General features: G+C 73.0%; 39 protein-coding genes and 1 pseudogene. 24 read left to right on the forward strand and 16 right to left on the reverse strand.

Features of this window, described 5'->3' with window-relative positions:
- Nucleotides 1–169: 169 nt before the first annotated feature.
- Complete coding sequence (locus EPD83_RS11690) at nt 170–883, reverse strand: class F sortase (protein WP_205859506.1); 714 nt, start codon at nt 881–883, stop codon at nt 170–172.
- 1 nt (nt 884) lies between these two features.
- A complete protein-coding gene (locus EPD83_RS11695) occupies nt 885–1649 on the reverse strand; it encodes a hypothetical protein (RefSeq protein ID WP_165566608.1) in 765 nt (254 codons plus the stop codon).
- A 400-nt stretch (nt 1650–2049) separates the two neighbouring features.
- On the opposite strand from EPD83_RS11695, the gene EPD83_RS11700 reads away from it, so the two are divergent.
- Together EPD83_RS11700 and EPD83_RS11705 are read left to right on the forward strand one after the other, a co-directional pair.
- Complete coding sequence (locus tag EPD83_RS11700) at nt 2050–2493, forward strand: cupredoxin domain-containing protein (protein ID WP_165566609.1); 444 nt, start codon at nt 2050–2052, stop codon at nt 2491–2493.
- Nucleotides 2490–2924 (forward strand): hypothetical protein, encoded by a 435-nt coding sequence (locus tag EPD83_RS11705; protein ID WP_235950540.1) that lies wholly within the window; start codon nt 2490–2492, stop codon nt 2922–2924. The genes EPD83_RS11700 and EPD83_RS11705 overlap by 4 nt, the downstream gene beginning before the upstream one ends.
- A gap of 557 nt (nt 2925–3481) precedes the next feature.
- Here EPD83_RS11705 and EPD83_RS11710 read toward each other — a convergent pair.
- From EPD83_RS11710 to EPD83_RS11720, 3 genes and pseudogenes are all read right to left on the reverse strand, one after another.
- The gene (locus EPD83_RS11710) at nt 3482–4156 is read right to left on the reverse strand and encodes a J domain-containing protein (protein ID WP_128366513.1); all 675 of its coding nucleotides are present in this window, start codon (nt 4154–4156) and stop codon (nt 3482–3484) included.
- Between the two features lie 10 nt (nt 4157–4166).
- Nucleotides 4167–5081 carry an alpha/beta fold hydrolase gene (locus tag EPD83_RS11715; RefSeq protein ID WP_205859507.1) on the reverse strand — a complete coding sequence of 305 codons (915 nt, stop codon included), beginning with the start codon at nt 5079–5081 and terminating at the stop codon, nt 4167–4169.
- Between the two features lie 52 nt (nt 5082–5133).
- A pseudogene (locus EPD83_RS11720) lies at nt 5134–5933 on the reverse strand (PIG-L family deacetylase).
- Nucleotides 5934–6075: 142 nt separating this feature from the next.
- On the opposite strand from EPD83_RS11720, the gene EPD83_RS20380 reads away from it, so the two are divergent.
- From EPD83_RS20380 to malQ, 3 genes are all read left to right on the forward strand, one after another.
- Nucleotides 6076–6396 (forward strand): DUF3311 domain-containing protein, encoded by a 321-nt coding sequence (locus EPD83_RS20380; protein WP_205859508.1) that lies wholly within the window; start codon nt 6076–6078, stop codon nt 6394–6396.
- Nucleotides 6393–8039: a monocarboxylate uptake permease MctP gene (gene mctP / locus EPD83_RS11730; protein ID WP_128366514.1), complete on the forward strand. Its 1647-nt coding sequence runs from the start codon at nt 6393–6395 to the stop codon at nt 8037–8039. Before EPD83_RS20380 ends, mctP begins: the two co-directional genes overlap by 4 nt.
- Nucleotides 8040–8104: 65 nt before the next feature.
- On the forward strand, nt 8105–10237 hold the full coding sequence (malQ, locus tag EPD83_RS11735) for a 4-alpha-glucanotransferase (RefSeq protein ID WP_165566610.1): 2133 nt from the start codon (nt 8105–8107) through the stop codon (nt 10235–10237).
- A gap of 216 nt (nt 10238–10453) precedes the next feature.
- On the opposite strand, the gene EPD83_RS11740 is transcribed toward malQ, so the two are convergent.
- The 8 genes from EPD83_RS11740 to EPD83_RS11775 all read right to left on the reverse strand — a co-directional run bounded on the left by EPD83_RS11740 (nt 10454) and on the right by EPD83_RS11775 (nt 18415).
- On the reverse strand, nt 10454–11170 hold the full coding sequence (locus EPD83_RS11740) for a type 1 glutamine amidotransferase (protein ID WP_128368649.1): 717 nt from the start codon (nt 11168–11170) through the stop codon (nt 10454–10456).
- Nucleotides 11170–11916 (reverse strand): VIT1/CCC1 transporter family protein, encoded by a 747-nt coding sequence (locus EPD83_RS11745; protein WP_205859509.1) that lies wholly within the window; start codon nt 11914–11916, stop codon nt 11170–11172. The genes EPD83_RS11740 and EPD83_RS11745 overlap by 1 nt, the downstream gene beginning before the upstream one ends.
- 25 nt (nt 11917–11941) lie before the next feature.
- Complete coding sequence (locus tag EPD83_RS11750; protein ID WP_128368509.1) at nt 11942–12250, reverse strand: 4a-hydroxytetrahydrobiopterin dehydratase; 309 nt, start codon at nt 12248–12250, stop codon at nt 11942–11944.
- Nucleotides 12251–12375: 125 nt separating this feature from the next.
- Nucleotides 12376–13593, reverse strand: a complete 1218-nt coding sequence (locus tag EPD83_RS11755) for an ABC transporter ATP-binding protein (protein ID WP_165566611.1) — start codon at nt 13591–13593, stop codon at nt 12376–12378.
- Complete coding sequence (locus EPD83_RS11760; protein ID WP_128367892.1) at nt 13590–14612, reverse strand: ABC transporter ATP-binding protein; 1023 nt, start codon at nt 14610–14612, stop codon at nt 13590–13592. The genes EPD83_RS11755 and EPD83_RS11760 overlap by 4 nt, the downstream gene beginning before the upstream one ends.
- A 7-nt stretch (nt 14613–14619) precedes the next feature.
- The gene (locus tag EPD83_RS11765; protein WP_128367891.1) at nt 14620–15606 is read right to left on the reverse strand and encodes an ABC transporter permease; all 987 of its coding nucleotides are present in this window, start codon (nt 15604–15606) and stop codon (nt 14620–14622) included.
- On the reverse strand, nt 15603–16610 hold the full coding sequence (locus EPD83_RS11770; RefSeq protein ID WP_165566612.1) for an ABC transporter permease: 1008 nt from the start codon (nt 16608–16610) through the stop codon (nt 15603–15605). Before EPD83_RS11770 ends, EPD83_RS11765 begins: the two co-directional genes overlap by 4 nt.
- Nucleotides 16611–16735: 125 nt before the next feature.
- The gene (locus tag EPD83_RS11775) at nt 16736–18415 is read right to left on the reverse strand and encodes an ABC transporter substrate-binding protein (protein WP_128366396.1); all 1680 of its coding nucleotides are present in this window, start codon (nt 18413–18415) and stop codon (nt 16736–16738) included.
- Nucleotides 18416–18655: 240 nt separating this feature from the next.
- On the opposite strand from EPD83_RS11775, the gene typA reads away from it, so the two are divergent.
- From typA to EPD83_RS11800, 5 genes are read left to right on the forward strand one after another with little or no spacing between them, the layout of a single operon-like run.
- On the forward strand, nt 18656–20551 hold the full coding sequence (gene typA / locus EPD83_RS11780) for a translational GTPase TypA (protein ID WP_128366395.1): 1896 nt from the start codon (nt 18656–18658) through the stop codon (nt 20549–20551).
- A 6-nt stretch (nt 20552–20557) separates the two neighbouring features.
- On the forward strand, nt 20558–22390 hold the full coding sequence (locus EPD83_RS11785) for an ABC transporter substrate-binding protein (protein WP_235950541.1): 1833 nt from the start codon (nt 20558–20560) through the stop codon (nt 22388–22390).
- The gene (gene mshB, locus EPD83_RS11790; RefSeq protein WP_235950542.1) at nt 22387–23265 is read left to right on the forward strand and encodes an N-acetyl-1-D-myo-inositol-2-amino-2-deoxy-alpha-D-glucopyranoside deacetylase; all 879 of its coding nucleotides are present in this window, start codon (nt 22387–22389) and stop codon (nt 23263–23265) included. The genes EPD83_RS11785 and mshB overlap by 4 nt, the downstream gene beginning before the upstream one ends.
- Nucleotides 23262–23753 carry a flavin reductase family protein gene (locus EPD83_RS11795; RefSeq protein ID WP_322095787.1) on the forward strand — a complete coding sequence of 164 codons (492 nt, stop codon included), beginning with the start codon at nt 23262–23264 and terminating at the stop codon, nt 23751–23753. Before mshB ends, EPD83_RS11795 begins: the two co-directional genes overlap by 4 nt.
- The gene (locus EPD83_RS11800) at nt 23750–25495 is read left to right on the forward strand and encodes a VanW family protein (RefSeq protein ID WP_165566613.1); all 1746 of its coding nucleotides are present in this window, start codon (nt 23750–23752) and stop codon (nt 25493–25495) included. The genes EPD83_RS11795 and EPD83_RS11800 overlap by 4 nt, the downstream gene beginning before the upstream one ends.
- Here EPD83_RS11800 and EPD83_RS11805 read toward each other — a convergent pair.
- Nucleotides 25447–26532, reverse strand: a complete 1086-nt coding sequence (locus tag EPD83_RS11805; RefSeq protein WP_456107192.1) for a GNAT family N-acetyltransferase — start codon at nt 26530–26532, stop codon at nt 25447–25449. The genes EPD83_RS11800 and EPD83_RS11805 overlap by 49 nt on opposite strands.
- A 20-nt stretch (nt 26533–26552) precedes the next feature.
- Between EPD83_RS11805 and fdxA the strand changes: the two genes are divergently transcribed.
- From fdxA to EPD83_RS11820, 3 genes are all read left to right on the forward strand, one after another.
- Nucleotides 26553–26879, forward strand: a complete 327-nt coding sequence (gene fdxA / locus EPD83_RS11810) for a ferredoxin (RefSeq protein ID WP_128368041.1) — start codon at nt 26553–26555, stop codon at nt 26877–26879.
- A 1-nt stretch (nt 26880) separates the two neighbouring features.
- Nucleotides 26881–28032 (forward strand): succinyldiaminopimelate transaminase, encoded by a 1152-nt coding sequence (dapC, locus tag EPD83_RS11815; protein WP_322095788.1) that lies wholly within the window; start codon nt 26881–26883, stop codon nt 28030–28032.
- 94 nt (nt 28033–28126) lie between these two features.
- Nucleotides 28127–29413 (forward strand): citrate synthase, encoded by a 1287-nt coding sequence (locus tag EPD83_RS11820; RefSeq protein ID WP_128366763.1) that lies wholly within the window; start codon nt 28127–28129, stop codon nt 29411–29413.
- Nucleotides 29414–29453: 40 nt separating this feature from the next.
- On the opposite strand, the gene EPD83_RS11825 is transcribed toward EPD83_RS11820, so the two are convergent.
- Nucleotides 29454–30341 carry a hypothetical protein gene (locus tag EPD83_RS11825; protein WP_235950544.1) on the reverse strand — a complete coding sequence of 296 codons (888 nt, stop codon included), beginning with the start codon at nt 30339–30341 and terminating at the stop codon, nt 29454–29456.
- Between the two features lie 62 nt (nt 30342–30403).
- Nucleotides 30404–31336, reverse strand: coding sequence for a 2,3,4,5-tetrahydropyridine-2,6-dicarboxylate N-succinyltransferase (gene dapD / locus EPD83_RS11830; protein ID WP_128366761.1), 933 nt, complete (start codon nt 31334–31336; stop codon nt 30404–30406).
- Between the two features lie 70 nt (nt 31337–31406).
- Between dapD and dapE the strand changes: the two genes are divergently transcribed.
- From dapE to EPD83_RS11885, 11 genes are all read left to right on the forward strand, one after another.
- The gene (gene dapE / locus EPD83_RS11835) at nt 31407–32501 is read left to right on the forward strand and encodes a succinyl-diaminopimelate desuccinylase (RefSeq protein WP_128366760.1); all 1095 of its coding nucleotides are present in this window, start codon (nt 31407–31409) and stop codon (nt 32499–32501) included.
- The gene (locus tag EPD83_RS11840) at nt 32498–33295 is read left to right on the forward strand and encodes an LOG family protein (protein ID WP_128366759.1); all 798 of its coding nucleotides are present in this window, start codon (nt 32498–32500) and stop codon (nt 33293–33295) included. Before dapE ends, EPD83_RS11840 begins: the two co-directional genes overlap by 4 nt.
- A 29-nt stretch (nt 33296–33324) precedes the next feature.
- Complete coding sequence (locus tag EPD83_RS11845) at nt 33325–33612, forward strand: DivIVA domain-containing protein (RefSeq protein ID WP_235950546.1); 288 nt, start codon at nt 33325–33327, stop codon at nt 33610–33612.
- Complete coding sequence (locus tag EPD83_RS11850) at nt 33612–34037, forward strand: SRPBCC family protein (RefSeq protein WP_128366758.1); 426 nt, start codon at nt 33612–33614, stop codon at nt 34035–34037. The genes EPD83_RS11845 and EPD83_RS11850 overlap by 1 nt, the downstream gene beginning before the upstream one ends.
- A complete protein-coding gene (locus EPD83_RS11855; RefSeq protein ID WP_128366408.1) occupies nt 34034–36244 on the forward strand; it encodes a DivIVA domain-containing protein in 2211 nt (736 codons plus the stop codon). The genes EPD83_RS11850 and EPD83_RS11855 overlap by 4 nt, the downstream gene beginning before the upstream one ends.
- On the forward strand, nt 36231–37556 hold the full coding sequence (locus EPD83_RS11860; RefSeq protein ID WP_235950547.1) for a hypothetical protein: 1326 nt from the start codon (nt 36231–36233) through the stop codon (nt 37554–37556). Before EPD83_RS11855 ends, EPD83_RS11860 begins: the two co-directional genes overlap by 14 nt.
- A gap of 126 nt (nt 37557–37682) precedes the next feature.
- The gene (locus tag EPD83_RS11865) at nt 37683–37853 is read left to right on the forward strand and encodes a DUF3117 domain-containing protein (protein ID WP_128366409.1); all 171 of its coding nucleotides are present in this window, start codon (nt 37683–37685) and stop codon (nt 37851–37853) included.
- Between the two features lie 77 nt (nt 37854–37930).
- Nucleotides 37931–39442: a leucyl aminopeptidase family protein gene (locus EPD83_RS11870; protein WP_128366410.1), complete on the forward strand. Its 1512-nt coding sequence runs from the start codon at nt 37931–37933 to the stop codon at nt 39440–39442.
- Complete coding sequence (locus EPD83_RS11875; RefSeq protein WP_128366411.1) at nt 39439–39795, forward strand: hypothetical protein; 357 nt, start codon at nt 39439–39441, stop codon at nt 39793–39795. The genes EPD83_RS11870 and EPD83_RS11875 overlap by 4 nt, the downstream gene beginning before the upstream one ends.
- 624 nt (nt 39796–40419) lie before the next feature.
- The gene (locus EPD83_RS11880) at nt 40420–41058 is read left to right on the forward strand and encodes a DUF6318 family protein (protein ID WP_128366412.1); all 639 of its coding nucleotides are present in this window, start codon (nt 40420–40422) and stop codon (nt 41056–41058) included.
- Between the two features lie 104 nt (nt 41059–41162).
- A complete protein-coding gene (locus EPD83_RS11885) occupies nt 41163–41942 on the forward strand; it encodes a hypothetical protein (protein WP_128366413.1) in 780 nt (259 codons plus the stop codon).
- The last annotated feature ends 125 nt before the right edge of the window (nt 41943–42067 follow it).

Here is a 42067-nt window from a genome sequence, read left to right on the forward strand (position 1 = left end):
CAAGTGGGTCGCCCGTTCATGACGGGCCGGAGCTCGTTCGCTTCGGAACGAGTACGAGCACGAAGAGAACGATGATCGCGAACCCGGTCGACCAGCTCTCGGGCCCTTGAGGTGGGCATTCTCGGAGCAGGCCCCGTGGTCGCCCGACGCGGGGGACCGCCGGTGGCGGTCAGGCCTGGGAGACGCTCTTCATCTTGGCGAAGACGACGATGTTGTCCTCGTAGTGCTGGGTGTAGGGGTTGAGCTTCCCGCCGCAGGTGATGAGCCGGAGCTCGGAGTCGTCGGTGTTCCCGTAGACCGCGAGGGTGGGGAAATGGTCCTTGGGGTAGCGCTGGACCCGGTAGATCGAGAACGTCACGACCTTGCCGTCCTGGCGGGTGACCTTCACGTCCTGGCCCTGCTTGAGGGAGCCGATCTTGAAGAAGACGGCGGGTCCGGTGTCGATGCCGTCGACGTGCCCGATGAGGACGCTGGGGCCCAGCTGACCGGGGGCCGGGGAGCCGGTGTACCAGGCCGGGGTGTTGAACTGCGGGCCCGGCTGGGGCACCGCGATCGTCCCGTCGGACGCGAGCCCGGTCCGGTTCAGGACCGAGTCGACGCCGATGGCCGGGATGTCCACCCGGGTGGCCGCCGACCGGGTGAGACCCGTCTCGGTCGGGCTCGGGGTCGGGGACGCCGTCTTCTCCTTCGTCGTCCCGCTCGCTGACGCCGACGGGATCGTGCTGCTCGGCGCCTCGGGGGTGGGGGCCGTCGCGGTCAGGGGCGGCTCGGGGATCGACCGCTGGTCGGCGATCGCCTTCCCGAGCACACCGACGCCGGCGAGCAGAAGGACGGCGGCCACCGTCGCCCAGAGGCGACGGTGGCCGCTCAGGAGGCCCTTCACGTCAGGCCTGGTCCTCCGCGGTCCGGCGACGACGCGTGGCCACGAGGGCCGCGCCGGCGCCACCGACGAGGAGGGTGCCGCCGAGGGCGATCAGGCCCTGGTCCTCGATGCCGGCCGTGGAGCCGCCACCGGTCTGGACGCCGCCACCGGGCATGCTGTTCATCTGGCTGGCCTGCAGCACACCACAGGCGGCCGGGTCGGTGGCCTCCTCCGGCAGCGAGGGGTCGAGGTCGGACTTGACCTTGCCGTCGTACTTGCCGTTGCCGTTGAGGTCGACACCGTGCATGACGATGACGGCCTTGCCGGAGCGGACCGACTCGGCGGTCTTCTCGTCGAGCGTGATGGTGCGCGAGTAGCTGTCGTCACCGGTGGGGAAGCGGTCGACGGCCAGGCCGCTCTTGGCGCTGGAGTCGCCGCTGGTGGTCAGCGAGGCGCCGATGGCGCCGTAGTACTTGGCCGCGTCCGTGGTCTGCAGCGCCCCGTTGGCGCCGCTGCCCTTCTCGTCGGCCGGCGGGCACTGGCCCATCCCACCGATGTGGATGTGCTGGGCGTGCGGGGCACCGGCCAGGAAGCCGGAACGCTGGGCCGTGATCTTCAGGCTGTTCCCCGTGAGGGTCGCCATCACCGTGGCCGAGGCCCCCGAGTTGTTGAGCTGGGTCAGGTTCGCCTGGTAGCTCGTCGAGTCGGCGGCGTGGGCGGGCGACATCGCGACCAGGGGCATCGCCCCGAGGGCGAGGGCGGCTGCGGCGGTCAGGGACTTGCGCATGGATCGCATCCTTTTGGTTGCTGTAGAGGCGCGTCCCGCCGCGAGTCGCGACGGCACGATCCTCACTATGCACGTGATCGCGAGCCCTCGCGGCAGAATGCAAGTACGGGCGGGGGATATCTGAATGTTTCCGCTGCACTCAATCGGCTGAAATCTTTCGAAGAGATTAGATATTTCCAGCAGGCGTTGCCATCAAGAACGCTGGTAGACGACCCGGTTTCGCGGCCGACGAGTCCAGTTCTGCTGCAATGCCACTGACACCCGCAAAAGGACTCTTGTCTCGTCCAGCCCTTCAGGCCGTGGAATCCGGGTTCGGGACGGCCTGCGCAACCCGAAGGGGGCTACCGCACCGAACTCCTCATCGTGACCGTCGAATCGGTCGCCTGACCGGAGGTATCCCATGACCCGCAAGATCGCGCTTCTCGCCCTCCTTCCCGCAGTGGCCCTCGGCCTTTCCGCCTGCGGTTCGTCGAACCCGGATGCCGGAGCCTCGCCGGCGTCGTCGGCTTCCTCACCGTCCGCTTCGTCGACGCCATCCGGGTCCAGCAGCGACCCTTCTGGGGAGGCGTCCCCCTCGACGAGTCCGAGCGAGAAGGCCGCACCGGCGGTCATCACGATCGCCGACTTCGCCTACAAGACGCCCGCGTCGGTGGCGCCCGGGACCAAGATCAGCATCAAGAACCAGGACTCAGTGGCGCACACCGTCACCTCGGAGGCCGGCGGTTTCGACGTCAAGGTCGACCCGGGCGGCACCGCCACCATGACCGCGCCCAACAAGCCCGGCACCTACGAGATCACGTGTGACTTCCACGCCAACATGAGCGGCAAGTTGGTCGTCGAGTGACCGGCACGACCGCGGAACGGCACGTCCTCGCGACTCCCCTGATGGCGTGGTCCCTCCGCGTGCTCGTCGCGGCCGCCCTGGTCGTCGACGTCGTGGTGCACATCCGGTTGGCCGGTGGGTACCAACAGGCATCTCCCGGCGGAATCGGCGCCGGGAACCTTTTCCGCGTCGAGGCCGCCGTGGCCATGGCCGTCGCGCTCTGGCTGCTCGTGAGCGGGAGCCGAGCGGCGTTCGCGGCGTCCATCGTGGTCGGCCTGAGTGCCGTGGTGGCGGTTCTTCTCTACCGTTACGTGGATGTCCCCGCTGTCGGCCCTCTGCCGGCGATGTACGAGCCCGTGTGGTTCTTCGAGAAGTCGTTGAGCGCCGTGGCCGAGGCCGTCGCGGCGGTCGGCGCACTCGTCGCGATCTGGGCCCTCCCGGCACGGGACTGACCCTCGACGGGAGAGCTCTTCGCCGGCGGCAGCAGTCCGCAAACAGTCCGCAGGAGGCCTCGCGGAGGCCGTTCGTCGTCATCGGGGCCCGATGACGGGATCAGCGCGTCTTCGCAGGCCAGGTGGTGTTTTCGCTTGTCGCCGACGATCGCCAATAACGTTCGGATACAGCGGTTTTCGTTCCGCTTCAACGTCTGACGCCGCGCGACTGTCGACCCTGCAAAAACGCCACCGGCGCCCCCTCGGGTCGTGGCCGAGGAGGCGCCGTGGCGATGGCCGGTCCTCACCCCTGCGACGAGGACTGGCGGCGGTCCCGACCCCCTGCGGTCTTGACCACCTCTAGACGACGACTTTACCTGCGCTTTACCTAACGCACGCACCGACACGCGGGAACGGGGCCGAACGGACGACACGCATCGGCCGACCGGCGTGATTCCACACCAAGGGAATGTGTCGTGCCCCGACCGGTCCCTAACGTGTGTCTCGGCCGGCCCGGTTGCACACCCCCTGCAGTGCGACCGGGGCCGGTCCACTCACGTCCCGGGGGCCGGCCACCGTCAGCGGGTGGCGAGCAGGACCACCGCCGCCGCGAGGACGACGAGCAGGCCGAGGGCCAGGAGCGCCGCGTCGCCCGGCCGCATCCGCCGCAGCACGTCGCCGCGGCGGGTGGGGGCGTCGTGGCCGTCGGGCAGCTCGGCGCCGTGCCGGTCGACGTGGACGACGCGCACGGCGAGGTCGGCGGGGGAGCCGTCGGGCCCCGGCGCGCCGCGACCCGGGTAGACGAGGGTCTCGTGGTGCCCGGCCTGGGCCGGGACGTCGATGGGCGCCCCGCCCACCACCGGCGTGAGCCGGCCGCCGCGCAGCCACCGCTGCCGGGCCAGGGGCAGGACGACCTCCGACGGCGCGCCCTCGGGGAGGATCGGCTCCTCCTCGTCGCCGGTGGTCTCACCCGGCAGCAGCGGCTCGTGCTCGGACGCCGCGCCCTCCCGCCAGGCCGCGAGCCGGGCGTCGTAGCCGCCGCGGTCCCGACCCGTGAGGACGCCGTGGGCCTCGGTGAGCAGCCTGGCGTGCTCCTCGGCTCCGGCACGGCCGACCTCGTCGTCGCCGGCGTGCGCGTCCGGGTGGGCGCGGCGCATGGCCCGCATGAAGGCGCGGCCGATCTCCGGCGACGCCGCGTCCTCGGGCACGCCGAGGACGTCGTAGTACGAGGGCTCGTAGGACTCGGTGGCCACAGGGGCGGCGCTACCGGCGCCCGGCGAGGTCGAGCAGGTCGTCGAAGACGTCCCCGATCCGCGCGAGCAACGAGACGTGCCCCTCGCCCGGCAGGACGTGCGAGCGGGCGCCCGGCACGTGCTCGGCGAGCCACTGCCCGTGCGACGGCGGGACGAACCGATCCTGCCCGCCCTGCCACACCGCGACCGGCACGGTGACGTCGGCGAGGTCGAACCCCCAGGCCCGGGTGAAGGCGAGGTCGTCGTCCACCCACCCGTCGACGCCGTGCTCCGCCATCCGGCGGCTCGAGGCGAGCATGCGCTCGGCGAGCTCGTCGGTGAGGGCCGCGCGGTCGACGTCGGACAGCAGCCCGGAGAGCGCCTGGACCAGCCCCTCGACCGTGCCCTGGCCCATCGTCGCCGCCGTGCGGTCCAGGAACGGACGCAGCGCGCCCTCGCCCTCGAGGGCCAGGCCGAACTCCTCGTGGTTCTCCGGCCCCATGCCGGCGAGGAAGTCGAGGCCGTCGGCGCCGTACGGCCCGACGCCGGCGCCGGTGGACGCGGCCAGGCAGCGCCCCGGCAGCAGCGCCGCGCACGCGAGCGAGTGCGGGCCGCCCCCGGACCAGCCGAGGGTGACGAACTCGTCCCGCCCCAGGTGGTCGAGCAGCCCCGCGGTGTCGGCGGCGACGTCGGCGACGCTCCGGCCCGGCGCGCGCGACGAGCCTCCGTAGCCGGCCCGGGACACGAGCAGCAGGTGCAGCCCCCGCTCCTGCGCCGCGCGCGCGGCCGACGGGAACGGCACCGCCGCCCCGGGCGTGCCGTGGTGAAAGACCAGGGGCAGCCCGTCCTCGTCGCCGCTGGCGAGGTACTCCAAAGTCCGTCCGTCGGCCAGGGTCACCTCGCGGTGGTCGGGCGTCGTCACCGGGGCTCGCTCGTCGGTCGGCACGAGGCCAACCTAGCGCCCGGGCGAGGCCCGGACGAGCCCCGCCCGGCCGGCCTCACCCGCCCTCGCCGAAGGGCCAGCCCTCGACCATGCCGGGCTCACGGCCGGGCTCGACGAAGTGCTCGAAGCCGAAGACCTGCGTGAACGCCTCGGGCGGCATGGCGAGCATCATCCCGACGTCGCTGGTCTGGCTGGCGTGCGCCGCGAGCGCCGCCCGCTTCCGCTCGATGCGCTCGCGCACGTCGACCCGCCAGTGGATGGCGTCCTCGGGCTCGCCCATGGGGTTGCCGTCGTCCATCGGCCGGTCCGGGTCCCAGTCGTCCTCGCGGCCCTCCGCCCGCGCGGCCTCGAACATCCGGCGCATGGCGTCGCGGTTCATCGTCGACTCCAGCACCCGCGGCCGGCGTGCGGCTAGGTCGGCGCCGCGGTGCAGCACGTGGTGGACCCGCACGTGGTCCGGGTGCCCGTAGCCGCCGTGCCAGTCGTACCCGACGACGACGTCGGCGTCCTCGTCGTCGAGCACCGCCGCGAGCCGCGCCCCGGCCTCGTCGAGGTCGGCCGCGGCGAACGCCCCCTCGGCGCCGTTCTGCTCCCACCCGGTCATGCCGGAGTCGGCGTACCCCAGCCACTCGACCCGGTGCAGCCCGATGGCCTGCGCGGACGCCCCGAGCTCGCGGCGCCGACGGTCGACGACGGTCTCGCCGTCGGCCAGGTCGTCGGGCGCGGTGCCGTGGTCGCCGTTGGTGGCGACGACGAGGACGACCGGTGCCCCTCGTCGACGGCGCGGGCCATCGACCCGGACGTCTGCGAGGCCTCGTCGTCGGGATGGGCGTGGAGGAAGACGATCGTCGACACGTCCGTCATCCTGCACGGGCGCGCCGACAGCCCGGCCACCGGCCTCGTCGGACACGAAACCCCCGCGTGTCGGACGACACTCCTACGCTTCCGCTTGGCCGACGCCCCGAGCGGCCGTCCCGTTGGGAACGAGGAGGTTTCCGTGAGCACACGAGACAGGACCGGTCCCGGCGACTCACGCCCCGACGCGGTCGACCCCGACAGCGCACCGCCGGCCCGGACGGGACTCCTCGTCGTCGCCGGCGTGCTGCTCGTCATCCCGGTCGTCGCGCTCATGTGGGTGAGCAGCTACAGCAGGGTCGAGCCCAAGCTCGGCGCCTTCCCGTTCTTCATCTGGTACCAGTTCCTCTGGGTGTTCCTCACCTCGGCGTTCACCTACACCGCCTACCGGATCGTCCTCGTCGCGCGGCCGCACCGGCCGATGCGCCGGGACGGCGACCGCCGGACGGAGGAGCGGGCATGAGCGGCATCGACGTCCCCGCCCTCGTCGTCCTCGTGCTGCTGTTCCTGCTCGTCACGGTGATGGGCTTCCTCGCCACCCGCTGGCGGCGCCCGAGCTCGATGGAGTCCCTCGACGAGTGGGGCCTCGGCGGCCGGTCCTTCGGCACCTGGGTCACGTGGTTCCTGCTCGGCGGCGACCTGTACACCGCGTACACGTTCGTCGCCGTCCCCGCCGCGATGTTCGCGCTCGGCTCGGTGTCCGGCTTCTTCGCCGTGCCCTACACGATCGTGCTCTACCCGATCATCTTCGTGTTCATGGCCCGCCTGTGGTCGGTCAGCCACCGCCACGGGTACGTGACGACCGCCGACTTCGTGCGCGGCCGGTTCGGCTCACGCGGCCTCTCCCTCGCGGTCGCCGTCACCGGCTTCCTCGCGACGATGCCGTACATCGCCCTCCAGCTCGTCGGCATCCAAGCCGTCCTCGAGGTCGTCGGCCTCGGGGGCGGCGGCAACATCATCGCCAAGGACGCACCGCTCTTCATCGCCTTCGCCCTGCTCGCCGCCTACACCTACTCCAGCGGCCTGCGCGCCCCGGCGGTCATCGCCTTCGTCAAGGACTTCCTCATCTACCTCGTCATCATCGTGGCGATCGTCTACCTGCCGACGAAGGTCGGCGGCTGGGGCGAGGTGTTCTCGGCGGCGGAGCAGAAGATGGGCACCGTCAACGAGGCCACCGGCAAGCCCACCGGCGCGTTCATCCCCGGCGCCGCCCAGCACTGGGCCTACGCGACGCTCGGCCTCGGGTCCGCGCTGGCGCTGTTCATGTACCCGCACTCGGTGACGGCGAGCCTGTCGGCCAAGGACCGCAACACGATCCGGCGCAACGCCTCGATCCTGCCGGCCTACAGCTTCGTGCTCGGCCTGCTCGCGCTCCTCGGCTGGGTCGCCATCGCCGCCGGCACCAAGCCGATCGGCCTGGACGGCAAGCCCAACGCCCAGCTCGTCATCCCGCAGCTGTTCGAGGACATGTTCCCGTCGTGGTTCGCCGGCGTGGCCTTCGCGGCCATCGCCATCGGCGCCCTCGTGCCGGCGGCGATCATGTCCATCGCCGCGGCGAACACCTTCACCCGCAACATCTACAAGGAGTGGCTGAAGCCCGACGCCTCGCCGGCGCAGGAGGCGAAGGTCAGCAAGGTCGTCTCCCTCGTCGTCAAGGCGTTCGCCCTCGTGTTCGTGCTCCTGCTGGACAAGCAGAACGCGATCAACTTCCAGCTGCTCGGCGGCATCTGGATCCTCCAGACCTTCCCCGCCGTCGTCCTCGGGCTCTACACCCGGTGGCTGCACCGGTGGGCCCTGCTCGCCGGCTGGGCGGTCGGCATGGTCTACGGGACCCTCGCCGCGTACAACGTCGTCAACCCGGCCACCGGCAAACACTTCGGGGGGTCGCTGGCGAACATCCCGGTCATCGGCGAGCTCGGCTACATCGCGATGACGGCCTTCGTCCTCAACCTCCTCGTCGCGGTCGTCGGGACGCTGGTCCTGCGGGCCACGAAGTCGCCGGAGGGCCGTGACGAGACCGTCGCCGCGGACTACTTCGCCGACGCCGGGGACCCCCGGGTGACCAAGGACCTCGACACGCTGAACCCGTCGGTCGAGACCCGCTGACCCCCTCCGGACGGCGGGTGCGGACGGCTGTCCGCACCCGCCGTTCCGCTTGGCAGGATGGGGCCATGGAGTCCGCCCCGCTGCCCGACCGGCTCGCCGCCCTCGCCCAGGCCCACGGCGTCGCCACGGACTACTGGAACTGGCTCGGGGAGCACGTCACCGTCGCCGAGGGCTCGATCCGTTCCGTGCTCGCCGCCCTCGGGGTGGACGCCGCCGACGACGCCGCGGTCGAGGCCGCCCTGGCCGAGGTCGACGACGCCCCGTGGCGCCGCACGCTCCCCGCCACCGTCGTCGTGCGTGCCGGGCGCGGCGGCGAGGTCCGCGTCCACGTCGCCGCCGGGTCGGGCGTCGCCGTCACCGCCCGGCTCGAGGACGGCGGCACGCGTCCGCTGGAGCAGGTCGACCGCTGGGTGCCGGACCGCGAGGTCGACGGCGTCGTGCTCGGGGAGGCGACGTTCGCGCTGCCGGCCGACCTCCCGCTGGGCTGGCACCGGCTCGTCGCCACCCCCGACGCCGACCCGCTGGCCCCGGCGACGACCACGGCCACGCTCGTCGTCACTCCGGAGCGCCTCGAGCTGCCCGAGCCCGTCGCCTCCCGCCGGGTCGTCGGGCTCATGGCGCAGCTGTACCAGGTGCGCTCGCCCGGGTCCTGGGGCGTCGGGGACCTGCGCGACCTCGCCGACCTCGCGACGTGGGCCGCCGCCGCCCACGACGCCGACTTCGTCCTCGTCAACCCGCTGCACGCCGCGGAGCCGGTCGCGCCGATGGAGCCCTCGCCCTACCTGCCGACGACCCGGCGCTTCGTCAACCCGCTCTACCTGCGGGTCGAGGACGTGCCCGAGGTCGCCGCGCTCGACGCCACCGCCCGCCGCCGGCTCTCCCAGCTCGCGGCCCGGGGGCGCAGCCTCGACGAGGGCGACCGCATCGACCGGGACGCCGCCTGGGCGGTGAAGCTGGACGCGCTGCGGCTCGTGCACGACGTCGGGCTGTCCGCGTCCGGCGCAGCCGCCTTCGAGGAGTTCTGCGCCCGCGAGGGCGAGGGGCTTCTCCGGTTCGCGACGTGGTGCGCCCTCGCCGAGCGGCGCGGGCTGCCGTTCACCGACTGGCCCGCCGAGCTGCAGGACCCGAGCGGCCCGGCCGTCCTCGCCTTCCAGCAGGAGGAGCAGGCCCTCGTCGACTTCCACCGCTGGCTGCAGTGGCTGCTCGAGCAGCAGCTGGCCGGGGTGCAGCGCGAGGCGCAGGTCGCGGGCATGTCGCTCGGCATCGTCCACGACCTCGCGGTCGGCGTGCACCCGGTCGGCGCCGACGCCTGGGGCCTCGGCGACACCCTGGCCCGGGGCGTCACGGTCGGCGCCCCGCCGGACCCGTTCAACCAGCTCGGGCAGAACTGGAGCCAGCCGCCCTGGCGCCCGGACCGGCTCGCCGAGCTCGGGTACGGGCCGTTCCGCGACATGGTGCGCACCGTGCTGCGCGACTCCGGCGGCATCCGGGTCGACCACATCCTCGGGCTGTTCCGGCTGTGGTGGATCCCGACCGGCGGGTCCCCCGCGGACGGCACGTACGTCTACTACGACCACGAGGCCCTGCTCGGCATCCTCGTCCTCGAGGCCCAGAGGGCGGGGGCGGTCGTCATCGGGGAGGACCTCGGCGTCGTCGCCCCCAACGTCCGCGAGGTGCTCACCGAGCGCGGGCTGCTCGGCACCTCGATCCTCTGGTTCGAGTGGGACGACGACGCCGTGCGCCCGCCCGAGGCGTACCGGGACCTGTGCCTGTCGACCGTGACCGTCCACGACCTGCCGCCGACCGCGGGCTACCTCACGCTCGAGCACGTCGCCGTCCGCGAGGCGCTGGGGCTGCTGACGCGTCCGGTCCAGGAGGAGCGCGAGGTCGAGACGGCCGCGATCGACCGGGTGCTCGGTGCGCTGCGCGAGCGCGGGCTGCTCGCGGCCGGGGCGGACGTCGACGACACCGTGGTCGCGCTGCACCGGTGGCTCGCGCAGACGCCGAGCCGCATGCTCGCCGTCGCCCTGCCGGACCTCGTCGGCGACCGCCGGGCCATCAACCAGCCCGGCACCAACGACGAGTACCCGAACTGGCGGCTGCCGCTGGCCGGTCCCGAGGGCACGCCCGTCGACCTCGACGACATCCGCGAGTCCCCGCTCGTCGACGCCCTGTTCGACGCCCTCCGCGGCGACTGACCCGCCGCAGCGGCGACGGGCGGACGACACGCCTGAGGTCGGTCGCGGCGTTCGGGCAGGTGGGGTGGGTGCGGGACACGCTTCGTGTCGTCGACCCGTCCGCGGTGGGGTCGGCGGCGACGGGCGGACGACACGCCTGAGGTCGGTCGCGGCGTTCGGGCAGGTGGGGTGGGTGCAGGACAGGCTTCGTGTCGTCGGCCCGTCCGCGGCGTCCCGTCAGGGGGTGAGGTGGTCGAGGAAGCGCGTGGCGAAGGGCTCCCAGGCCGTGCGCAGCGCGTCCCGGGCGGAGTCGACCTCGGCCACGAGGCGGCGGTCGGCGTCGTCGAGCCCGTCGGGGCGCTCGGAGCGGACCCAGTCGGCGAAGATCTCCGGCGAGGTCTCGGGGTGGAACTGCAGCGACCACGCGCGCAGCCCGAGGCGCAGCGCCTGGGGCGACCCGTCGGGCAGGCGCGCGAGCACCGTGGCCCCGGGCGGAGGCGACAGCACGGTGTCGTCGTTGAAGTGCACCGCGGGTGATCCGGCGACCCCGCCGGCCCCGCCCAGCAGCGGGTCCGCGTGCCCCTCGGCGGTCAGCGCGACGGGCACGACGCCGATGGTGCGTCCGGCCGGGTTCGGACCCGCCGTCCCGCCGAGCGCCACCGCGGCCAGCTGGTGCCCGAGGCACACCGCGAGCACCGGCTCGCCGGCCCGGGCCGTGGCCCGCAGGAGGTCCTTGGTCGGCCGCAGCCAGGGGTGCTCGGCGTCGTCGTTCGCGCCCATCGCCCCGCCGAGGACGACGAGCCCGTCGTGCCCACCGTCGGCGAGCCGCCCGGGCACCGGGTCCCCGAGGTCACCGCGCACGACGTCGAGGTCGACGCCGGCGGCGCGCCACCACTCGCCGAGCCAGCCCGCCGGGGCGTCCGGCTCGTGCTGGACGACGAGGAGCCGGCGCATCACCCGACGTGGGTGCCGACGAGCGAGCCGATGGCGTAGGTGACCGCCATCGCGATGAGCCCGCCACCGACCACCCGCAGCGTGGCGCGGCGGGCGTCGGCGTCGCCGAGGCGGGCGCTGAGCACCCCGGTGCCGGCGAGGGCGACGACGACCGCGACGACCGTGACCGGCACCCGCCAGGACGCCGACGGCAGGACGATCGCGAGCAGCGGCAGCAGCGCGCCGACGGTGAACGCGACCATCGACGCGACCGCGGCGTGCCAGGGGTTGGTGAGGTTGTCGGGGTCGATGCCCAGCTCGGCCTCGGCGTGCGCCCCGAGGGCGTCGTGCGCGGTGAGCTCCACGGCCACCCGGTGCGCGAGGTCGGGGGAGAGGCCCTTGCCCTCGTAGATCTCCGCGAGCTCGGCGAGCTCGGCCTCGGGCTCCTCGCGCAGCTCGCGGACCTCCTTGGCGATGAGCGAGCGCTCGGTGTCCCGCTGGGTGCTCACCGAGACGTACTCGCCGACCGCCATGCTCATCGCGCCGGCGGCCAGACCGGCGAGACCGGCGGTGAGGATCGCCGGCCGGCTCGTCGTGGCCGCGGCGACGCCGATGACGAGGCCGGCGGTGGACACGATCCCGTCGTTGGCGCCGAGCACCGCCGCGCGCAGCCAGTTGAGCCGTTCGGCGTAGCCCTGGCCGTGCGCCTCGTCGTGCTCCTCGAGCGCGGCGGCCGCGACGGCCGGCTCCACCTGCTCGGAGGCCACCGGGGACGAGGGGGCGGGGGAGCCGTCAGCCACCGAGGTCCACACCCTCCGCGCGGGCGACGGCGTTGATGCGGTGGGCGAGCTCGATGTCGAGCTGGGTGAGCCCGCCGGCGTCGTGGGTCGTGAGCAGCCAGCGCGTCGTGCGCCAGCGGATGTCGATGTCGGGGTGGTGGTTCATCTGCTCGGCCTCGTCGGCCGCGGCGGCGACGAGGCGGATGGCCGCCGGGAAGTCCGGGGCCTCGATGGTCGCGACGACGGCGTCGCCCTCGCGCTCCCAGCCGGGCAGGTCGGCGAGCTGGCGGGTGACCTCGTCGTCGGTGAGGAGTCGGCTCATACGGGCCATCATGCGCCGCCGGCGGCCCGCCCGGCACCCCAGGTGAGCCTCACCGAACCCGCCACCGGCCTCGCCGACGAGGACGGACACCCGGCAGCCACCGCGGCGCCGGACCGCGACGAGGATCAGGAACCGGCGCCGTGCCCGCCGTGCTGGTACTGGACGGCCTCCTCGACGTCGCCGACGGCGTGCGGCGCGTCCTGCTCCTCGCGCAGGTCCTGCTCGGTGGCCGTCGGGTCGACGTGGTGGGGCTGGATCTTCCCACTCTCGATGTCCTCCGCCCAGTGGCACGCCACCCGGTGCGAGGAGGGCACGCCGTCGATCTCCAGGACGCGCAGCTGCGGCCGCTCGTCGTCGCAGCGGGTCTCCTGCCGCCAGGGGCAGCGGGTGTGGAAGCGGCAGCCGGGCGGCGGCTTGGACGGCGAGGGCAGGTCCCCGACGAGGAGGATCTGCTCGCGCTCGTCCTCCCGGGTCGGGTCCGGCACCGGGACGGCCGACAGCAGCGCCCTCGTGTACGGGTGCAGGGGCTGGGCGTAGAGGTCGTCCGCGCCGGCCTCCTCGACGAGCCCGCCGAGGTACATGACCCCGATCCGGTCGCTGATGTGCCGGACGACGGCGAGGTCGTGCGCGACGACGAGGTAGGTGAGCTCGAACTCGTCCTGGAGGTCCTCCAGCAGGTTGATGACCTGCGCCTGGACCGACACGTCGAGGGCGGACACCGGCTCGTCGGCGACGATGAGCTTGGGCTCGACCGCGAGCGCCCGGGCGATGCCGATGCGCTGGCGCTGCCCGCCGGAGAACTCGTGCGGGTACTTCTTCAGCGCCGCCGCGGGCAGCCCGACCGCCTTGAGCAGCTCGCGCAGCCGCGACGCCGTCGCCTTGTCGTCCGAGGCCAGGCCGTGGGCCTTCATCCCCTCGACGAGCAGCGACTCGACGGACTGGCGCGGGTCCAGGCTGCTCATCGGGTCCTGGAAGACCATCTGGAAGTCCTTGCGCCGCTTGCGCAGCTCCTCGCCCTTGAGCGAGGCGACGTCGGTGCCGTCGATGACGACCGAGCCGTCGGTCGGCGGCTCCAGGCCGAGGATCGCCTTGCCGAGCGTGGACTTCCCGCAGCCGGACTCGCCGACGAGGCCGTAGGTCTCGCCCTTGCGGATGCGCAGGTCGACGCCGTCGACGGCGTAGACGTGCCCGACGACCTTGTCGAAGACGACCCCGCGCTTGATGGGGAAGTGCACCTTGACCCCGCGGGCGTCGACGAGCAGGTCGCCGTCGTCGTGGGCGCGCGCGTCGTCGGCCGGACCGTCGGTGGCGGCGGCGTCGGTGGGCTCGGCGGTCGTCGTCATGAGGTCGCCTCCACGGGGTTGAAGCAGCGCAGCGCGCGGCCGCCGTCGTCGTGCTCGAGCTCCGGGCTCTGCTCGGTGCAGCGGTCGACCGGCTGCGAGCAGCGCGGCGCGAAGGCGCAGGCGTGCTCCCACGGCAGGTTGTCGGCGACCGACCCGGGGATGGGGGTGAGCGGCGCCCCGCGGGCGCCGTCCAGCCGGGGGATCGAGGCCAGCAGACCCGTCGTGTACGGGTGCCGCGGAGAGGCGAAGAGCTCGTGGCGGCGGCCCCGCTCGACGATCCGCCCGCCGTAGAGGACGTTGACCTCGTCGCACAGGCCGGCGACGACGCCGAGGTCGTGGGTGATCATCACCAGGGCGGTCCCGGACTCGGTGACGAGCTCCTTGAGCAGCCCGAGGATCTGGGCCTGGATGGTCACGTCGAGGGCGGTCGTCGGCTCGTCGGCGATGAGCAGCCGGGGCTCGCAGGCCAGGGCCATGGCGATGAGGGCGCGCTGGCGCATGCCTCCGGAGAGCTGGTGCGGGTAGTCGGTGAGCCGGCGGTCGGGGTCGGGGATGCCGACCCGGTCCAGCAGCTCGCGGGCGACGGGGGTCGCGGCCTTGCGCGACATGCTCTTGTGCCGCTCCAGCACCTCGGTGACCTGCCGGCCGATGGGCACGACGGGGTTCAGCGACGAGAGCGGGTCCTGGAAGATCATCGCGATGTCGCGGCCGCGCCGGTCGCGCATCTTGTCCTTGGCCAGGGTGAGCAGGTCGGTGCCCTCGAAGGTGGCCGTGCCCTCGACCCGGTTCCCACGGGCCGGCAGCAGGCCCATGATGGCCAGCGACGTCACGGACTTGCCGCAGCCGGACTCGCCGACGAGGCCGACGGTCTGGCCGGGCCGGACGTCGAAGGACACGCCGTCGACGGCGGTGAACGGGTCCTCGCCCTGGCGGGTGAAGGTGACCCGCAGGTCGCGGACGGACAGCAGCGGCTCGTCGCCGTGCCGGGAGCTGCCGGGTGTGGTCGCCGTGGCGGTCATCGGCGGCTCACCTCCTGGTCTTGGGGTCGAGGGCCTCGCGCAGCGACTCGCCCATGAGGGTGAAGCCGAGCGCGACGACGATGATGCACAGGGCGGGGTACACGGCCAGGTGCGGGTTGTCGTAGATGAACGGCTGCGCCCGCCCGAGCATCTGCCCCCACTCCGGCTGGCGGTCGTTGGGGTTGCCGAGGCCGAGGAAGGACAGCGCCGCGGCGTCGATGATCGACACCGCGAGCACCAGGGTCGACTGGACGATGACCGGGCCGAGGGAGTTCGGGAGCATGTGCCGGAAGACGACCGCCCGCTCGGTGACGCCGAGCGCCCGCGCCGCGAGGACGTGGTCGCTGTGCCGCTGGGCGAGCATCGACCCGCGCAGCAGCCGGGCGAAGATCGGCACCTGCACGGCCGCGACGGCGATGATGACGGTCAGCTGGCTCGGCCGGGTGGCCAGGGCCGCGATCGAGAACGCGAGCAGCAGCGACGGGATCGAGAGCAGGACGTCGACGATGCGCATGACGAGCGAGTCGACCCAGCCGCCGAACGCGCCGGCGAGGATGCCGAGGGTCATCCCGCCGGTGAGCCCGAAGATCGTCGCGAACACGCCGACGATGAGGGTCTGCTGGCTGCCGACGAGCAGCCGCGAGAGCAGGTCGCGGCCGACGTCGTCCGCCCCGAGGGGGTAGCCCGGCTGCGGGCCGGGGATGGGGTTGGACTGCGGGCGCACCTGGTCCAACAAGAGGTTCGCCGCCGGGTCGTGCGGCGCGATGAGCGGCGACACGAGCGCGAGGACGACGAACACGAGCGTGATGGCCGCGCCGATGAGGAAGACGGGGCTGCGCCGCAGCCGCTGCCAGGCGCTCGCGATGAGCGAGACGCCGGGCTTCTCGTCGACCGACCCGGCCTCGCGGACGGCGGCCGCCCGGTCCGAGCCGGCGGTCGCGGCGAGGTCGTCGATCCGGTCCTTGCGGCGGGTCATCGGGTTGGCGGGGGTCATCGCGTCCTCACCCTCGGGTCGATGATCGCGTAGCTGATGTCGACGAGCAGGTTGATGACGACGTAGATGAGCGCCGCCGCCAGGATGAGGATCTGCAGCACCGAGTAGTCGCGGTACTGGAAGGCGTCCGCGAGGGCGTTGCCGATGCCGCCCCAGTTGAACACCTTCTCGGTGAGCACCGCGCCGGCGAGCAGCAGCCCGGTCTGGAGACCGATCGTCGTGACGACCGGGAGCATCGCGTTGCGCAGCACGTGGCGGCCGCGCACGACCCGGGCGGTGAGGCCCTTGGACTCGGCGGTGCGGACGTAGTCCTCGCCGAGCACGTCGAGGACCGAGGCCCGGGTGATCCGGAAGATCACGGCGAAGGGGATGGTCCCGAGCGCGATCGAGGGCAGGACCAGGTGCTTCAGCGCGCTCGCCGAGCAGTCGAGCTCCCGGGTGAGCAGCCCGTCGAGGACGAAGAAGTTCGTGATCCGCGTGCAGCTGAGGTTGTCCTGCCGTCCCGAGACCGGGAACCAGTTGTGGTCCACGGCGAACTGGTACTTGAGGAAGAAGGCGAGGAAGAAGACCGGGACCGCGACGCCGACGAGGGAGAGGATGACGAGCCCGCTGTCGACCGGGGAGTTGGCGCGCCGGGCGGCGACGTAGCCGAGGGGGATGCCGAGGGCCACGGCGAAGACGAGGGCGAAGGCGCTGAGCTCGATGGTCGCGGGCAGCCGGGTGAGGAAGATGTCGAGGGCGTCCGCGCCGGGCAGGACCCGGGTGGAGGTGCCGAAGTCGCCGTGCAGCGCCCGCCAGAGGAACTTGCCGTACTGCACCCAGATCGGCTCGTCCAGCCCGAGCGCCTTGGTGAGGGCGGCGCGGGTCTCCGGGGTGGCCCGCTCGCCGAGGATGGCCGAGACGGTGCCGCCGGGCAGGGCGCGCAGCCAGAGGAAGAGCATGACGGAGAGGACGAAGACGACGAGCACCATCTGGAGGAGGCGTCGGATGAGGAATCTCGCCACGGGTCGGGTCTCCTGCGGGGGTGGGAGCGGCGGTGGCCGCCCCGAACCTACTGGCTCGGGGCGGCCACCGGAATGCTGTGTGCGTCAGATCCGGGCGTGCCCGCGGACGGGCGGCCCGGCCGACGTCACTTCTGGACCGTGACCGTGTCGAAGGTCTCGGCGGTCAGCGGGCTCGGGACGAGGCCCTCGACCTTGTCGCTCACGACGAGCGCGGGCGGGCTGTGGCTGACCGGGATCGCCGGGAGGTACTTCTCGACGATCTGCTGGTTGAGGTCCTGGTAGGCGGTGGCGCGCTCGTCCTCGTCGACGATGGCGTCGGCCTTCTTCAGGTCGTCCGAGAGCTGCTGACCCCACGGCAGGACGTTGGTGTGGAAGTCGTTGGTCTTCGGGCTGGAGAAGAAGGTGCCGAGGAAGTTGTCCGCGGCGTTGTAGTCACCGGTCCACCCGAGCAGCCAGGCGTCGTACGCGCCGTTGGCCGACACGTCGTCGAGGTAGCCGCCGTTCCACGGCTTGCTGACCTCCTGGACCTTGATGCCGACGGCCTGCAGGTCCTTGGTGAACGCCGCATGGATCTTCTGCGGGTCCGGCATGTACGGCCGCGAGACCTCGGTCGGGAAGGCGAACTTGAGGGTCATGCCCTCGGCGCCCGCCTCCTGGAGCAGCTGCTTGGCCTTCTCCGGGTCGTACGCGTACGGCTGGATGGACTCGTTGTAGCCGGAGACGGCCGGCGGGATGAACTGCGAGGCCACCGCGGCGCCCTCGGGCAGCTGGGTCTTGACCATCTGGTCGCGGTTGGTCGCGTACGCGATCGCCTGGCGGACCTTGAGGTCCTTGAGCTTCGGGTTCCGCTCCGGGTTCAGGCCGATGTAGAGGACGTTGAAGGCGTCACGGATCTCGACGTTGTTGCCGGCGTCCTTGAGGCCCTTCCAGTCGACCGGGTTCGGCAGGTCGTAGCCGTCGATCGAGCCGGCCTGGAGCTCCTGGCGGCGGGTGCTCTCGTCGGGGATGATCTTGAAGACGAGGTTCTTGGTCTTCGGCGCCTCGCCGTACCAGTTCTCGTTGGCGACGAGGTTGACGGTCTTGTTGGCCTCGTCGTAGCTCGCGAGCTTGTACGGGCCGACCCCGACCGGGTTCATCGAGTAGTCGGGGTAGGTGAAGCCCTCGCCCTGCGCCTTGACGTTGTTCGCGTCGCCCTCCTCCAGCGCCTTCGGCGACTGGATGGCGAACGAGGCGAGCGAGAGGATCGTCGGGAAGCTCGAGGTCGTCCGGGTGATGTCGACGACGGCGGTGTTCGCGTCCTTGGCCTCGCACGACTTGTACAGCGAGTTCTCCGGGTCGTCGCTGAAGGTGCCGAAGAAGTACGTCCAGTACTCGGCGGCGGTCTGGCCCGCGCCCTTCTGGTTGTACATCCGGTCGAGGTTGTAGCAGACGGCCTCGGCGTTGAAGTCGGTGCCGTCGGAGAACTTCACGCCCTGGCGGAGGTTGAAGGTCCAGCTGAGGCCGTCGTCCGAGGGCTCCCAGCTCTCGGCCAGCTCGGGCTGGATGTCGGCGGTGCCCGGCTTGATGCCGAGGAGGCCGGAGTGGATCTGCCGGGTCACGCGGAAGGTCTCGCCGTCGGTCGCGTAGAGCGGGTCGAACAGCTCGGGGGCGCCGGCGGCGCCGAAGGTGAAGGTGTCCTTCACGTTGCTGTCCGCGGACCCGCCGCCCGAGCCTCCGGAGTCGTCCCGCTGGGACTCGGCGCACGCCGTCATGCTCAGGGCGGCCGCCGTCAGGAGCACGAGGGGCGCCGTGCGCTTGAGTGTCATCAGTGTGAACCTCGCTTGGGTGTGCGAACGCTCGTGACGTCCGGGTCGGACGCCCGAGTGGGCCGCGCCGGACCTGTCGCCCGCCGCGGATGGGGCCAGACACTAGCCGTATTCGCGGCGGTTGCACCGGCCGGACGCGAGTGGTTACCCAAGTGAGACCCACGGGTCGGCGGCGGCCGGCACCGGGGCGGTCCGGCGCCGATTCGGTGGCGACCGGTCTCGCCTGAGACACTGGCGGGCATGTCTGCCTCTCGCCGCGACGACCTCCGGAACGTCGCCATCGTCGCGCACGTCGACCACGGGAAGACCACGCTGGTCGACAAGATGCTCTGGCAGTCGGGCGCCTTCGGGGAGCACGACCACATCGCCGAGCGCGCGATGGACAGCGGCGACCTCGAGCGCGAGAAGGGCATCACCATCCTCGCGAAGAACACCGCCGTCCGGTACGCCGGGAAGGCGGCGCTCGACGCCGGGCTGGCCGACGGCCTGACCATCAACATCATCGACACCCCCGGGCACGCCGACTTCGGCGGCGAGGTCGAGCGCGGGCTGTCGATGGTCGACGGCGTCGTCCTGCTCGTCGACGCCTCCGAGGGCCCGCTGCCCCAGACCCGCTTCGTCCTGCGCAAGGCGCTCGCCGCGCGGCTGCCGGTCGTCCTGTGCGTCAACAAGGTCGACCGCCCGGACGCCCGGATCGAGGAGGTCGTCGACGAGGTCTACGAGCTCTTCATGGACCTGCTCGACGACGCCGGCGCCCACGAGGACCAGCTCGAGTTCCCCATCGTCTACGCCTCGGCCAAGGCCGGCCGGGCCAGCCTCACCCGCCCCGCCGACGGCGAGCTGCCGGACGAGGAGGACCTCGAGCCGCTCTTCCGCACGATCATCGGGACCGTGCCGGCGCCGTCCTACGACGAGGACGCGCCGCTGCAGGCGCACGTCACCAACCTCGACGCCTCGAACTTCCTCGGCCGCCTCGCGCTGCTGCGGGTGAAGAACGGCACGCTGCGCAAGGGCCAGCAGGTGGCGTGGTGCCGCCGCGACGGGTCGGTGCAGACGGTCAAGCTCACCGAGCTGCTCATGACCGAGGCGCTGGAGCGCAAGCCCGCCGACGCCGCGGGCCCGGGGGACATCGTCGCCGTCGCCGGCATCCCCGAGATCACCATCGGCGAGACCCTCGCCGACCTCGAGGACCCGCAGCCGCTGCCGCTCATCACCGTCGACGAGCCCGCGATCTCGATGACCATCGGCATCAACACGAGCCCCATGGCCGGCCGGGTCAAGGGGGCCAAGGTCACCGCGCGCCTCGTCAAGGAGCGCCTGGACCGCGAGCTCGTCGGCAACGTCTCGATGCGCGTCCTGCCCACCGAGCGCCCGGACGCCTGGGAGGTCCAGGGCCGCGGCGAGCTCGCGCTGGCCATCCTCGTCGAGCAGATGCGCCGCGAGGGCTACGAGCTGACCGTCGGCAAGCCGGAGGTCGTCACCCGCGAGATCGGCGGCAAGGTCCACGAGCCCGTCGAGCGGCTGACCATCGACACCCCCGAGGAGTACCTCGGCGCCATCACCCAGCTGCTCGCCGCCCGCAAGGGCCGCATGGAGCAGATGACCAACCACGGCACCGGCTGGGTCCGGATGGAGTTCCTCGTCCCGGCCCGCGGGCTCATCGGCTTCCGCACCCAGTTCCTCACCGACACCCGCGGCACCGGCATCGCCCACCACGTCTACGAGACCCACGAGCCGTGGGCCGGCGAGATCTCGACCCGGGTGAGCGGCTCGCTCGTCGCCGACCGCTCCGGCGCCGCGACGGCCTACGCCATGGCGAACCTCCAGGAGCGCGGCACGATGTTCCTCGCCCCGACGACCGAGGTCTACGAGGGGATGATCGTCGGCGAGAACTCCCGCGCCGACGACATGGACGTCAACATCACCAAGGAGAAGAAGCTCACCAACGTTCGGTCCGCCGGCGCCGACGTCCTCGAGCGGCTGGCCCCGCCGCGCGTGCTGTCCCTCGAGCAGAGCCTGGAGTTCTGCCGCGAGGACGAGTGCGTCGAGGTGACGCCGGAGGCCGTGCGGATCCGCAAGGTCGAGCTCGACCAGACCCTGCGAGCCCGGGCGGCGGCCCGCGCCAGGAGGAGCTGACCCGCGGTGCCCGAGCAGGACCCCAGCCCGACCCGGTCCGAGCGTCGCCGCAGCCGACGGCGCCGCCGGCCCTGGCGCGTCGCGCTGCTCGTCGTGCTCCTCGTCGCCGCCGTCGGGGCGGCCGGCGGGTACGCGCTGACCCGGCAGACGCCCACGCCGACTCCCGAGACGATGCCGACCTCGGCCGTCGGCGACCGGGTGACGACACCGGGCGGGGTGGTCAACGCCCTCTCGCTGGGGCCGGTGCCGACGTGGGACCCGCAGCGCCTCGCCGCCCGCGGCGACACGGCCTTCGCCGAGCGCGTCTTCGCCCGCACCCTCACCGCCTACGCGCCCGACACCGACCCCGAGAAGCAGGCCCGGCTCGTCGGCGACCTGGCCACGGACACCGGCACGGCCAGCGACGACCTCAAGACCTGGACCTTCACCCTCCGCGACGGCGTCATGTGGCAGGACGGCACGCCCGTGACCTGCAAGGACGTCGCCTACGGCATCTCGCGCACCTTCGCGACCGGCCGGATCACCGGGGGGCCCACCGACGCGCTCGCCGTCCTCGCCATCCCGCGCAACAGCGACGGCACGAGCACCTACGAGGGCCCCTACGCCACGGGCAAGTCCGCGAAGAAGGGCCGGCAGGCGTTCGAGAAGGCCGTGAGCTGCGACGGCCGGAAGATCACCTTCACCCTGAGCATGCCCGTCGGCGACTTCGACGAGATGCTCACCCAGCCGGCGTTCGGTCCGGTGAAGAAGTCCGTCGACCGCGGCGAGGACGGCACCTGGGACATCTTCTCGGCCGGCCCGTACATGCTTCAGGGCACCTGGGAGGAGGGGCGCGGCGGCACGTTCGTGCGCAACCCGCACTGGTCGGCGGACAGCGACCCCGTACGCAAGGCCTACCCGGACGAGATCCGCTACCAGGAGGGCCTGGAGACCCAGACGGTGGCGCAGCAGGTCATGGCCGACAACGCCGCCGGCCGCGAGTCGGTGTCCCTCGGCTCGGCCCCGCCGGCCATCCAGCAGCACATCACCGCCGTGCAGAGCCTCGAGGAGCGCTCGGTCAACCCGCGCACCGGCATCGTCGACTACCTCGTGCCCAACGTCCGCAGCAAGGTCTTCGAGGACGAGCAGGTCCGGCTGGCCCTCGCGACCGCCACCAACCGGGAGGCGTACGTCACGGCGATCGGCGGCGGGACCGCGGCCGACCCCGCGCTCTCGCTCGTCCCCCACGGCCTGCCCGCCGCGCACGACGACGACCCGGTGGGCGCCGGCACCCGCGGGGACCCGGCGAGGGCCAAGGCCATCCTCGAGAAGGCCGGGGTCGACACGCCGGTGGAGTTCACCATCGCCTACCGCTCCGACCCGACCTCGGACAAGGCCATCGCCGCGCTCGTCGCCGGCTGGCAGCAGGCGGGCTTCGAGCCGAAGACCATGCCGGTCACCGACGACTACTTCTCGACCATCGCCGACAAGGACGCCCGCAAGGACATCGACGTGTTCTGGTCGAACTGGGCCCCCGCGTGGGCCTCGGCGTCGACCATCCTGCCGCCGCTGTTCGACTCCACGATCAACATCACCAAGACCGGACCCGGCCGCGACTACGGGTACTGGGAGGACGAGGACCTCGACGCCCGGATGGCGAAGGTGTCGGCCATCGTCGACCGCGGGGAGCGCGAGAAGGCCTGGGCCGAGGTCGACCGGACGCTGCTGGAGCAGGGCGCCTACATCGGGCTCGCCGAGCGCCGGGCGCTCTACATCGCGGGCTCGGACATCCGGAATTTGTCCGCCAACGCCGTGCTGGGGGGCGTCGTCGAGTTCGCCGACATCGCGGTGGCGCCGTGAGGTCACTGCTCGACGGCGTCGCGGTCCGCGGCGCCACCCCGACGCTGCTGTTCGTCCACGCCCACCCGGACGACGAGACGCTGACCACCGGGGTCGCCGTCGCCCACCACGCCGCCCGCGGCCACGACGTCCACGTCCTCACCTGCACCCTCGGCGAGGAGGGCGAGGTCATCCCGCCGGCGCTGGCGCACCTCGAGGGCGACGGCCCGGCCCTCGCCGCGCACCGCCGCGGGGAGCTGGCCCGGGCCCTGGCGGCGCTCGGCGCCACGGGTCACCTGCTCGGGGCCGCGGGGCCCGAGGACGAGCCCGCGTTCCGCGACTCCGGCATGGCCGGCACGCCCGCCGCGGAGCACCCGCGGGCCTTCGCCGGCCGGCCCCTCGAGGATGCGGCCGCCGCCGTCGGCCGGGTCCTCGCCGCGGTGCGCCCGGACGTCGTCGTCACCTACGACGCCGGCGGGGGCTACGGGCACCCCGACCACGTCCGCACGCACGAGGCCACCCGGGCCGCCGTCGCCGCCCTGCCGGCCGGCGAGCGGCCCGTGCTCTACGGCACGCTCACCCCGCTCACCTGGGCGCTCGAGGACCGCGAGTGGCTGGCCGCCCACGTGCCGGCCGACGGGCCGTGGGTCGTGCCCGACCAGGGCAGCCCGTACACCGCGGGGGTCGTGCCCGACGACGTCGTCGGGCGGGCCGTGGTCGACCCCGACGCCGTGCCCGCGCAGGTCGAGGCCCTGCGGGCGCACGACACGCAGGTCGTGTCCGGCGACGGGTGGTTCGCCCTGTCCAACCACCACGTCTTCCGGCTCGCCGGCCGCGAGGGCTACGCGGTTCTCGACCCCGGGAGCGGGCGACCGGCGCCGGAGGGGGCCGCGTGAGCGACCTCGACCCCGCCGTCTTTCGGCAGGCCATGGGGCGCCTGGCCCAGGGCGTCACCGTCGTCACGACGACCTCGGGCGGCCACGACCACGCGATGACGGCGAACTCGGTGACGTCGGTGTCCCTCGACCCGTTGCTCGTCCTGGTCTGCGTCGAGACCGAGAGCCGGTTCCACGACGCGGTGCTCGACGCCGGGGTCTGGGGGGTGAGCATGCTTTCGCTGCGGCAGCGGCCGACCTCGGAGTGGTTCGCCACCCGCGGGCGCCCCCTGCACGGCCAGCTGGACCGGGCACCGTTCACGCGGGGCGAGCACACCGGGGTGGCGCTGCTCGACGACGCGCTGGCCCACCTGGAGGTCCGCACCACCTCCACGCATCCGGGCGGTGACCATGTCATCGTGGTCGGCGAGGTCCTCGGCCTCACCATCCCCGACACCATCGGACCTGCCCTCGTCTACTACCGCGGGCGGTACGGGAGCATCGAATGACCGACCTGCTCGAGCACGCGCGGTGGGAGGAGCCCACCTGGGAGGACCGCGCGCCCGGGCCGCGGCGCTGGCCCTGGGTGCTGCTCGGCCTGGTCGTCCTCCTCGGCGCCCTCTACGCCGGGGCCGCCTGGTGGCTGGGCGAGCGCGTGCCGCGCGGCACGACCGTCGCCGGGGTGCCTCTGGGCGGACAGACCGCGGCCGAGGCCCGCACCACCCTCGAACGCGCCGTCGCCGGCCGCGCGCAGGAGCCGATCCTCCTGACCTCCAAGGCCGGTCAGGCGAGGATCCGGCCCGAGCGGGCGGGCGTCGTGGTCGACGTCGACGCCACGGTCGCGGGCCTCACCGGCTTCAGCATGGGCCCGCGGGAGCTCTGGCACCACGTGAACGGCGGGGTCGAGCAGCCGGCCGTCGTCACCGTCGACCGGGAGGCGTTCGCCGCCGCCGTCGACAAGGTCCGGAAGAGACTGGACTCGACGGCCAAGGAGGGCCGGCTCTCGGTGCGCAGCGGCACCGTCCAGTACCGGGCACCCGTGCGCGGGACGACCACCGACGCCGCCGGCACCGCCGCCGTCATCGAGCGCTGGTGGCCCGCGCAGGACTCCGTCGAGGTCGAGGCCGACCCGGTGCTGCCGCGCACGCCCGCCGCCGAGTTCGAGCGCGTCCGTGCGGAGTTCGCCGACGTCGCCGTGTCCGGGCCGGTCACCGTCCGGGCCGACGGCAAGCGCTTCCGTCTCACCCCGAAGCAGTTCGCCTCCGCCCTCCGCCTGCCCCGCGCGAAGGACGGCACCATCACCCCGCGCGCCGACCAGGACGAGCTGCGCTCGCTCGTCCACGCGGCCGCGCAGGAGGCGGGGGTCGAGCGGGAGCCGAAGGACGCGTCGGTGAGCTTCGCCCCGAGCGGCTACACGAAGCGCACCGTGCACCGCGGCCGCGCCGGCCTCACCCTGCTGGACGAGAGCATCTCCGAGCAGGTGTGGAAGGCCGTGACGACGACCGACCGGACCGCGAACGTGCTGACCAAGGCCGTGCGGCCCACGTGGACCGTCACCGACATCCGCCGGACGCTGCCGAAGGAGAAGGTCGCCTCCTTCACGACGCAGTTCCAGTGCTGCCAGTCGCGGGTCGAGAACATCAGGCGTGGTGCGGCCGCCGTCGACGGCACCTACGTCCTGCCGGGCCAGCAGTTCAGCCTCAACGACGTCCTCGGCGACACGACGACGAAGGAGAGCGGCTACCTCGAGGCCGGCATCATCCGCTACGGCCGGGCCGCGACCTCGTACGGCGGTGGGCTGTCGCAGGTCTCGACGACCGTCTTCAACGCCTCGTTCTTCGCGGGGGTGAGGCTCGACGCGTGGTCGCCGCACTCGTACTACATCTCGCGCTACCCCGAGGGCCGCGAGGCGACGATCTCCTACCCGGACCTGCACAACAAGTGGACCAACACCCTCGACGGCGGGATCCTCGTGCGGGCCCGGACCACGGACACCTCGATCACCGTCACCTACTACGGCACGAAGAAGTACCGGGTGACGGCGACCAAGGGCGACCGCTACGCCATCGAGCAGCCGACGACGATCGTCGACGACGACCCCGAGTGCATCCCGCAGCAGCCCGTCGAGGGCTTCTCGGTCGACATCGGCCGCATCTTCCACCGGGGCGGCGAGGTCGTGGACCGGCAGTCGTTCACCACGCGCTACGACCCCCAGGACGACGTCACCTGCACCAACCCGCGGGCCGGCTGAGCGGCCGGTCGCGGCCCGGGGCCGCGACCGGGCCGACGCAGCGTCACGTACGCGTGGTGCGGGGCGAAGCCGTGCCGGCGGTAGACGGCGACCGCACCGTCGTTGTCGTCGTCGGTCTGCAGGTGCACCGAGCGCACCCCGCGCTCGCGGGCCGCGCGGGCCAGTGCCCCGAGGACGGCGGTGGCCAGGCCCCGGCGGCGCGCCTCGGGCGCGGTCCACATCGCCGCGACGCCGCCCCAGGTCGCCGCGACCCCGAGACGCCCGAGGGCCAGCACCTCGCCGCCGTCGCGGACCGCGGCGAAGACCTGCTCGGGGGAGCCGGTGAGCACCGCGCGCGCCCACTGCTCCGGCGCCTCGCGGTAACGGGTGTAGGCGGCGAACCAGTCGTCGTCCAGGGCCGTCGTCGTCGTCACCTCGGGGCCGGCGGTGGGCGTCGCGGCCACCGAGTCCGCGACCTCGGCGACGGCCGCGGTGTACGTCGTCGTCGTGACCCGGGGTGCGTAGCCGCGCTCCAGCAGCAGCGCGCCGAGGGGGTCCGCGCCGGCGGTGAGGCCCACGGGGCCGAAGACGGTGACGGCGGGGGGCAGGCCACGCCGGGCGTACCAGGCCTCGGCCTCCTCGAGCGCGGCGGGCAGCGGGCGGGCGGGGTCGCCGGCGGTCATCACCGAGTTGGCGCGCTGGGTGAACCCGCCCGAGGCCCGCAGCAGCCAGCCGCCGAGGTGCTCGCTCTCGACCGGCGGCCAGGCCCCCACCATGACGCGCTGCAGGTCGGCGGCCGACAGGGCCCGGTGCGGCGCCCCGCGCCGGGACGGGGTGGGCGGGACCTCCTTGACGGCCACGACGTCGGCGCGCGCGATCCCGTTCTCGCCGTGGCGTGTCTGCACGACGAGGTGCTCGTCGTCGACGTGGACGAGGTCGCCGACGGCGTCGGTGAGGGTGGCCCCGGAGCGGGGGTCGGGGACGGGGAGCCGGTGGCGCACGACGACGCGTGTCCCGGCCGGTGGAAGGTCCCGTGGCCGGGGCCGCGGCGGTTCCATGGCGTGAATAGTATGGCGGCATGACGTACGTGATCGCGCAGCCCTGTGTGGACCTCAAGGACAAGGCCTGCATCGAGGAGTGCCCCGTCGACTGCATCTACGAGGGCGAGCGCAGCCTGTACATCCACCCCGACGAGTGCGTCGACTGCGGCGCCTGCGAGCCCGTCTGCCCGGTGGAGGCGATCTACTACGAGGACGACGTGCCGGACCAGTGGGCCGAGTACTACAAGGCCAACGTCGAGTTCTTCGACGACCTCGGCAGCCCCGGCGGCGCGGCCAAGCTCGGCGTCATCGCCAAGGACCACCAGATCATCGCCGACCTGCCCCCGCAGGAGCACGACGAGTGACGTGGTGCCCACCCTCCCCGACTTCCCCTGGGACTCGCTCGCTCCGGCCAAGGAGCGGGCGAGTGCCTTTTCCGACCCCTCGCTGAGCGACGGCGCAGGGGAGGGGCTCGTCGACCTGTCGGTGGGCACGCCCGTCGACCCCACGCCCGACCTGATCCGGCAGGCCCTGGCCGGCGCCGCCGACGCCCCCGGGTACCCGCAGACCTACGGCACGCCCGACCTGCGCGAGGCCGTCGCCGCCTGGTTCGCCGCCCGCCGCGGCGTGCCGGACCTCGACCCCGGCGGCGTGCTGCCGACCCTGGGGTCCAAGGAGCTCGTGGCCTGGCTACCGACGCTGCTGGACCTCGGCCCCGGCGACGTCGTCGCCTTCCCGCGGGTCGCCTACCCGACCTACGACGTCGGCGCCCGGCTGGCCCGCGCCGAGCCGATGGCCGTCGACTCCCTCACCGCGCTCGGCCCGCTGACGCCGGCGACGACGCCGCGCCTGCTGTGGGTCAACTCCCCGAGCAACCCCACGGGACGCGTCCTCGGCGTCGAGCACCTGGCCAAGGTCGTCGCCTGGGCCCGCGAGCACGGGGTCGTCGTCGCCTCGGACGAGTGCTACGCCGAGCTCGACTGGCGGCCGCGGCGCGAGGGCTCGGACGAGCCGCCGACGACCCCGTCGGTCCTCGACCCGCGGGTGTGCGGCGGGTCGCACGAGGGGCTGCTCTGCGTGTACTCGCTGTCCAAGCAGTCGAACCTCGCGGGGTACCGCGCCGCCTTCGTCGCGGGCGACCCCGGGCTCGTGCGGCGGCTGCTGGAGGTGCGCAAGCACGCCGGGATGATCGTGCCGTGGCCGGTGCAGCGGGCGATGCTCGCCGCGCTGGGCGACGCCGACCACGTCGCGCAGCAGAAGGCGCGCTACGCGGCCCGGCGCGAGACGCTGCGGCCGGCGGTCGAGGCGTTCGGCCTGCGCGTCGACGACTCCGAGGCCGGGCTCTACCTCTGGGCCACGGCGGGGGAGCCGTCCCGCCGCACGGTCGAGCGGCTGGCCGACCGAGGCGTCCTCGTCGCCCCGGGCGACTTCTACGGCCCCGCCGGCCGCGAGCACGTGCGGATCGCGCTCACCGCCACCGACGAGCGCATCGCGGCGGCCGCCCGGCGGTTGGGCTGAGCCACCGGGGCGCCGCCCCGGTTCCACCGTTCCCCTACGGACGGGTAGGGTCGAAATGACGTCCCGAGCCCCGAGACCCCCCAAGGACCGCGACATGACCGACGGAGCCACGCTGCACGCAGCAGGCAAGCAGCTCGACCTGAACCTCGTCCCGGCCACCGAGGGGAACAGCGGGTACGACATCTCGAAGCTGCTCAAGGAGACCGGCAACGTCACCCTCGACGGCGGCTTCACGAACACCGCGAGCTGCACGAGCGCCATCACCTACATCGACGGCGACGAGGGGATCCTGCGCTACCGCGGCTACCCCATCGAGCAGCTGGCCAAGCAGTCGACGTTCCTCGAGACCTCGTACCTGCTCATCTACGGCACCCTGCCGACGACCTCCGAGCTCGAGGACTTCGAGGACCGGATCCGCGACCACACGATGCTCCACGAGGACCTCAAGGGCTTCTTCGGCGGCTTCCCCCGCGACGCGCACCCGATGCCCGTCCTGTCCTCGGCGGTGTCGGCCCTCTCGACCTTCTACCAGGACAGCCTCGACCCCTTCGACCCCGACCAGGTCGAGATCTCGACCATCCGCCTCCTCGCCAAGCTGCCGACCATCGCGGCGTACGCGTACAAGAAGTCCATCGGGCAGCCGTTCCTCTACCCGGACAACCGCCTCTCGCTCGTCGAGAACTTCCTGCGGATGACCTTCGGCGTCCCCGCCACCGACTACGAGGTCGACCCCGACATCGTCAAGGCCGTCGACCTGCTGCTCATCCTGCACGCCGACCACGAGCAGAACTGCTCGACCTCGACCGTGCGGCTCGTCGGGTCCTCGCACGCGAACCTATTCGCGTCGGTCTCGGCCGGGATCAACGCCCTCTTCGGTCCGCTGCACGGCGGCGCCAACCAGGCCGTCCTGGAGATGCTCGAGCGGATCCAGTCCGCCGAGTACTCCACCGACGAGTTCATGAAGAAGGTCAAGGACAAGGAGGACGGGGTCCGGCTCATGGGCTTCGGGCACCGGGTCTACAAGAACTACGACCCGCGCGCGGCCATCATCAAGGACACCGCGCACTCGATCCTGGAGAAGACCGGCGGCGGCGACGAGCTCCTGGAGATCGCGATGCGCCTCGAGGAGATCGCCCTCGCGGACGACTACTTCGTCGAGCGCAAGCTCTACCCGAACGTCGACTTCTACACCGGCCTCATCTACAAGTCGATGGGCTTCCCGACCCGGATGTTCACCGTCCTGTTCGCCCTCGGCCGGCTGCCGGGCTGGATCGCCCAGTGGCGCGAGATGATCGAGGACCCCACGACGAAGATCGGCCGCCCGCGCCAGGTGTACACCGGCGAGGGTGAGCGCGACTACGTCGCCCTCACCGACCGCTGACCGGCCGTCCCCTCTCCCGGGCGTCCGGCGACGTCCGGGTTCAGGAGGGGCGGGCGAGGGAGATCCGGACCTGGTTCGGGTCCGGCGCGTCCTCGGTGGGCCCGAGCCGGACCGTGGACCAGGTGAACGCCGAGTCCTCCATCGAGCGGGTCCAGCGGCGCAGGTCCACCTGCACCTGCATCGCGCCGGTGTCGGTGGCCCGGGCGACCGCCCACGACGCGACGGCCCAGGCCAGGTCCGTCGACTCGGGGGTGACGACGACGGAGTCGCCGGACACCGTGCCCTCGAGGCCAAAGTCCTTCTCCAGCAGCGCGACGACGTCCTGGGGTGACCCCGGCGACGAGGGGTCGCGCAGCGCGCAGCCGACGCCGGCGTGCGTCTGCCCCGAGAGCACCGACGCCGTCGCCCGGGCCTGCCCCTCGTGCTGCGCGTACGCCGACCCGGCGGCCGAGCGCTGGACGGCCTGCGCCGCCTCCGCGATATCCATGTCGGCGTAGCCGTCGACCTTCTCCAGCGCGTCGTAGAACGTGTTCGTCGAGTACTCGGGGTCGAGGATCTGCTGCGCGGTGCCCCAGCCTTGCGAGGGTCGCTGCTGGAACAGCCCGAGGGAGTCGCGGTCGCCGAAGCGGACGTTGCGGACCTTGGACTCCTGCATGGCGGTCGCGATGGCGATGGACGCCGCCCGGGCGGGCAGGCCGCGCTTGACCGAGATGGCGGTGATGGCCGCGGCGTTGCTCGCCTGGTCAGGGGCCCAGCGGTACTCCGACCCGGCGGCGGTGACGCGGCACTGCTCGCCGGACACGGCGTGGACCAGCCGCTGCACGCCGACGTAGCCGGCGACCCCGGCGGCGCCGAGCGCGAGCACGGTGAGCACGGCGATGCCGCGTCGGGTGCGTCGGGGGTGTGCGCGCTCCTCGGCGAGCGTCACGCCACGGGTCCTGCGTGCCATGGGGCGGGTGGTTCCTCCGGTCTCGGGCGCTGGGGGCGCGGTCAGTCGTTGGCGTGCAGCGCCGAGTTCAGGACGATGCCGTGCCCGTCGCGCGGGCGGGCCATGACCGTCCCGGTCAGGGAGTGCCGCAGGAACAGGAGGTTCGACTGGCCGGACAGCTCGGCGGCCTTGGCGACGGTGCCGTCCGGCAGCGTCACCTTCGTGCCGGCGGTGAGGTAGAGCCCGGCCTCGACGACGCAGTCGTCGCCGAGCGCGATGCCGAGCCCGGCCTCGGCGCCGAGCAGGCAGCGCTCGCCGATCCGGACCCGCTCGGTGCCGCCGCCGGAGAGCGTGCCCATCGTCGAGGCGCCGCCGCCGATGTCCGAGCCGTCGCCGACGACGACGCCCTGGCTGATCCGGCCCTCGACCATCGAGCTGCCGAGCGTCCCGGCGTTGTAGTTGACGAACCCCTCGTGCATGACCGTCGTGCCGCTCGCCAGGTGCGCGCCCAGGCGGACCCGGTCGGCGTCCCCGATGCGCACGCCGGCCGGGAGGACGTAGTCGACCATCCGCGGGAACTTGTCGACGCCGAGGACCTGCACCGGCCCGCGGGCCATGAGGCGCAGGCGCGTCGTCTCGAAGCCGTCGACCGCGCAGGGGCCCTGGGTGGTCCACACGACGTTGGTGAGCACGCCGAAGATGCCCTCGAGGTTCACCGTGTTGGGCTCCACGAGCCGGTGGGAGAGCAGGTGCAGCCGCAGGTAGGCGTCCGCGGCGTCGGCCGGCGGGGTGTCGAGGTCGGCCGTGACGAGCCGGACCTCGCGCCGCGTCCCGCGCGCCTCGTCGGCGACGGCCAGGTCCTCGAGGCCGGGAGGGGCCGCGAGCTCGCCCGCGCCGCCCGCGTCGCCGAGCGCCGGCGCCGGGAACCAGGCGTCGAGCGTGGCCCCGGAGTCGTGGACGGTGAGGAGGCCGTGGCCCCAGGCGGCGGATGTCATGGCGCCAAGCCTACGGGGGCGCGCCGGTCCTCCCCGCACCGTCCGGGCCCGCCTCACTAGGGTGGAGCGCATGCCCCCGCCCCCCACCGCCCTGGACCTCACGAGCGACGCGAGCACCCTCACCGCGGCCCTGTGCGACGTCCCCTCGGTGAGCAGGGAGGAGGACGTCCTCGCCGACGCCGTCGAGGCGGCACTGACCGGGCTCGGGCGGCTGCAGGTGACCCGTGTGGGCAACTCCGTCGTCGCGCGCACCGACCTCGGGCGGGAGGAGCGGGTCGTCCTCGCCGGGCACCTCGACACCGTGCCGCTGACCGCCGACCCGCCGAACGTGCCGACCCGCCGGGCACCCGGCCCGGACGGCGAGGTGCTGTGGGGCCGCGGGACGGTCGACATGAAGGGTGGCGTCGCGGTCATGCTCCGGGTGGCCCAGGAGATCCCCGAGCCCAGCCGCGACGTCACCTACGTCTTCTACGACGCCGAGGAGATCGACGAGCGCTTCAACGGCCTGCGGCGCATCCAGCACGAGCGCCCCGACCTCATCGACGACGCCGTCTTCGCCGTCCTGCTCGAGCCCACCGACGCCCGGGTCGAGGGGGGCTGCAAGGGCACGCTGCGCGCGGTCGTCTCGACCAAGGGCGTCGCCGCGCACTCGGCCCGTCCGTGGAACGGCCACAACGCGATCCACGACGCCGCCGAGGTGCTGCGCCGCCTCGCGGCGTACGAGCCGCGGACCCGCGTCGTCGACGGCCTGGAGTTCCACGAGGCCATGAACGCGGTGGGCATCAGCGGCGGCATCGCCGGCAACGTCATCCCGGACCGCTGCGAGGTCACCGTCAACTACCGGTACGCGCCCTCGGTGGACCCCGAGGAGGCCGACGCCCACGTGCGGCAGCTGTTCGACGGGTTCTCCGTCGACGTCGTCGACAACGCCCGGGGCGCCCGGCCGGGGCTGGACGTGCCGGCCGCCCGGGCGTTCGTCGACGCGCTGGGCCTGGACGTCGTCGCCAAGCAGGGCTGGACCGACGTCGCCCGCTTCTCGGCGATGGGGGTGCCGGCGGTGAACTTCGGCCCGGGCGACCCCAACCTGGCCCACACCGACGACGAACGGTGCCCGGTCGTGCAGTACGGCACCTGCGAGGAGGCGATGCTGCGGTGGCTGGCATGAGCGACGCCGGCGGGGAGCCCCGCCGCACCCAGGACCGCGACTACCACCAGGGCCCCGTCGTCATGCGGCGCTCCAAGGTGCCGGGCTCCACGACCGACCAGCGGCTCCTCGACGACGACGGCTCCGCCGACTGGCTGCACACCGACCCGTGGCGGGTCATGCGCATCCAGTCCGAGTTCGTCAACGGGTTCGGGGCGCTGGCCGAGGTCGGGCCCGCGGTGTCGGTCTTCGGCTCGGCCCGCACGCGGCCCGACGCGCCGGAGTACGCCCTCGGGGAGCAGGTGGGCCGCGCGCTCGTCGAGGCCGGGTACGCCGTCATCACCGGCGGCGGGCCCGGCGCCATGGAGGCCGCGAACAAGGGCGCCCTCGAGGCCGGCGGCACCTCGGTGGGCCTCGGCATCGAGCTGCCCTTCGAGGCGGGCCTGAACCCGCACGTCGACCTCGGCGTGAACTTCCGCTACTTCTTCGCCCGCAAGACGATGTTCGTCAAGTACGCCTGCGGGTTCATCGTGCTGCCCGGCGGGTTCGGCACCCTCGACGAGCTCTTCGAGGCCGTCACCCTCGTCCAGACGCAGAAGGTCACGAGCTTCCCCATCGTCCTCGTCGGCTCGCGGTACTGGGGCGGGCTGCTGGACTGGCTGCGCGAGACCGCCGCGGCCACCGGCACCGTGAGCGAGCGGGACCTGGCGCTGCTCACCCTCACCGACGACGTCGACGAGGCCGTCCGCACCGTCGTCGAGGCGGACGAGCGGGCCGGGCGCGCCGCCCGGCGACCGGCCCGGGGCACCGAGTAGCCGCAGGTGGGGACCGTAGGATCTGGCCCGTGGTCCCGCTCCTGATCCTCGCGCTCGCCGCGGTGGCGCTCGTCGTCACCGTGCTCGCGGTCGCGTCCGGGCGGGTCGCCGTCGACGACCTCGCGGCGCCGGTGCACAGCACCCCCGACCACGGCCTGCCCCTCGAGCCGGGCTCCGGTGACGTCGACGCCGTGCGCTTCGACACCGCCGCCCGCGGCTACCGGATGGCCGAGGTCGACGACCGGCTCGACACCCTGCGCGCGACCCTCGCCGAGCGCGAGCGCGAGGTCGCCGAGCTCCGCGCCCGGGAGGACTGATGGCCTTCACGATCCGCCGCTCGACCCCGCTGGACCGGCAGGCCGCGTGGGACGTCATGACCGATCTGCGCGGGCACACCGCGCACGTCCCGCTCACCGACGTCTCGGTGCCCGACGACGGCCTGGCGCTCGGGGCCGAGGTGTCGGCCGTCACCCGCCTGGGCCCGGTGGCGGGCGCGGACCGGATGCTCGTCGTCGCCCTCGAGCCCGGCCGGCGCCTGCGGCTCGTCAAGACCGGGTGGTTCCTGCGCGGCTGGGCGGACATCGTCGTGTCCGAGGCCGGCGACGACGGCGCCACCGTCGAGTGGACCGAGGAGCTGTGGCTGCCCGGGCTGCGTCGGCTCACCCGGCCGGTCGGCGACCGCCTCGGGAAGGTGCTCTTCGGGCGGGTCGTCGACGGGCTGCTGGCCCGGGAGGCGCCGTGACCTGGAGCGTCCTCGCGGGGGCCGGTGTCCTCCTCGTCCTGCTCGCGGGTGCCTGGTGGCTGGGGCGGGAGGGGTGGCGCGGGTCCGCCGAGGACGCCGCGGCCGGTCCGGCGACCGACGACGCCGAGGACGGGACGGCACCCGACGGCGTCCTGCCGCTGGCCTTCCGCGGCTACCGGATGGACCAGGTCGACGACGTGCTCGACCGGCTCGAGGCGCGCATCGCCGACCGGGACGCCGAGCTGGCCGCGCTGCGCGGGGGCCCGCGGTCCGAGGGCGAGGCGACGACGGCGGAGGCGACCTCGCGCGGGTCGGATTCCGGCGCACCGGGGTCGGGTGGCACGGCCACCCTCGTCGCGGCGCCCACCACCGCTCCGACCGAGCGGGACGAGCGACCGTCCCGGCCGGACGGGACGCCCGGCTGGCCGGCGCGCCGCCCCCTGGCGGTCCTCGACGACCTCGTGCACGGCACGCCCCCGCCGCTGGGGCGCCTCGACCTCGTGGCCCCCGTCCTCTACCTGCTCCTCGCGGCCTACGTGACGATGCACCTGCTCGGGGCGGTCCGCACCGGGTACCTGTCGCAGGGGGTCCAGGACCAGCAGGCGTTCGAGTGGTACTTCGGGGCGACGGCGCACAACCTGGCCACGTTCTCGAACCCCCTGTCCAGCGACCTGCAGAACTTCCCCGCCGGGGTCAACCTCATGGCCAACGCCGCGGTGCTCGGCCTCGGGCTGCCGCTGGCGCCGTTGACGCTGCTGGCCGGGCCGCAGGCGACGTTCGTCCTCGTCGAGCTGCTCGGCCTGGCCCTCACCGCCACCGGCTGGTACTGGCTCGTCCGCCGGTGGTTCCCCGTGCACCCGGCCGCGGCCGCCCTCGCCGGGGCGCTCGCCGGGTTCGGTCCGGGGATGGTGTCCCACGCCAACGGGCACCCGAACTTCGTCGTCCAGGCCCTCGTGCCCGTCCTCGTCGACCGGCTGCTCGTCCTGGCCCGCGGCAGCCGCCGGCCGGTGCGCGACGGCGTCGTCCTCGGGCTGGTCGCCGCCTGGCAGGTGCTCATCGGCGAGGAGGTGCTGCTGCTCACCGCCGTCGGGGTCGCCGTGTTCGGGCTCGTCCTGCTCGCACACGGACGCCGGCCGGACCCGTCAGCGCTGCGCGGGCTCGGCACCGGCGTCGGCGTGGCCCTCGCGGTGACGGCCCTGCCGCTGTGGTGGCAGTTCTTCGGCCCGCAGAGCTACGCGACGATCTGGCACCCGCCGGCCGGCAACGACCTCGCGCAGCTGTGGGGGCGGGCCACCCGCACGGTCGGCGCCGACCCGTGGGCGTCGGCCGCCCTGTCGATGAACCGCACCGAGGAGAACTCCTTCTTCGGCGTCGCGCTGTGGGTCGCGGCGGCGCTCACCGTGCTGCTGCTGTGGCGCAGCGTCGTCGTCCGGGCGCTCGCCGTCGTCGTCGTCGTCACGTGCTGGCTCTCGCTCGGCGAGGAGCTGACGCTGCACGGCCGGTCGCTCGGTGTCCCCGGCCCGTGGGCGCTCCTGGAGCACGTACCGGTCGTCCAGAACGTCCTGCCGACCCGCTTCGCGCTCGTCGCGCTGCCGGTGCTCGGGGTGCTGCTCGCGCTCGGGGCCGACGCGGTCCGGCGGCTCGTCGACGGGTACGTCGGCGAGACCGGCCCGGGGCTCGCCGTCGGCGTCGTCGCCGCGTTGCTGGCGCTCGTCCCGGTGCTTCCCACCCCGCTCGTCGTCGACCCGCGCGACCCGATGCCGGCGTTCTTCTCTAGCGGGACGTGGCGGGACTACGTCGACGACGGCGGCTCGGTCCTCGCCGTGCCGCCGCCCAACGTCGCCGACACCCGCGCGCTGGAGTGGCAGGCGGAGGCGCGCTGGGACTTCCCCGTCGTCGCGGGCTACTTCGTCGGCCCCGACGGCTCTCCTGAGCGGGTGGGCCAGTACGGCGCCTCGCCGACCGGCCTCACCCAGTGGCTGGCGCAGATCGCCCAGGACGACGTGGCGCTGCCGGCCGGCGAGCTGGAGGCGCAGGGCTTCGAGGCCGACCTGCGCGCCGGCCGCGTCGACGCCCTCGTGCTGCCGCAGGGCCGGCCGTCGGCGGACGCGCTGCGCGAGTCGGTCACCGGGGTCTTCGGCGCGCCCGACGAGGTCGGCGGGGTGTACGTCTGGGACGTGCGGAGGATCACCGATGGCGCGGGCTGAGGTCGCGCCGCCGACGACGGAGGCGCCGGCGCCGGAGCGCCGGCCCGGGGTCGCCCGCCGGCTGCTCAGCTCCGCCGGCCGTCACGAGCTCGCCGGGCACGCCCTCGCGCACCCGGTGCTCACCGTCCTGTCCGTCTACGCGGTCACCCGGGTCGTCGCGTTCGTCGCCCTGTGGGTCGCCGCCGTGTGGTTCCAGAACCCCGCGGGCGTCGGTCACGCGAACCCCGGGGTCGGCGACATGGTGCCGCTGTGGGACACCGTCTGGTACCGCCGGATCGTCGAGGACGGCTACCCGGTGCCGCTGCCGGTGGACGCCGACACCGGCTTCGTGACCTACAGCGCCTGGGCGTTCTACCCCCTCTACCCCTACCTCGTGAAGGTCGTGATGCTCACCGGCCTGCCCTTCGACTGGGCGGGCGTCGGGCTGAACATCGTCCTCGGCGGCGTGGCGGCCGTGCTCATCCACGCGCTGCTGCGCACCGGCTACCACGCGGCCCGGCAGCCGCAGCGCGAGCGGCTCGCCCTCGTCGCCGCGTGCCTGTGGTGCTTCTACCCGACCACCGGCGTCATGCTCAAGCCGTACACCGAGGCACTGGCCGTCACTCTCGTCGCGCTGTCGCTGCTGTTCCTCGTGCGCCGGCAGTACCTGTGGGTCGCCGCCGTCGCCGTGCCGCTCGGCTTCACCCGCGGCGTCGCGCCCGCCCTAGGCATCGCCGTGCTCATCCACCTGCTGCTGCGATGGCGCGAGGACCGCGCCGTCGGCCGCCGTCCGCTGGAGGGGGAGTGGACGCGGGTCGTCGTCATGCTCGGCACCCTCGGGGTCAGCGCGGTCGCCTGGCCGGCGGTGGCCGCCATCGCCACCGGGGTGCCGACGGCGTTCTTCGACGTCCAGTCCGCGTGGGGCCAGAAGCCGGCGCAGGGCCCGTTCGTGCTGTGGTTCGAGTGGGCCTGGGAGGCCAAGGGCCTGTTCGGCGTGCTCGTGCTGCTCGGGCTGGCCGCCACGTACGTCGCGCTGGTCCTCGGCCGGCACGGGCGCTGGCTCAGCGTCGAGATGCGGGCCTGGGCGCTGGCCTACCCGTTCTTCCTCCTCGCCGTCGTGCGGCCCATCACCTCGATGTGGCGCTTCCTCCTCCTGGACATTCCGCTCGCGGCCCTCGTCGCGTCGGTGGCCATGCGCACGGCCAACGGCCAGCGGGTCGTCGCGCACTGGCGGCGGCGGGTCGGTGTCGTCGTCGTGCTGCTCGTCGGGGGCATCCTGTGGTGGACCACGAGCCTCCTCACCTACACCCCGTGGGGGTCCTTCCCCCCGTGACAGCGGGATCGTGGATTTCGTCACGTCGCGAGACTGCGGGATACTGGTGGATGGTCCGGCCGACGGGAGCCGGGCCGTCCGCGCGGCGCGACACCCGCAGCCGTGGTGAGGAAGGGATATGAGCCAATGGCGGCAATGAAGCCCAGGACGGGCGACGGCGACCTCGAGGTCGTCAAGGAGGGTCGCGGCATCGTGCTGCGCATGCCCCTCGAGGGTGGCGGCCGGCTCGTCGTCGAGATGACCCCCGACGAGGTCCGGGCGCTGGGTGCGGCCATCGACAACTGCGAAGGTCTCTGACCGCTCCCGAGGCCCTGCGGAAGGCCCCCACCGGATCCGGTGGGGGCCTTCGCGTGCCGGTCGGTACCCTCGGACGGGTGCCGCGCGACGTCCTCCTCGACCCTCCCGTCTCGACCTGGGACACCGCCCCCGACGTGGCCGCGGCGACCAGCGGCGGACCGGCCGACGTCGGGCTGGTGGTGCCTCTCGTGGTCGGTGGCGACGGCGCTGCCACCGCGGCCCTGGGGGCGGTCGGGCTCGACCCGGCCGAGGTGCTCGCGACGTACGAGCCGGAGCGGACGGTCGGCGCCGTCACCGCCGTGCCCCTGCCGGGCGGAGGGCACCCGGTCCGCCGCGTGCACCTCGTCGGGGTGGGCGCCGGTTCCGCGGCGGACTGGCGGCGCGCCGGGGCCGAGGCGGGGCGGGCCACCCGCCGGCGACCGGCCGTGGTGCACGCCCTGGGCGGCGCCGCCGACGCGGTCGCCCTCGCCGCCTGGACCGAGGGCGCCGTGCTCGGCGGGTGGGGCGCCCCGGCGTGGACGGCGGACGGGGCGGTGGCCCGGACCGGCCCGGCGGAGGCGACGACCGTCGTCACGGACGTGCGCGACGCCGTGGAGGTCGTCCGCCGGTCCGTCGTCGTCGCCCGTGCCCAGCTGCTCGCCCGGTCACTGGCGATGACCCCCTCGAACGTCAAGGACCCCGCGTGGATGGCCGATCGCGCCCGGCTGCTCGGCGACCGGCATGGCCTCGACGTCACCGTCTGGGACGAGACGGCGCTCGCCGACGAGGGGTTCGGCGGGCTGCTGGCCGTCGGCGGCGGGTCGGCGAGCCCGCCGCGGCTCGTGCGGGTGGACCACGCCCCGGCCGGTGCGGTGCCGACGACGCCCCGGGTCGTGCTCGTCGGCAAGGGGATCACGTTCGACACCGGCGGGCTGCAGGTCAAGCCGGTGGCCGGGATGGTCGGCATGAAGACCGACATGGCGGGGTCGGCGACCGTCCTCGCCGTCGTCGCGGCGTGCGCCGAGCTCGAGGTGCCGGTGCGGGTCACCGGGCTGCTGGCGCTCGCCGAGAACGCCGTCGGCGGGGGCTCGTACCGTCCGGGCGACGTCGTCACGCACTACGGCGGCCGTACCGTCGAGATCACGAACACCGACGCCGAGGGCCGCATCGTCCTCGCCGACGCGCTGGCGTACGCCGACGCCGAGCTGGACCCCGACGTCCTCATCGACGTCGCCACCCTCACCGGCGCCGCCCGCGTGGCGCTCGGCCGCGAGGCCGCGCCGGTCTTCGGCACCGACGACGACCTGGCCGCCGAGCTCGTCGCGGCGGGGGAGAGCAGCGGTGAGACGCTGTGGCGGATGCCGCTGCCGGACACCTACCGTGCAGTTCTCGACTCCGACGTCGCCGACCTGCGTCACTTCGCCCCGGGGGTCGGCGGCGGTGCCGTCCTGGCGGCGCTCTTCCTCCGCGAGTTCGTCGGGCCGCGCCGCTGGGCGCACCTCGACGTCGCGGGCACCGGTCGGTCGGACGTCGACGCCGGGACCGCCGCCAAGGGTGCCACCGGGTTCGGGGTACGACTGCTGCTGCGGTGGCTGGAGGAGACACGATGAACGCCGGCTACGGCCTGACCGTGCGGTGGTCGCTCGAGGGCGCCGCCGACGACACCCCCGACCGCCTGCGCGAGTACGTCGTCGGCACCTCGATCGCGCGCTTCATGTTCCTCGACGGGCTGGCGTTCAAGACCTGGCGGATGCGCGAGGGCGAGTGGTTCGAGGGCACGTACGTCTTCGACAGCGAGGAGGAGCGGCGCTCGTTTCGCGCCGACTTCGAGCCCGGCGCCGACACCTCGCCGGGTAGCAAGATCATCGGGTCCTCCCCGACGCTCATCGAGGACTGGGAGGTCGTCGCCATCGCCGAGGGCCCCGCCGGCTTCCGCCGCGGCGCCGGCCCCTCCGTCAGCTAAGCCCCCCCAACCGTCGGCCCATCGTCGGCCGAGGTCCACGTCTTCTCCTGGCGACCGACTTGCCGCTTCGGCGCCGGGCCCTGGGTCAGCCAGCCCTCCTTGCCCGTTGACCCATAGGCGGCCGACGTCCTCCCACCTTCCAACGCTGTTCCTGCGCCGCGCCGCGGACCCTCCGGCAGCTGGGCCACCTTGGACCGCGCCTTCCCGGGTGGCGTCGATCGTTTTCCGGTGACGGCCTCCGCGGTCACGCAGGCACTCCGTCAATCGAACCACCCTCGCCCGCGCGTTTCCGGGTGGCGTCCGCCCCGTTCCTCGGGACGGCTCGCGCCGCGAACCACGCCCTCCGTCAACTAGCCCGCCTCTTACCTGCTGACGTATGACCTCTGCTGGTGCCCGGCCGTCCTCGCGCTGCTCCCGTCGTGGTCGAACCGCCCTTGCCCGTCATCGTGAGCGGACACTCTCGACGGCTTCGTCCGACGCCCCTCGAGACGCAGTGCCGCTGAGGCTCGTGTGACTCCTGATCGCCACTGCTGCTTCGTGGTGCGACGTGGTGAAAGCCCGTCGAGAAAGTCGCGCACCTGTGGACAACTCGAGTGGCGGGATCGGGGGGTTTGGCTAGCGTGATTGCCCGAGGTCACCGAGGGGCTGGCCGGAGAGGGACTCATGACGCGCGCGGGGTCGAGCACGGCGGTGGTGCTGGCAGGGCTCTTGGCCCTCTCGGTGTCGGCATGCGACTCGAGCGGTGCCGACGACCCGTCACCATCCCCGTCGGCGTCCAGCCCGGCCGCGAGCCCGACCACCAGCGAGACGACGTCGCCGGACCCGTCCCCCTCGGCGAGTCCTTCCCCTTCCGGCTCCGACATCCCCGCCGCCGCCCGCAAACAGACAGACGCCGGCGCCGAAGCATTTGTCCGCTACTACATTGCACAGTCGGGTCGCGCGTGGACCAAGCCCGATCCGTCACTTCTCGACGGCCTCAGTACGCGACAGTGCTCGTCCTGTTCCCGCCTGTCGGACGTTGCTGCGGACCTTGCGAGCAAGAAGCAGCGCTACGACGCGAGTCCCATCCGGATCTCAAAGATGAAGACGATCCGATCCAGTAGCAGCGAGGTCGCGTTTGAAGCCTCGTTGGTTGAAAACGCTGTGCGCGTCGTTGACCGCAAGGGAAGCACTGTTGATTCGTATCCGGAGCGCAGAATCGTGCGAGCGATCTCAACCGTGTGGAGGGACGAGCGGTGGCTCCTCAACGGCATTGGCGAATAGTCGCTCTAGCAACGCTCCTTGCCTTGTGTATGTCCCTTCTCACGTATGTCGATCGCGCTTACGCCGCGGGAGGCGGTCCTTGGGGTGAAGGGCAATCCGATGGGGTGCGCATCAACATCTTCCAGTCGGACATCGAGCGCATGAGAGATGCGGCCATCCGCCGCGAGGCTTCGAATAGCAAGACGGTTGTGGACTACTCCACCGTCTCAGTCTGCGGAGCTACCGGGCCAGGCGACGTAGCCCAGGACGTTCTCTGCAACGCCTCGTACGCGAGTTGCTCCGAGACCAACGACGCCATAGGCGCTGGCCCAGCAATGAACGTCTACCGACGGTTCACGGATAGGGCGGGGACGCCGGTCGACGGACCCCGAGGCGACTGGGAGTTGGTCGGGACCACATGCCTGCCATCGTTGCTCCCGGGCGTTGGGCGACAACCTACTTTGGCAATGATTCGGGAGGCGTTCCGCGACACGGACTTCTCAGTTCCGACGGTCAACATCCAGCCAGAAGGCGACGTGACGCTCGTCAACCTGCCGACGTTCTTCGAGGTCGTCCTCCCCGAGGAGGGCTATGGCCCCGACGAGGTCGACCAAATCCAGCTGCTCGGGTACGACATCGAGGTCCGCCCTCGGCTGAAGAGCGTGACTTATCACCTCGGCGAGGAGACGGTCGGACCGACCAAGGACCTTGGCGGTCCCTACCCGTCGGGGAGCATCGTCCACACCTACGCGCGAGCGGGGGAGGTGCCGGTGCAGGTCGACATCGTCTACACCGGCGAGTTCCGCGTCGGTGGCAGCGGGTGGATCGACATCCCCGGCGAGGTCGACCTCGACGGAGACCCCGTCACGTTGACCGTGCGCGAGGCGAAGTCCCGCCTGTACTGACAGCGTCCCGTGGAGTGGTGGGGTTTGGGGTGACGGCGCGGCTCTCTGACTGAAGGGGGCCACCGGCGAGATTCTCGATGTGTACCGCCAAGTACTCGTCGAGAAGGAGCCTCACCGATGGCCCT

Source organism: Phycicoccus flavus (assembly GCF_004025965.2).
Lineage (GTDB): Bacteria > Actinomycetota > Actinomycetes > Actinomycetales > Dermatophilaceae > Phycicoccus > Phycicoccus flavus.

Bases quoted from the DNA above. Each gene is read 5' to 3' on its own strand.
- EPD83_RS11695 (WP_165566608.1), bottom strand. From the start codon at position 1,649: ATGCGCAAGTCCCTGACCGCCGCAGCCGCCCTCGCCCTCGGGGCGATG.
- EPD83_RS11700 (WP_165566609.1), top strand. From the start codon at position 2,050: ATGACCCGCAAGATCGCGCTTCTCGCCCTCCTTCCCGCAGTGGCCCTC.
- mctP (WP_128366514.1), top strand. From the start codon at position 6,393: ATGAGCGGCATCGACGTCCCCGCCCTCGTCGTCCTCGTGCTGCTGTTC.
- malQ (WP_165566610.1), top strand. From the start codon at position 8,105: ATGGAGTCCGCCCCGCTGCCCGACCGGCTCGCCGCCCTCGCCCAGGCC.
- EPD83_RS11740 (WP_128368649.1), bottom strand. From the start codon at position 11,170: ATGCGCCGGCTCCTCGTCGTCCAGCACGAGCCGGACGCCCCGGCGGGC.
- EPD83_RS11750 (WP_128368509.1), bottom strand. From the start codon at position 12,250: ATGAGCCGACTCCTCACCGACGACGAGGTCACCCGCCAGCTCGCCGAC.
- EPD83_RS11755 (WP_165566611.1), bottom strand. From the start codon at position 13,593: ATGACGACGACCGCCGAGCCCACCGACGCCGCCGCCACCGACGGTCCG.
- EPD83_RS11760 (WP_128367892.1), bottom strand. From the start codon at position 14,612: ATGACCGCCACGGCGACCACACCCGGCAGCTCCCGGCACGGCGACGAG.
- EPD83_RS11765 (WP_128367891.1), bottom strand. From the start codon at position 15,606: ATGACCCCCGCCAACCCGATGACCCGCCGCAAGGACCGGATCGACGAC.
- EPD83_RS11775 (WP_128366396.1), bottom strand. From the start codon at position 18,415: ATGACACTCAAGCGCACGGCGCCCCTCGTGCTCCTGACGGCGGCCGCC.
- typA (WP_128366395.1), top strand. From the start codon at position 18,656: ATGTCTGCCTCTCGCCGCGACGACCTCCGGAACGTCGCCATCGTCGCG.
- EPD83_RS11800 (WP_165566613.1), top strand. From the start codon at position 23,750: ATGACCGACCTGCTCGAGCACGCGCGGTGGGAGGAGCCCACCTGGGAG.
- EPD83_RS11805 (WP_456107192.1), bottom strand. From the start codon at position 26,532: ATGGAACCGCCGCGGCCCCGGCCACGGGACCTTCCACCGGCCGGGACA.
- fdxA (WP_128368041.1), top strand. From the start codon at position 26,553: ATGACGTACGTGATCGCGCAGCCCTGTGTGGACCTCAAGGACAAGGCC.
- EPD83_RS11820 (WP_128366763.1), top strand. From the start codon at position 28,127: ATGACCGACGGAGCCACGCTGCACGCAGCAGGCAAGCAGCTCGACCTG.
- dapD (WP_128366761.1), bottom strand. From the start codon at position 31,336: ATGACATCCGCCGCCTGGGGCCACGGCCTCCTCACCGTCCACGACTCC.
- dapE (WP_128366760.1), top strand. From the start codon at position 31,407: ATGCCCCCGCCCCCCACCGCCCTGGACCTCACGAGCGACGCGAGCACC.
- EPD83_RS11840 (WP_128366759.1), top strand. From the start codon at position 32,498: ATGAGCGACGCCGGCGGGGAGCCCCGCCGCACCCAGGACCGCGACTAC.
- EPD83_RS11850 (WP_128366758.1), top strand. From the start codon at position 33,612: ATGGCCTTCACGATCCGCCGCTCGACCCCGCTGGACCGGCAGGCCGCG.
- EPD83_RS11860 (WP_235950547.1), top strand. From the start codon at position 36,231: ATGGCGCGGGCTGAGGTCGCGCCGCCGACGACGGAGGCGCCGGCGCCG.
- EPD83_RS11865 (WP_128366409.1), top strand. From the start codon at position 37,683: ATGGCGGCAATGAAGCCCAGGACGGGCGACGGCGACCTCGAGGTCGTC.
- EPD83_RS11875 (WP_128366411.1), top strand. From the start codon at position 39,439: ATGAACGCCGGCTACGGCCTGACCGTGCGGTGGTCGCTCGAGGGCGCC.